This is a genomic window from Massilia sp. AB1 (genome assembly GCF_018119385.1).
Taxonomy (GTDB): domain Bacteria; phylum Pseudomonadota; class Gammaproteobacteria; order Burkholderiales; family Burkholderiaceae_D; genus Telluria.
The window spans coordinates 1-53,223 of the sequence record NZ_JAGKSG010000034.1; the positions used below are offsets into that span (position 1 = coordinate 1).

At 65.8% G+C, this 53,223-nt stretch carries 33 protein-coding genes; 21 read left to right on the forward strand and 12 right to left on the reverse strand.

Annotated elements, in window-relative coordinates:
• Positions 1-99 precede the first annotated feature (99 nt).
• Positions 100-555 carry a rhodanese-like domain-containing protein gene (locus tag J8847_RS17780; RefSeq protein ID WP_211526045.1) on the reverse strand — a complete coding sequence of 152 codons (456 nt, stop codon included), beginning with the start codon at positions 553-555 and terminating at the stop codon, positions 100-102.
• Between the two features lie 295 nt (positions 556-850).
• Between J8847_RS17780 and glnA the strand changes: the two genes are divergently transcribed.
• The 5 genes from glnA (at position 851) to corA (ending at position 6,613) form a co-directional block, all read left to right on the forward strand.
• Positions 851-2,266, forward strand: a complete 1,416-nt coding sequence (gene glnA / locus J8847_RS17785) for a type I glutamate--ammonia ligase (protein ID WP_211526046.1) — start codon at positions 851-853, stop codon at positions 2,264-2,266.
• Positions 2,267-2,425: 159 nt separating this feature from the next.
• Positions 2,426-2,935 (forward strand): DUF4124 domain-containing protein, encoded by a 510-nt coding sequence (locus J8847_RS17790; protein WP_373999935.1) that lies wholly within the window; start codon positions 2,426-2,428, stop codon positions 2,933-2,935.
• Positions 2,932-4,005, forward strand: a complete 1,074-nt coding sequence (gene glnL / locus J8847_RS17795) for a nitrogen regulation protein NR(II) (protein ID WP_211526048.1) — start codon at positions 2,932-2,934, stop codon at positions 4,003-4,005. The genes J8847_RS17790 and glnL overlap by 4 nt, the downstream gene beginning before the upstream one ends.
• Before the next feature lie 64 nt (positions 4,006-4,069).
• Positions 4,070-5,563: a nitrogen regulation protein NR(I) gene (ntrC, locus tag J8847_RS17800; protein ID WP_211526049.1), complete on the forward strand. Its 1,494-nt coding sequence runs from the start codon at positions 4,070-4,072 to the stop codon at positions 5,561-5,563.
• 78 nt (positions 5,564-5,641) lie between these two features.
• Entirely contained in the window at positions 5,642-6,613 is a 972-nt protein-coding gene (corA, locus tag J8847_RS17805; protein ID WP_211526050.1) for a magnesium/cobalt transporter CorA, read from the forward strand.
• A gap of 163 nt (positions 6,614-6,776) precedes the next feature.
• Here the strand turns inward: corA and J8847_RS17810 are convergent, their stop codons facing one another.
• Both J8847_RS17810 and J8847_RS17815 read right to left on the reverse strand, forming a co-directional pair.
• On the reverse strand, positions 6,777-7,580 hold the full coding sequence (locus tag J8847_RS17810) for an EamA family transporter (RefSeq protein ID WP_211526075.1): 804 nt from the start codon (positions 7,578-7,580) through the stop codon (positions 6,777-6,779).
• Between the two features lie 59 nt (positions 7,581-7,639).
• Positions 7,640-9,256 carry an NAD(P)/FAD-dependent oxidoreductase gene (locus J8847_RS17815; protein ID WP_211526051.1) on the reverse strand — a complete coding sequence of 539 codons (1,617 nt, stop codon included), beginning with the start codon at positions 9,254-9,256 and terminating at the stop codon, positions 7,640-7,642.
• Positions 9,257-9,830: 574 nt separating this feature from the next.
• Between J8847_RS17815 and J8847_RS17820 the strand changes: the two genes are divergently transcribed.
• Positions 9,831-12,878, forward strand: coding sequence for a hypothetical protein (locus J8847_RS17820; protein WP_211526052.1), 3,048 nt, complete (start codon positions 9,831-9,833; stop codon positions 12,876-12,878).
• Positions 12,879-12,954: 76 nt separating this feature from the next.
• Here J8847_RS17820 and J8847_RS17825 read toward each other — a convergent pair whose 3' ends face one another.
• Positions 12,955-13,911 carry an IS1595 family transposase gene (locus tag J8847_RS17825; protein ID WP_211526053.1) on the reverse strand — a complete coding sequence of 319 codons (957 nt, stop codon included), beginning with the start codon at positions 13,909-13,911 and terminating at the stop codon, positions 12,955-12,957.
• A 177-nt stretch (positions 13,912-14,088) separates the two neighbouring features.
• A complete protein-coding gene (locus tag J8847_RS17830) occupies positions 14,089-14,814 on the reverse strand; it encodes a 16S rRNA (uracil(1498)-N(3))-methyltransferase (protein WP_211526054.1) in 726 nt (241 codons plus the stop codon).
• A gap of 354 nt (positions 14,815-15,168) precedes the next feature.
• Here J8847_RS17830 and J8847_RS17835 point away from each other — a divergent pair, with 354 nt between their 5' ends.
• From J8847_RS17835 to gap, 3 genes are all read left to right on the forward strand, one after another.
• Positions 15,169-18,033: a TonB-dependent receptor domain-containing protein gene (locus tag J8847_RS17835; RefSeq protein WP_211526055.1), complete on the forward strand. Its 2,865-nt coding sequence runs from the start codon at positions 15,169-15,171 to the stop codon at positions 18,031-18,033.
• Between the two features lie 173 nt (positions 18,034-18,206).
• Positions 18,207-20,204, forward strand: coding sequence for a transketolase (gene tkt, locus J8847_RS17840; protein WP_211526056.1), 1,998 nt, complete (start codon positions 18,207-18,209; stop codon positions 20,202-20,204).
• 79 nt (positions 20,205-20,283) lie between these two features.
• Positions 20,284-21,294, forward strand: coding sequence for a type I glyceraldehyde-3-phosphate dehydrogenase (gene gap, locus J8847_RS17845; RefSeq protein ID WP_211526057.1), 1,011 nt, complete (start codon positions 20,284-20,286; stop codon positions 21,292-21,294).
• Between the two features lie 283 nt (positions 21,295-21,577).
• Here the strand turns inward: gap and J8847_RS24370 are convergent, their stop codons facing one another.
• Entirely contained in the window at positions 21,578-21,712 is a 135-nt protein-coding gene (locus J8847_RS24370; protein ID WP_267875458.1) for a hypothetical protein, read from the reverse strand.
• Positions 21,713-22,212: 500 nt separating this feature from the next.
• Between J8847_RS24370 and J8847_RS17850 the strand changes: the two genes are divergently transcribed.
• Positions 22,213-25,014, forward strand: coding sequence for a TonB-dependent receptor domain-containing protein (locus tag J8847_RS17850; RefSeq protein ID WP_211526058.1), 2,802 nt, complete (start codon positions 22,213-22,215; stop codon positions 25,012-25,014).
• Positions 25,015-25,082: 68 nt separating this feature from the next.
• Here the strand turns inward: J8847_RS17850 and map are convergent, their stop codons facing one another.
• From map to glnE, 3 genes are all read right to left on the reverse strand, one after another.
• Positions 25,083-25,850: a type I methionyl aminopeptidase gene (map, locus tag J8847_RS17855; RefSeq protein WP_211526059.1), complete on the reverse strand. Its 768-nt coding sequence runs from the start codon at positions 25,848-25,850 to the stop codon at positions 25,083-25,085.
• A 140-nt stretch (positions 25,851-25,990) separates the two neighbouring features.
• The gene (locus J8847_RS17860; protein ID WP_211526060.1) at positions 25,991-28,945 is read right to left on the reverse strand and encodes a TonB-dependent receptor domain-containing protein; all 2,955 of its coding nucleotides are present in this window, start codon (positions 28,943-28,945) and stop codon (positions 25,991-25,993) included.
• 186 nt (positions 28,946-29,131) lie between these two features.
• Positions 29,132-31,843, reverse strand: coding sequence for a bifunctional [glutamate--ammonia ligase]-adenylyl-L-tyrosine phosphorylase/[glutamate--ammonia-ligase] adenylyltransferase (glnE, locus tag J8847_RS17865; RefSeq protein WP_211526061.1), 2,712 nt, complete (start codon positions 31,841-31,843; stop codon positions 29,132-29,134).
• A 198-nt stretch (positions 31,844-32,041) separates the two neighbouring features.
• On the opposite strand from glnE, the gene J8847_RS17870 reads away from it, so the two are divergent.
• The gene (locus J8847_RS17870) at positions 32,042-36,220 is read left to right on the forward strand and encodes a YhdP family protein (RefSeq protein WP_211526062.1); all 4,179 of its coding nucleotides are present in this window, start codon (positions 32,042-32,044) and stop codon (positions 36,218-36,220) included.
• 1 nt (position 36,221) lies between these two features.
• A complete protein-coding gene (locus J8847_RS17875; protein WP_211526063.1) occupies positions 36,222-37,019 on the forward strand; it encodes a carbon-nitrogen hydrolase family protein in 798 nt (265 codons plus the stop codon).
• Between the two features lie 19 nt (positions 37,020-37,038).
• Here the strand turns inward: J8847_RS17875 and J8847_RS17880 are convergent, their stop codons facing one another.
• Positions 37,039-37,437: a hypothetical protein gene (locus tag J8847_RS17880; protein ID WP_211526064.1), complete on the reverse strand. Its 399-nt coding sequence runs from the start codon at positions 37,435-37,437 to the stop codon at positions 37,039-37,041.
• Between the two features lie 192 nt (positions 37,438-37,629).
• Between J8847_RS17880 and tldD the strand changes: the two genes are divergently transcribed.
• Complete coding sequence (tldD, locus tag J8847_RS17885; RefSeq protein WP_211526065.1) at positions 37,630-39,090, forward strand: metalloprotease TldD; 1,461 nt, start codon at positions 37,630-37,632, stop codon at positions 39,088-39,090.
• Positions 39,091-39,169: 79 nt separating this feature from the next.
• Here the strand turns inward: tldD and J8847_RS24530 are convergent, their stop codons facing one another.
• Complete coding sequence (locus J8847_RS24530) at positions 39,170-39,343, reverse strand: hypothetical protein (RefSeq protein WP_373888785.1); 174 nt, start codon at positions 39,341-39,343, stop codon at positions 39,170-39,172.
• 285 nt (positions 39,344-39,628) lie between these two features.
• Here J8847_RS24530 and J8847_RS17895 point away from each other — a divergent pair, with 285 nt between their 5' ends.
• Both J8847_RS17895 and aroG read left to right on the forward strand, forming a co-directional pair.
• Positions 39,629-40,816, forward strand: a complete 1,188-nt coding sequence (locus J8847_RS17895; RefSeq protein ID WP_211526066.1) for an RNA-guided endonuclease TnpB family protein — start codon at positions 39,629-39,631, stop codon at positions 40,814-40,816.
• 519 nt (positions 40,817-41,335) lie between these two features.
• The gene (gene aroG / locus J8847_RS17900) at positions 41,336-42,394 is read left to right on the forward strand and encodes a 3-deoxy-7-phosphoheptulonate synthase AroG (protein WP_211526067.1); all 1,059 of its coding nucleotides are present in this window, start codon (positions 41,336-41,338) and stop codon (positions 42,392-42,394) included.
• A gap of 211 nt (positions 42,395-42,605) precedes the next feature.
• On the opposite strand, the gene J8847_RS17905 is transcribed toward aroG, so the two are convergent.
• A complete protein-coding gene (locus J8847_RS17905) occupies positions 42,606-45,455 on the reverse strand; it encodes a TonB-dependent receptor domain-containing protein (RefSeq protein WP_211526068.1) in 2,850 nt (949 codons plus the stop codon).
• Between the two features lie 418 nt (positions 45,456-45,873).
• Here J8847_RS17905 and J8847_RS17910 point away from each other — a divergent pair, with 418 nt between their 5' ends.
• From J8847_RS17910 to scpB, 6 genes are all read left to right on the forward strand, one after another.
• Positions 45,874-46,812: an ABC transporter permease gene (locus J8847_RS17910; protein WP_211526069.1), complete on the forward strand. Its 939-nt coding sequence runs from the start codon at positions 45,874-45,876 to the stop codon at positions 46,810-46,812.
• Positions 46,809-47,837, forward strand: coding sequence for an ABC transporter permease (locus J8847_RS17915; RefSeq protein WP_211526070.1), 1,029 nt, complete (start codon positions 46,809-46,811; stop codon positions 47,835-47,837). Before J8847_RS17910 ends, J8847_RS17915 begins: the two co-directional genes overlap by 4 nt.
• A 1-nt stretch (position 47,838) precedes the next feature.
• On the forward strand, positions 47,839-49,530 hold the full coding sequence (locus J8847_RS17920) for an ABC transporter ATP-binding protein (protein ID WP_211526071.1): 1,692 nt from the start codon (positions 47,839-47,841) through the stop codon (positions 49,528-49,530).
• Positions 49,531-49,798: 268 nt separating this feature from the next.
• Entirely contained in the window at positions 49,799-50,743 is a 945-nt protein-coding gene (locus tag J8847_RS17925; protein WP_211526072.1) for a VTT domain-containing protein, read from the forward strand.
• 218 nt (positions 50,744-50,961) lie between these two features.
• Positions 50,962-51,978, forward strand: coding sequence for a glucokinase (locus J8847_RS17930; protein WP_211526073.1), 1,017 nt, complete (start codon positions 50,962-50,964; stop codon positions 51,976-51,978).
• Between the two features lie 410 nt (positions 51,979-52,388).
• On the forward strand, positions 52,389-53,126 hold the full coding sequence (scpB, locus tag J8847_RS17935) for an SMC-Scp complex subunit ScpB (RefSeq protein ID WP_211526074.1): 738 nt from the start codon (positions 52,389-52,391) through the stop codon (positions 53,124-53,126).
• Positions 53,127-53,223 lie beyond the last annotated feature (97 nt).

The window sequence follows — 53,223 nt, forward strand, 5'->3', positions numbered from 1 at the left end:
GGCCTTCGCCGGAATGACGGTCTGTGGGCTTGCCACTAGCATTGGAATCGTCGTCCCGGCGCAGGCCGGGACCCAAGTTCTCGGCAAACATCACCGTTCTTACGCTCCGATCCACGGCAGACCAGCTTTACACCACCCCCCGATGGTCTTGCGGTGCCCCTCCGCATCCTTGTCCCCCTCAAAACCTTCGAGAATGTCATACGACTGCGCGAATCCATGTTCGGTCGCCACCCGCGCGCTATGCCGCGAGCGCACCCCCGAGCGGCACAGGAACAGCAGCACCTCATCCTTGCGCGCCACCTTCTCCAGCTGCGCACCGAACTCCGGATTCGGCACCCCGCCGGGATAGGTGGCCCACTGCACCGCCGCATGCTGGGCGTCGGGAATCGCCACCCGGCCGACCCAGTCGCGTTCGGCATTGGTGCGCACATCCACCAGTTTCACATTCGGATCGGCCTGGAGCAGGGCGAAAGCCTCGTCCGGGGTCACCGCGCCCGCATAGGGCTGGCCTGCGGCGCGCTGGCGCGCGGCCTCGAGAATTTGTTCGGGAGTCATTTCGTGTGTCCGTTTTCGAGCATAAAAGCGCGATGCACCATCCTGGATCAGTGTATGCTGCGCTGCCGTGGTGCATTTTGCATGGATTGCACCAAAGTGGTGCGCGTAGGCCGGGACTGAATCGGACGGCCGTGCATCCGTATAGGGCGATTTTATGGGTAAACTCGCCCGTTTCCAAAGAACGAATTATGCATTTGCTCATGCTTCAAGCTTGGCATGGTTCCTGCTTTAAGAAGACGTATGTTGTCGGTTCGCATTAATGCGCGACACACCCTTTTCAACTAGGAGATTCCGAATGGCAAAGACCGCCGCAGACGTAATGCAGATGGTTAAGGACAACGAAGTCAAGTTCGTTGATTTTCGCTTCGCCGATACCCGCGGCAAAGAGCAGCACGTGACCGTGCCCGTGTCGCACTTTGACCTGGACAAGTTTGAATCGGGCCACGCTTTCGACGGTTCGTCGATCGCCGGCTGGAAAGGTATCGAAGCGTCGGACATGCTCCTGATGCCGGACCCGAACACCGCCAACCTCGACCCGTTCATGGAAGAGACCACCCTGTTCATGCAGTGCGACGTGATCGAACCGTCGGACGGCAAGGGTTACGACCGCGACCCGCGCTCGATCGCCAAGCGCGCCGAAGCCTACCTGAAATCCTCGGGCATCGGCGACACCGCCTACTTCGGCCCGGAGCCGGAATTCTTCATCTTCGACTCGGTCCGCTGGCGCATCGACATGTCGGGCTGCTTCGTCAAGATCGACTCGGATGAAGCCTCCTGGTCGACCGACAAGGAAATCGAAGGCGGCAACAGCGGCCACCGTCCGACCGTCAAGGGCGGCTACTTCCCGGTCCCGCCGGTCGACAGCTTCCAGGACATGCGTTCGGAAATGTCGCTGATCCTCGAATCGATGGGCATCCCGGTCGAAGTGCACCACCACGAAGTGGCCGGCGCCGGCCAGAACGAACTCGGCACCCGCTTCTCGACCCTGGTCGAGCGCGCCGACTGGACCCAGAACCTGAAGTACGTGATCTGGAACGTGGCCCACAGCTACGGCAAGACCGCGACCTTCATGCCGAAGCCGATGGCTGGCGACAACGGTTCGGGCATGCACGTGCACCAGTCGATCTGGAAGGACGGCAAGAACCTGTTCGCAGGCGACGGCTATGCCGGCCTGTCGGAAACCGCCCTGTACTACATCGGCGGCATCATCAAGCACGCCAAGGCCCTGAACGCGATCACCAACCCGGGCACCAACTCGTACAAGCGCCTGGTGCCGGGCTACGAAGCCCCGGTCAAGCTGGCCTATTCGGCCAAGAACCGTTCGGCATCGATCCGCATCCCGCACGTGGCGAACCCGAAAGGCCGTCGCATCGAAGTGCGCTTCCCGGACCCGCTGGCCAACGTCTACCTGTGCTTCGCCGCGCTGCTGATGGCCGGCCTGGACGGCATCCAGAACAAGATCCACCCGGGCGAAGCCGCGACCAAGGACCTGTACCACCTGCCGCCGGAAGAAGACAAGCTGATCCCGACCGTGTGCGCCTCGCTGGAAGAAGCGCTGGACGCCCTGAACAAGGACCGCGAGTTCCTGACCCGTGGCGGCGTGTTCAGCGACAGCATGATCGACGCCTACCTCGACCTGAAGATGCAGGAAGTGCAGCGCATGCGCATGACCCCGCACCCGGCCGAATTCGACATGTACTACTCGTCGTAATCAGGCTGGCAAGCGAAGTGTTGCGGCCTGGCAACGTGAGCTGCAAGGCCGTGTAACAAAGACGGGGAAAGCCATGGCTTTCCCCGTGCTGTTTTCGGGATCGGGTATAGTCGCGGTGGACTACACTATGTGCACGTTTATTGTGCAAATTTGTTTCTGATGAGAATGACATTCACCCGTGCTATCCTTGTACTGGCCGCCGGCATCGTACTCAGCAACACCGCCGCCGCCCAGACTCCCGTCTATAAATGCGTCGATGCCGAAGGCCGTGTCGAGTTCACCGACAGCAGCCGGCGCGGCTGCAAGCCGCTCGACCTCGGCTACCTGCCGCCGGCGGCGCCGCGTGCGTCCGCGCCGATTCCAGCGGTGCGCCCGAGCAGCCCGCCGCCTGCCGCCGCAGTGAGCCCGGCCGCCTTCCCGCGCGTCGACAGCGCCCAGCAGCGTGAACGCGACAACGACCGCCGCGAGATCCTGCATGACGAACTGCGTTCCGAGGAAAAGAAATTGGCCGACCTGAAGCGCGAATTCAATAACGGCGAGCCGGAGCGCCAAGGCAACGAGCGCAATTACGCGAAATACCAGGAGCGCGTGTCCGGCATGCGCGACGACATCAACCGCAGCGAACGCAACGTCGAGGCGCTGCGGCGCGAGATCGCGAACCTGCGATGAGCGCGCGCGAGGACGCTGTCCGCTTCGCAGGTTTGGACTTGCTGGCCTCGGCCGTGCTGCTGACCGACGGCGCCGGCCAGGTCCGCTACGCCAACCCGGCGGCGGAAAACCTCCTCGAACTCTCGCTCAAGTCGCTGCAGCGCTACAAGCTGCCGGAGCTGTTCACCAATGGCGCCGAACTGAGCGCCTTGTGCGCCCAGGCGCTGGCCCACCAGTACGCCGATCTGCGCCAGGACCTGAGCCTGCAACGCGCGGGGCGCGAGCCCCTGCAGGTCAACAGCATCGTCAGCGCACTCGGCGACGGCGAACTGCTGATCGAGCTGCGCGAGAACGTCCAGCAGCTCAAGCTCGACCGCGAAGAGCGCATCCTCGACCAGAGCCAGGCCAACAAGGAACTGATCCGCAACCTGGCCCACGAAATCAAGAATCCGCTCGGCGGCATCCGCGGCGCGGCCCAGCTGCTCGAGCTCGAGCTCCCGCCGCACCACCTAGCGGACCTGCAGGAATACACGCAAGTCATCATCAAGGAAGCCGACCGCCTGCAGACCCTGGTCGACCGCCTGCTGGCGCCGCATCGGAAACCCCATATCGTGGGCGACGTCAACATCCACGAAGTCTGCGAGCGCGTGCGCAGCCTGATCCTGGCCGAGTTCCCGCACGGGCTCACCATAAGGCGCGACTACGACGCCTCGATTCCCGAGTTCCGTGGCGACATGGAGCAGCTGATCCAGGTGGTCCTGAACATCGCCCACAACGCCGCCCAGGCCCTGGCCGGGCGTATCGCCCAGGGCGATGCCGAGATCGTGCTGCGCACCAGGGTGGCGCGCCAGGTCACCCTGGCCAAGGTCCGTTATGGGCTGGCACTAGATTTGCATATCATCGACAATGGACCGGGCATCGCGCCGGAGATCCGCGACCGCATCTTCTATCCGCTCGTATCGGGACGCGAAGGCGGCAGCGGCCTTGGGCTCACCTTGGCGCAAACCTTCGTGCAGCAGCACCTGGGGGTGATCGAGTGCGAAAGCCGGCCTGGACTGACGGATTTCCGCATCCTGCTGCCGCTGCCATAAGCTGGACGCAGGGGAGGGAAGAAGCAGTCCTCCATTGAAGCCATGTTGCGGGAAACACGAATACATGAAACCAATCTGGATTGTCGACGACGATGCATCGATCCGCTGGGTGCTGGAAAAAGCCCTGGCGCGCGAAAGCCTGGAGACCCGCAGCTTCGCCAACGCGCGCGACGCCCTGGCCGCTTTCGAGCTTGATGCGCCGCAGGTGCTGGTATCGGACATCCGCATGCCCGGCGAGTCCGGCATCGACCTGCTGCAGGCGGTCAAGGCGCGCCATCCCGGCCTGCCGGTCATCATCATCACGGCGTTTTCCGACCTCGATTCCGCGGTCGCTTCCTTCCAGGGCGGCGCCTTCGATTATCTCGCGAAGCCTTTCGACATCGACAAGGCGGTGGCCCTGATCCGGCGCGCGCTGGAAGAGAGCCTGCGCGAGGCCAGCGTTGAGGCGGCGCCCGCCGAAACGCCCGAGATCCTGGGCCATGCGCCCGCCATGCAGGAAGTCTTCCGCGCCATCGGCCGCCTGTCGCAGTCGAACGTGACGGTCCTGATCACGGGTGAGTCCGGCACCGGCAAGGAACTGGTGGCGCGAGCCCTGCACAAGCACAGCCCGCGCGCCCACGATCCCTTCATCGCCCTGAACACGGCGGCGATCCCGAAGGACCTGCTGGAATCCGAACTGTTCGGCCACGAGCGCGGCGCCTTCACCGGCGCCCAGGCGATGCGGCGCGGCCGCTTCGAACAGGCCGAGGGCGGCACCCTGTTCCTGGACGAGATCGGCGACATGCCCTTCGACCTGCAGACGCGCCTGCTGCGCGTGCTGTCCGACGGCCACTTCTACCGCGTCGGCGGCCACCAGCCGGTCAAGGCCAATGTGCGCGTGATCGCGGCCACCCACCAGAACCTGGAGCAGCGCGTGCGCGACGGCCTGTTCCGCGAAGACCTGTATCACCGCCTCAACGTGATCCGCCTGCGCCTGCCGTCCCTGCGCGAGCGGCGCGACGACATCCCCATTTTGGCGCGCCACTTCCTGGTGCAGAGTGCACGACAATTGGGCGTCGAACCGAAGCGCCTGAGCGAGCAGGCGACGCGCTACCTGGCAGGGCTGGAGTTGCCGGGTAACGTGCGCCAGCTGGAAAACCTGTGCAACTGGATCACCGTGATGGCCCCGGGCCAGACGGTCGAGGTCAAGGACCTGCCGCGCGACCTGACCCAGGGCGGCCAGGGCCAGCAGCAGGCCGTGCCGCTGTCGGAAGGCACGCTGGGCGCGTCCCAGCCCGCGGTGGCGCCCGCCATGCAGGGAGGCGATGTCCAGGCGCTGCCGCTGTCGCCGGAAGGCTGGGTGGGATTGCTGGAGCTGCAGGCTGCCGGCATGCTGAGCGCCGGCCAGATGGACGTGATGGACGTGCTCGGGCGCCAGTTCGAGTCGGCCCTGATCCGCACCGCCCTCAAGCACACCCACGGGCGCAAGAACGACGCCGCGATGCGGCTCGGGATCGGCCGCAACACGATCACGCGCAAGATCGGCGAGCTGGGGATCGACGGCGCACGCGACGAGTGAGGAAAATGACGGGCAGGGCAGGGGCGATGGTGTAAGCTCATGCATCGGCCTTCGTCGGCCCGTCATGTCACTTCACTCATGCTGATCAACTGTGTCGCCTACCAGGAAGGCAAGAAGCTGTCCGATGTCCCGGTCGAGGACATCAGCGAATACCTGAAACAACCCGACGCCTTCGTCTGGGTCGCGCTGCGCGATCCCACCGAAGCCGAGATCGCCGCCATGCAGGACGAGTTCAGCCTGCATGAGCTGGCCATCGAAGACGCCGCGCGCGGCCACCAGCGGCCCAAGCTGGAGGAATACGGCGAGAGCATCTTCGTGGTCGCGCACATCGTCGAAATGCACAAGGACGAGCTGTGCGTCGGCCAGCTGGCCGTGTTCGCGGGGCCGAACTACGTGCTGTCGGTGCGGCGCGATTCCAGCCAGGGCTTCCTCGGCGTGCGCGCCCGCGCCGAGCGCGAGCCGCACCAGCTGCGCAAGGGCGCCGGCTTCGTGCTGTACGCGCTGGTCGACGCCGTGGTGGACCGTTATTTCCCGGTGGTCGACATGCTCGAATCCGAGCTCGAATCGATCGAGGACCACATCTTCGGCCAGCAGGGCAAGCAGCAGCGCGCCAATGTCGAACGCCTGTACGAGCTCAAGCGCAAGGCCCAGCTGCTGCGCCACGCCGTGGTGCCGCTGATGGACGCGGTCGGCCGACTGTACGGCGGGCGCGTGCCGAGCGTGGTGATCGAGACCCAGGACTACTTCCGCGACGTGCACGACCACCTGGTCCGCATCGCCGGCAGGCTGGATGCGGTGCGCGACACCATCAACACCGCGATCCAGGTGACCTTGTCGATGGTGGCGATCGAAGAGAACGACATCAGCAAGAAGCTGGCGTCCTATGCGGCGATCTTCGCGGTGTTCACCGCATTCGCTGGAGTGTGGGGGATGAACTTCGAGTTCATGCCGGAGCTGAAGTGGAAGTGGGGGTATCCGTTCGCGCTGGGGACGATGGTGGCGGTGTGCGGGTATTTGTACTGGCGGTTCAAGAAAGCCGGCTGGATCTAGCGGCCTGCTGCCTCAGTACGTCGTACCTGCCACTGGCAGCTACGACTTCCGGCGAAGGCCGGAACCCAAGTTCGAAGCGCGGCCGCCGACTTCAAACGATAGCGATATGCGTGCAAACTTGGGTTCCGGCCTTCGCCGGAACGACGTGCAAGCGTTTACGGAGCTACTCGCTGCCCCGCGCCGTCGCCGCCGCCCCCGCCGATGCAAAGATCACCAGGCAAATCGCCGCCCACTGCATCCCCGTCAAGCTTTCACCCAGCATCAGGTACCCGGCCAGCGCCGCCAGCGCGGGGCCGGCCGACACCAGGATCCCGAACACCCGCCGCGGCAGCCGCGCCAGCGCCATCATTTCCAGCGTATAGGGAATCGCCGACGACAGCAGCGCCACCAGCAGCCCGCCGCCCAGCATCGCCGGCGTGAACAGCGCCGCGCCCGCCTGCGCCACGCCCACCGGCACCGCGAACACGCTGGCCGCCAGCATGCCCCAGGCCACCGCGTCGGCGCCGCGCAGGGACGACACGCGCTTGCCGTACACGATGTACATCGCCCAGCAGAAGGCCGCGCCCAGCGCACAGGCCACGCCCAGCGGATCGAGCGCCACGGTGTCCGTCTGCAGGGGCAGCAGCAGGCCCAGGCCGAGGGCGGCGCAGGCCACCCAGGCGAAGTCGCGCGCGCGGCGCGAGGACAGGATCACGACCGCGAGCGGCCCGGTGACTTCGATCGCCACCGCGATGCCGATCGGGATGCGCGCGAATGCGCCGTAGATCAGGAGGTTCATGAGGCCCAGCATCACGCCGTAGACCAGCAGGTTGCGCGCGTCCTCGCGGCTGGGCAGGCTGCGCCAGGGGCGCACGGCCAGCAGCAGCATGAGGGCGGCCAGGCCCACGCGCAGGGCCGTCATGCCGGCGCTGCCGACCACGGGGAACAGCTGCTTGGCCCAGGCGGCGCCGGCGTTCACCGACACCATCGATCCCAGGATCGCCAGGCCGGGCCCGAAGGCCCTCACTCCACCACGCACGAAGCGGTTCAGCCGGCCATCGCCAGGGCGACCGCTTCGGCCACCCGGATGCCGTCCACCGCGGCCGACATGATGCCGCCCGCGTAGCCCGCGCCTTCGCCCGCCGGGAACAGGCCGCGCGTGTTCAGGCTTTGCAGGTCGCTGTCGTTGCGCTTGATGCGGATCGGCGAGGAAGTGCGGGTTTCGACGCCGGTCAGCACCGCGTCTTCCTTGTAATAGCCCTTGATCTGCTTGTCGAAGGCGACGAAGGCTTCGCGCAGCGCGAGGATGGCGTAGTCCGGCAGCGAAGGCGCCAGGTCGGTCAGGTGCACGGCCGGCCTGAAGGAAGGCGTCACCGAGCCGAATTCGGTCGAAGGCACGCCGCGCACGAAGTCGCCCATCAGCTGGCCCGGCGCGTCGTAGTTGCTGCCGCCCAGCACGTAGGCGCGCGACTCCAGCTCGCGCTGGAAGGCGATGCCGGCCAGCGGGTGGCCCGGATAGTCCTCGGGCGTGATGCCGACCACGATAGCGCTGTTGGCGTTGCGCTCGGCGCGCGAATACTGGCTCATGCCGTTGGTGACCACGCGGCCTTCCTCGCTCGAGGCGGCGACCACGGTGCCGCCCGGGCACATGCAGAAGCTGTACACGGAGCGGCCATTCGAGGCGTGGTGCACGATCTTGTAGTCGGCCGCGCCGAGCAGCTTGTTGCCGGCGTTCGGGCCGAAGCGGCAGACGTCGATCAGGGACTGCGGGTGCTCGACCCGGAAGCCGATCGAGAAGGGCTTGGCCTCGATGTAGACGCCGCGCTCGTACAGCATCTCGAAGGTGTCGCGCGCGCTGTGGCCGATGGCGATGGTCAGGTGGCGGGTCGGGATCTCCTCGCCGCTGGCCAGGCGCACGCCCTGGACCTGGCGCACGCCGTTTTCTTCCGAGATCATGACGTCCTCGACGCGCGACTCGAAGCGGATCTCGCCGCCCAGGGATTGAATCTCGGCGCGGATCTGCTCGACCATCTTCACCAGGCGGAAGGTGCCGATGTGCGGCTTGCTGACATACATGATCTCTTCCGGCGCGCCGGCCTTGACGAACTCGGTCAGGACCTTGCGGCCGTAGTGCTTCGGATCCTTGATCTGGCTGTACAGCTTGCCGTCCGAGAAGGTGCCGGCGCCGCCTTCGCCGAACTGCACGTTCGACTCGGTGTTGAGCTTGCGCTTGCGCCAGAAGCCGAAGGTGTCGACGGTGCGCTCGCGCACGATCTTGCCGCGCTCCAGCACGATCGGGTTCAGTCCCATCTGCGCCAGGATCAGGGCCACGAACATGCCGCAGGGTCCCATGCCGATCACGACCGGACGCGGGGTGCCGGGTGCCGGCCTGGCGGCCTCGACGAACTTGTAGCCGGTGTCGGGCGAGGGCATGACGTGCTGGTCCTTGACCAGGCGCGCCAGCACGGCGGCCTCGTTGCGCACCTCGGCGTCGATGGAATAGATCAGGACGATGGCCGATTTCTTGCGGGCGTCGTAGCTGCGCTTGAAGACCGTGAAATCGGTCAGGTCGGCATCCGCGACGCCGAGGCGGGCCAGGATGGCGGCGCGCAGGGCGGGTTCCGGATGGTTCAGGGGAAGCTTGAGTTCGTTAATTCGGAGCATGGAGAACGGTTGCTAGTGAGGCAACAGGTGAGCGGACAAAGGTTCTATTTTACCGTTTGCACGTCTTCCAGGCTCTGTATGTATCATGAGAGAATAAATACATACACATTCCCTAGTTTTCCGGAATAGCCATTCTTTGCCTAACTAAAAGGCAAAATGTTTCCACTACAAAACTAAATCGGAACAATATTCGGCATTTATCGTTCTGTTGCAAATTTACGATTGAATTTCCGTAAAATAATTCCGCTCCGTACAGTCGTCTTATTGCGCACCATTGCGGTGCGCTCCCCAGCGAAAACGGTGCTGCGCTGCACCAAAAACATCCATTTTAAATATTTTTAAACTGAAAGTGTTGTATGCCTGCATATTTTTCTAATTTTTATTGACGGAGCAATTTTTGGCATGCTCTCATATGTGAGTTCGTATCGATTGTCAGCCTTTCGAGAGAATGAACGTTTTTGCCGCAGAGGAGAGCCCGTTACACCGGGAGCGGCGAATCGTGGAGTCAAGTGATTCAAATATGACCACCATTGGCCGGTTGCTACAGCAGCCGGCCCCAAGAACAGGAAATCACATGTTGAAAAAAACAGTACTAGTTCACGCTTTGAGCCTGGCCTTCGGCGGCGCCGTCATCGGCGTCGGCGTGATGGCACCGGCAATGGCACAGTCCAACGCTACCGGTACCGTCTACGGCACCGTCGCCCCGGGCGCCAAGGTCCAGGTGATCGTGGAAAACGTCGAAACCGGCCTGCGTCGTACGCTGACCCCGGACGCACAGGGCCGCTTCACCGCGAGCTCGCTGCCGACCGGTTCCTACCGTGTTTCGCAAGTGCGTGACGGCAATGTCATCGCCACCACCCAAGTCGAGACCAGCATCGGCCAGAACTCGGAAGCGATCTTCCCGTCGGCTAACGTGCAGACCGTCCAGGTCACCGGCACCCGTACCACGATCGACGTGACCAGTACCAACAGCGGCGCAACCTTCAGCGCCAAGCAGCTGGCAGCCCTGCCGATCGGCCGCAACGTCGAGGCAATCATCCAGCTGGCCCCGAACACCACCCGCGCCGACTCGCGCTTCGCCGGCGGCGCCTCGTTCGGCGGCGGTGCAGCATCCGAAAACTCGTACTACATCAACGGTTTCCCGGTCGTGAACCCGCTGACCGGCCTGGGCGCATCCCAGCTGCCGTTCGGCGCGATCGCTGAAGCACAGGTCCTGACCGGCGGCTTCGGCGCCGAGTTCGGCCGTTCGATCGGTGGCGTGGTCAACATCATCACCAAGAGCGGTACCAACACCTGGGAAGCCGGCGGCATCGTGACCGTCGAGCCGAAGTCGTGGCGCGCCAAGCCGCACGACATCTACTATGCGCGCACCGGCGCATCGTACAACTCGGGCACCGACGGCACCCTGCGCCTGGCGCGCCAGGAAAACACCCTGGACCGCAAAGTCTACGGCGCCTATGTCGGCGGTCCGATCATCAAGGACAAGCTGTTCTTCTTCGCAGCGGCTGAAAAGACCGACACCGACGAAGGCCTGGTCAACGGCTTCCGCGTCGGCACCTCCAACGCCGCCAACGGCTGGCGCGATCGCAACACCAAGATCGAGCGCTACATGGCGAAGGTGGACTTCAACATCACCGACAACCACCGCCTCGAGTTCACCACCCTGGGCGACACCCCGGAAGTGACCAACCAGGACAGCGGCTTCAACTACGCGACCCGCACCCGCACCGGCACCGTCACCTCGACCGCGACCCGCATCAACGTCGACAACAACGGCGGCAAGACCAACATGCTGAAGTACGTTGGTAACCTGACCGACGACCTGACCGTGACCGCCCTGTACGGCCGCACCAAGTCGACCCACGAGAACATCTTCCCGGGCTACCAGCCGGACCTGTTCCAGATCTCGTCGACCCCGTCGGACCGCGTGCCTGGCCTGAACTACAACAACCCGCAGGCGATCTCGGGCACCGTGCTGGCTCCTGGCTCGATGGACATCGTCAAGTCGGGCCGCTTCGACATCGAATACCGCCTGGGCGCCCACACCCTGCGCGCCGGTCTGGACCAGTCGAAGATCGAATCGCTGAAGGCCGGTGAATTCCGCGCCGGTGGCGGCATCTGGACCTACTTCCGTACCGACACCCCGAACGAGGCGCTGGACGGCCCGGCAGGCGTGCTGATCCCGGCGCCGGCGACCGGCGGCGGCTACGGTACCCAGGGTTACTATGTGACCCGCGACCTGTTCTCGACCGTGACCGATTCGTACGGCGAGCAGAGCGCGTTCTACCTGGAAGACAAGTACCAGGTCACCAACAACCTGATGGTGACCCTGGGCGTGCGTAGCGAATCGTTCAAGAACCAGAACGATTCCAAGACCACCTTCCTGGAGATGAAGAACCAGATCAACCCGCGTATCGCAGCATCGTGGGACGTGAACGGCGATTCGAGCATGAAGGTGTTCGCGACCGCGGGCCGTTACTCGGTGCCGATCCCGACCCACATCTCGGTGCGTGGCGCAGGCCGTTCGACCTTCACCGCCCAGTACTTCACCTATAGCGGCACGGACGCCAACGGCGCACCGACCGGCCTGGTGCAGCTGAGCCAGCCGCTGTCGAACAACAACGAGTACGGCCAGGACAAAGTGGTCGCCACCCTGGCGGCCCTGGACATGGATCCGGCTTACCAGGACGAGCTGACCGTCGGCTTCGAGAAGGCCTTCTCGCCGCAGCTGAACTTCGGCGCCAAGGCAACCTACCGTAAGCTGAAGTCGACCATCGACGACTTCTGCGACGTGCGTCCGTTCGAGCGCTACGCCGATGCCAACAACATCGACATCACCAACCCGCTGTGGGGTAACACTTGCCAGACCTTCAACCCGGGTCAGGACAATACCTTCATGGTGGACTTCGCTGGCGATCCGGCCCGCCTGACCAAGGTCTTCCTGAGCGCGGAAGAGCAGGGCTTCGACAAGCCGAAGCGTACCTACGCTGCGGTCGACCTGTTCGCCGAGCACCCGTTCCGCAACGGCTGGTACGGCAAGGTGAGCTACACCTGGTCGCGCAACAAGGGCAACACCGAAGGCCAGGTCCGTTCGGACAACGGCCAGGCTGACGTCGCCGTGACCTCGACCTGGGACTACCCGGAGCTGATGGAAGGCGCCTACGGCTACCTGCCTAACCACCGCAAGCACCAGGTGAAGGCATTCGGCTTCTTCGAAGTCACCAAGGAAATCGTGGTCGGCGGTAACATGCTGATCGCTTCGGGCCGTCCGCGCAGCTGCATCGGCAGCGCAGCCGCTCCTGGCGATTCGCCGAACTACAGCAACCAGACCTTCTACTGCGGCGGCGCAAGCCGTGCTCAGAACGTCCTCACGCCGCGCGGCACCGTTGGCAACCTGCCATGGGATCACCGCTATGACGTGAACGTGGCGTACAAGCCGATGTGGGCGAAGGGTCTGCAGTTCCGCGTGGACGTGTTCAACCTGTTCAACAGCCAGACCGTCCAGAACGTGACCGAAGCGTACAACAACGGTACCCGTATCAGCAGCCTGTACCAGACCCCGCTGTCGCTGACCGCACCGCGTTCGGCACGTCTGTCGGTGATGTACGATCGTAAGTTCTAATCATGGTTGACGCGGCCTTCGGGCCGCCATTCCGCAAAGCCGCCTTCGGGCGGCTTTTTTCATGGCGCTGTCGCTGTTACGTGTGGAAGAGGCCCATCGCCGCTCGTAGGAATCGCTCAGGCGAAGCGATGCGCGCGCCGTCCAGCGCCCATTGCCAGCCCAGGTAGTTCGGCAGGTAACGCGAGGCGACGCCGTGAAAGCGCGCCAGCCATTGCCGGAAGCGCCGGTGGTAGGCGTTCACGTTCTGTACATGGACCGCGCCACGCACACGCTCGCCGGCGCGCAGGTTGACGCATTCGTGAGAAATGCCGGCTTCGCGCGCGAAGGCCCGGTAGGCGGCATGCGCATCGGTCACCAGCAGCACGTCCGGATCGAGCACGGGCAGTAGATGCCGGAACAACTGCTTCTTCGTCACCGCGCCCCGGCCGGTGATGAAATCGTGTGTTTGCCCGGTGCGGTCGCGGGCAACGAGGACGCAAACGTGCTCGTGCGAGATGCCGCGCGTGGAGGCCACCCCACCGCGCCGGCGCGCCGGGCGGTTCAGCTGGCGCGAGCCTTTTTGCGATTCGAGCAGGAACAGCTCGTCGGCTTCGGTGATGCCGTTCAGGCGCTGCGGCCTGTCGTGTTTGGCAAGCTCCAGGAAGCGGTGACGCCAGCGAAAGCTCGTGTTCCGGTGCACGCCGACCGCCTTGGCCGCCGCGCGTACGCTGTTGGCGTCCAGCATCTTGTCGAGGTAATCGAGCCATTTGGCGCGATGGCGCAGGCGTGACAGCGGTGTGCCGCTCAGGGCGGTGAAGGTCTTGCCGCATGCGCGACAGCGATAGCGCTGCAGGCCGCGGTTCCGGCCATGCCGATACGGCCGCTCGGCCTTGCACACCGGACAGCAGGGAGGGGGCCTGTCCGCTCCTTCGATCGCTTCGCAGAGCCGGTCCAGTCCGAGCGCCGGCGCCAGCATCTCCAGGAGTCTGCCGCGCTGATTTTTGGTCAGCAGCGGCAGCTGCCGCAACCACTTCGTGAATCGCCTGCCTTCCATTTCCGCCCTCCGCCGTCGAAGTTGATTAACGACACTTGGACAAGGACGGAACTCGGCAGTTCAATTTCTACACTTAACGCGGACAGCGCCTTTTTCATTGGCGCTGTCGTAAGATTGGAAGTCGGATGCCGCGTTCCGCCCGGCGGAACGGGAGAGGATGTGGAAAAGACGGGGGGCTTAGACTCCGCCCCAGGCCCCGGCCAGGATGGCCAGGGCGGCCAGGCCGGCGGTCTCGGTGCGCAGTACCCGCGGCCCCATGCTCAGCGAGAGCGCGCCGGCGGCGACGGCGGCCGCTTCTTCCTGCGGACTCAGGCCGCCTTCCGGCCCGATCAAGAGCGTCGCCGCTTGCGGCGCCGTGGCGCGCGCCCAGCCGGCGAGCGACTCGGTGGCGCGCGGGCTGAGCAGGAACACAGGCCCGCCGGACGGCTGGGCCAGCCATTCCGCCAGCGTGGCAAGCGGACGTACTTCCGCCAGCCGGTTGCGCCCGCACTGCTCGGAGGCAGCGACCACCACGCCGCGCCAGTGCTCCAGGCGCTTGTCGGCGCGCTCGCCGGACAGGCGCACCACGCTGCGCGCGGCGGCCAGCGGCTGGATCGCGCTTGCCCCGAGTTCGACCGCCTTCTCGACGATCCAGTCCATTTTCGCGCCCTCCGGCAAGGCCTGGGCCAGCGTCAGCGCGTAGGGGGGCTCGGCCTCGACCGCTTCGAAGGCGCTCACCTGGGCCGTGGCGCGCTTCTTGTCGACCTCGACGAGCGTCGCGGCGTATTGGCCGCCGCGGCCGTCGAACAAGGTGAGCGCCGCGCCCGCCTGGAGGCGCACGACGTGCAGGTGGTGGGCGACGTTGGCCGGCAAGGCCACGAGGGCGCCGGGCAGCAGGTCTTGAGGGCAATAGAAGCGGGGCATGCGTTCGATGGGCTGGGGGAGGACAGGTATTGTAGGGTTCGCGCCGCATGCAGGACAAGCAAGATGGAGGCGCACACGGTCCCGCCGGCTTCGCTTGGATGAGGAAGTTTGTTTCTTTTTAGATACAGCCGGGCCCAGGTATGTACATCTGCGTCACTAAGTATTGACAGTCAGCAAGCATAATGTTTTGATCTATTTACAAGTACATACAACCATGCTCAGGAGGCAGCTGTGTGTGCTTGCAGAGGGAGTGGGGGCCGGCGTCTTCATCCGGGAGCCGTACCGCATTCATGTTGTTCATTACGTCGGATTATAAAAATGATTAAAGAGAAGCTGATATCGCGCGCTGTACGTATGTCCCTGGTGGTCGCAGGCCTGGGCGCCGTGGCCCAGCCGGTGCTGGCCCAAGAAAAAATGACCGTGGTCGAGGTGACGGGTACCCGCATCACCTCCCCGGGCATCACCTCTAACAGCCCGATCTCGTCGATCACGGCCGCCGAAATCCAGACCACCCAGCCGGTCGCCGTCGAAGAGTTCTTCAAGGCCCTCCCGGCCGCCGTCCCGGCCATCGGTCCGGGCACCAATAACGGCACCGGCGGCGCGGCCACCATCGACCTGCGCGGCCTGGGCTCGAACCGCTCCCTCGTCCTGGTCAACGGCCGCCGCCTGGTGCCGTACAACCTGAGCGGCACCGTCGACACCAACGCCATTCCGATGGCCCTGATCAACCGCGTCGACCTGGTGACCGGCGGCGCCTCCGTGGTGTACGGCGCCGACGCCGTCGCCGGCGTGGCCAACTTCACCCTGAAGCGCAACTTCACCGGCCTGGACATCACCAGCACCTACGGCGCCACCAGCGAGCACCGCGACGCCAAGCGCCGCCGCACCGACATCACCATGGGCAGCAGCCTGGCCGACGGCCGCGGCAATGTGGTGCTGAGCATCGGCAAGACCACCACCGACCCGCTGACCCAGGGCGAGCGCGACTACGGCATCACCAGCCTGAACTCGGTGACCGGCGCCCCGACCGGCTCGGCCACCGCCGTCCCGGCCCAGTTCTCGACCAGCCAGGGCGTCGGCGGCACCACCGCACTGTCCGGCGCATGGCAGATCAATCCGACCACCGGCCAGCTCGTCCAGCCGGTGGTGCCGTACAACACCAACCCGCCGAACTTCTACCAGACCGGCCTCGACCGCACCCAGGCGACCGTGCTGGGCAATTACAAGATCAACAACTACGCCGACGTCTACACCGAAGTGTTCTACACGACCAGCAAGGTCGCGTCGGCGCTGGCCTCGTCCGGCACCTTCGGCAACACCTTCCAGGTCCCGATCGGCAACCCCTACATTCCGCAGCCTGCGCGCGAGCAGATCTGCGCACGCCGCGGCATCCCGGCAGCGAACTGCGTGGCCGGCAACGCCACCATGGTGCCGCTGCTGGTCAACCGCCGCATCACCGAGCTGGGCCCGCGCTACAACGACTTCGACACCGACACCCTGCAGTACACCCTGGGCGTGAAGGGCGACCTGGTGGGCGAGTGGACCTATGACGCCTACTGGAGCCGCGGCACCTCGGACCAGACCCAGATGCGCCGCAACTGGGGTTCGCTGGCCAAGGTCGGCCAGGCCCTGAACGCGCTCAGCACCACCGCCTGCGTCAACCCGGCCAACGGCTGCGTGCCGCTGAACGTGTTCGGCGCAGAAGGTTCGATCACCCCGCAGCAGGTCGCCTTCATCAACCAGACCGCGATCCTGATGCAGACCGTCGAGCAGGACGTGGCGCAGGCTTCGGTGTCCGGCAACCTGGGCGACACCCTCCGCAGCCCGTGGGCGGAAGACCCGATCGCCGTGTCGCTGCTGGCCGAGCGCCGCAAGGTGAGCGCCGGCACCCAGTCCGACGCCGCCTCGCAGATCCAGGGCGAAGTCCTGGGCACCGGCGCGCCGACCCCGGACCGCCGCGGCAGCTTCAAGCTGAACGAGTACGCCGTCGAGCTGTTCATCCCGCTGCTCAAGGACAAGCCTTTCGTGCGCAGCCTGAACGCCGAGCTGGGCTACCGCGAAACCGAGTTCAAGACCGCCAGCAACTCGCGCAGCTACGGCAGCTGGAAGGCCGGCGGCGAATGGGCGCCGGTGAAATCCTTCCGTGTCCGCGGCATGCTGCAGAAGGCTACCCGTGCGCCGAACGTGAACGAACTGTTCGCACCGAACGTCACCGGCCTGTCGAACCTGGCGGCCGATCCTTGCCAGGGCGCGAACATCAACCAGGCCGCGGCGAACACCGCGGGCACCCTGTCGAACCTGTGCCGCCTGACCGGCGTGCCGCTGAGCGAGATCGGCAGCCTGCCGGCGCCGTCCTCGGGCCAGATCAACAACCTGAGCGGTGGCAACCCGAACCTGGGACCGGAATCGGCCAAGACCCGCACCTTCGGCTTCGTGGTCGAGCCGCTGCCGCGCCTGGCCGTGTCGGTGGACTACTACAAGATCCAGATCACGGACGCGGTCTCGTCGCCGTCGACCACCGACATCCTGGACCGCTGCTACAGCGCCGCGCAGAACCCGGGCTTCACCATGAACGAGTTCTGCGGCATGATCGGCCGTAACACCATCAACGGCACCTTCAACGGCAACGAAGCGCGCGGCGTCGCCACCCCGCTGTCGAACCTCGGCAAGCAGAGCACCGCCGGCGTCGACCTGAACGTGGCCTACCGCCTGAACCTGAGCCAGGTCGGCCTGGGCGCGAACTGGGGCAGCCTGGACATGAGCCTCGGTTCGAACTTCGTGACCGATTACCACTACCAGGCCACCCCGACCTCGGTGAACCGCGACTGCCTCGGCTACTACTCGATCGCCTGCAACAACGTGGTCAATGCGCCGGTGTACAAGCGCAAGTTCGCCCAGCGCACCACCTGGAACATGGGCGCCTGGTCGGTCGGCTACAACTGGCGCTACGTGAGCGGCGTCAACGAAGAGCCGGGCGGCACCGTCTTCCTGCCGCGCTTCTCGACCATCGACGCGTACCACTACGTCGACCTGCATGCGTCCTGGAGCGTCATGAAGAACGTGCGCCTGACCGCATCGGTCACCAACGCCTTCGACAAGAAGCCGCCGATCGTCGGCGGTTCCATCGGCGGCACCGGTCCGAACAGCGGCAACACCTTCCCGCAGAGCTACGACGCGATCGGCCGCTACATCACCCTGGGCGCGTCGGTCAAGTTCTGATCGTTTCGCCCCGTAAAAGCCCGGCGCCTGGCGCCGGGCTTTTTTTCGCCCGGCCGCGCCGGAATCGATTGCTTTCTTCCCGCTTTTGAATTCCAGCCGACCGGGTCTGGTAAAATAACGGGCTACGGCCAGCCGCACCGCCACCGCTTACCAATCCCTGATCTTCGTATCCCATGAAATCTACGCAAACCACCACCCTGATGGCCAACGCGATCCGCGCGCTGGCGATGGACGCCGTCCAGAAAGCCAACTCTGGCCACCCAGGCATGCCTATGGGCATGGCCGAGATCGGCGTCGCGCTGTGGGACAAGCACTACCGCCATAACCCGGCCAATCCGGGCTGGTTCAACCGTGACCGCTTCCTGCTGTCGAACGGCCACGGCTCGATGCTGCACTACGCGATGCTGCACCTGGCCGGCTACGACCTGAGCATGGACGACCTGCGCGACTTCCGCCAGCTGCACTCGAAGACCGCGGGCCACCCGGAAGTGGGCATCACCCCGGGCGTGGAAACCACCACCGGCCCGCTGGGCCAGGGCATCGCCAACTCGGTCGGCATGGCGCTGGCCGAATGGCTGCTGGGCTATGAATTCAACCGTCCGGGCTACGAGGTGGTGGATCACTACACCTACGCCTTCCTGGGCGACGGCTGCCTGATGGAAGGCATCTCGCACGAAGTCGCTTCGCTGGCCGGCACCCTGCGCCTGAACAAGCTGATCTGGCTGTACGACGACAACGGCATCTCGATCGACGGCCGCGTCGAGGGCTGGTTCACCGACGACACCCAGAAGCGCTTCGAGTCCTACGGCTGGAACGTGATTCCGAAGGTCGACGGCCACAATGTCGCCGCTGTCTCGGCCGCGATCGAGCAGGCCAAGCAGTCGGACCGTCCGACCCTGATCTGCTGCAAGACCATCATCGGCAAGGGCGCTCCGAACCTGGAAGGCGGCGACAAGGTCCACGGCGCCCCGCTGGGCGACAAGGAAATCGCGGCCGTGCGCCAGCACCTGCTGTGGGATCCGATCCCCTTCGACATCCCGGGCGAGATCTACGAAGCATGGGACGCGAAACAGCGCGGCGCCGAGGCCGAAGGCGCGTGGAATACCTGCTTCGCGGCCTACCGCGAAGCCCACCCGCAGCTGGCCGCCGAATTCGAGCGCCGCATGAAGGGTGAGCTGCCGGGCAACTTCAATGAAGTGCTGGACGCCGCCATCGCCGCCTGCGTCGAGAAGAAGGAAACCATCGCCACCCGCAAGGCCTCGCAAAACGCGATCCAGGCCCTGGCCCCGGTGCTGCCGGAATTCCTGGGCGGCTCGGCCGACCTGACCGGCTCGAACCTGACCAACTGGAAGGAATCGGTGGCGGTGCGCTCGGGCATCCCGGGCAACCACATCAACTACGGCGTGCGCGAATTCGGCATGGCCGCGATCCAGAACGGCGTGGCCCTGCACGGCGGCTTCATCCCGTTCGGCGCGACCTTCCTGACCTTCTCGGACTACAGCCGCAACGCCCTGCGCATGGCCGCGCTGATGAAGATCCGTTCGCTGTTCGTGTTCACCCACGACTCGATCGGCCTCGGCGAAGACGGTCCGACCCACCAGTCGATCGAGCACGTCTCGTCGCTGCGCCTGATCCCGAACCTGGACAACTGGCGTCCGTGCGACACCGTCGAATCCCAGGTGGCCTGGGGCGCCGCGGTGCAGCGCAAGAACGGTCCGTCGACCCTGATCTTCTCGCGCCAGAACCTGCCGTTCATGGAGCGTGACGCCGCCGCGATCGCCAACGTGGCCAAGGGCGGCTACGTGCTGCGCGACGCCGCCGACGCCAAGATCATTCTCATCGCCACCGGTTCGGAAGTCGAACTGGCGATGAAGGCGGCCGATGCGCTGGCAGCTGAAGGCGTGGCGGCGCGCGTGGTATCGATGCCGTCGACCGATGTGTTCGAACGCCAGGACGCAGGCTACAAAGCCCAGGTCCTGCCGCGCGGTATCCCGCGCGTCGCGATCGAAGCCGGCGTGACCGACTTCTGGTACAAGTACGTGGGCCTGGAAGGCGCGGTGGTCGGTATCGACACCTTCGGCGAATCGGCGCCGGCGCCGGTGCTGTTCAAGCACTTCGGCTTCACCGTCGAGAACGTCGTGGCCAAGGCCAAGTCCGTCATCTCGGCGTAATGTTTTCTACGGGCTGCCTCTGGCGGCCCGTTTCGCATGTGCGTTGTGAAAAAAGTTTTTTTCTAATCAGGAGCAAAGCATGACGATCAAGGTAGCAATCAACGGTTATGGCCGCATCGGCCGCAACATCCTGCGCGCCTTCTACGAAGGCGGCAAGAAGCAAGACATCCAGATCGTGGCGATCAACGACCTCGGCAACGCCGAATCGAACGCCCACCTGACCCGCTACGACACCGCCCACGGCAAGTTCCCGGGCACCGTCACGGTCGAAGGCGACAACATGATCGTCAACGGCGACAAGATCCGCGTGTTCGCGCAGCGTAACCCGGCCGAAATCCCGTGGGGCGAATTGAAAGTGGACGTGGTCCTGGAGTGCACCGGCTTCTTCACCACCAAGGAAAAAGCTTCGGCCCACCTGAAGGGCGGCGCCAAGAAGGTCATTATCTCGGCCCCGGGCGGCAAGGACGTCGACGCCACCATCGTCTTTGGTGTAAACCAGGACGTGCTGAAGTCGACCGACACCGTGATTTCGAACGCTTCCTGCACCACCAACTGCCTGGCCCCGCTGGTCAAGCCCCTGCACGACGCCATCGGCCTGGAAACTGGCCTGATGACCACCGTGCACGCCTACACCAACGACCAGGTGCTCACCGACGTGATGCACGAAGACCTGCGCCGCGCCCGTTCGGCCACCCAGTCGATGATCCCGACCAAGACCGGCGCCGCCGCCGCGGTCGGCCTGGTGCTGCCTGAGCTGAACGGCAAGCTGGACGGCTTCGCGATCCGCGTGCCGACCATCAACGTGTCGATCGTCGACCTGTCCTTCATCGCCAAGCGCGACACCACCGTGGACGAAGTCAACCAGATCATGAAGGCCGCGTCGGAAGGCGCCCTGAAAGGCATCCTGACCTACAACACCGACCCGCTCGTCTCGGTGGACTTCAACCACAACCCAGCATCGTCGAACTTCGACGCCACCCTGACCAAGGTCTCGGGCCGCCTGGTGAAGGTGTCGTCCTGGTACGACAACGAGTGGGGCTTCTCGAACCGCATGCTCGACACCACCGTCGCGCTGATGAACGCGAAGTAATCAAGACTGCTCGAGCAGCATCCGAAACCCCGGGGGCCGCAAGGTTCCCGGGGTTTTTTCATGCCGACGCGTTCTGACGGGAGACTTGGCGGAGATTATTCGATGGGCGCTGAATGGATGAGCATGATCCTGGAATCAGCAGGCCTGGAACTCGTTAATCGAACAGCGGGAAGGAGGTATTGGCGCCTGTATTTTGTATTAACAGGCGGGGGAAGGTATTCGCTAACAATGCGAAATGAAAGACCCCACGCGCCGCCGCGCGGCGAATGGGGTCTCGACCTGATTACATCGCGTAGTAGGCGTTGTACGGGCCCGGCTTCTTCAGAGGATCCGATTCATTCGGGTCGCTCGTCGGATAGCCTTCAACCACCACGCCGCCGGAGATAAAGTGGATTTCTTGCTCGTTCAGATCGATCATTTCAAACCTCATTAAGTTGAATTGTTCGCTGCCCTGTTGAACGAAGTTCAGCAGTGAAAGCGAAATGACTATAACAATTCGATTTTATTGGCGCAATAAGAATAGCGCCGATAAACGGCAGTCCCTTCATTTAATTCCGTCGGCATATCGATGCGTGATAATCCGTGGAATTCCATTCGTTCTTCCTGTTTTATCCGGTCGAATGTAATTACGAAATACGCAGAATATTCAATTAAATAGCCAATCTCTGTTTCATTTGCGCGCCAACCTGTAGTCGATGCCCGCGACACCCGGGCTCGTCCTCCGTTCCCTTTAGCTCGCCGCCAGGCGGAGCTGTCAAGACAACACGCGCGCTTCCGCCTTTTTGTTATATTTATGCAACAAACATTGCCAAAAAGAGAAAAAATTATTTTCCTTGCATAAAGTTGCTGCCAGAATCTGCGCCATATGTACACGTACATATAAAACAGCAACATCAAACCTATAAAGAGGACGGAAAAGTGAAGAAGAAGTTGGTAGTCAAACAGAGCGTCATTGCAGTCGCGCTGGCCATCGGCAGCACGCACGTCGTGGCGCAAACCGGCGCCCAGGAAGCGCCGGCGAACAACATGCAACGTGTGGTCGTGACCGGTTCGAACATCAAGCGCATCGACGGCGAGACCGCATCCCCGGTCACCGTGCTGCGCCGTGAAGACATCAAGGCCTCGGGCGCCAATACGGTGCGCCAGGTGCTCGATACGTTGACCGCGTTCGACACCGGCACCCTGCGCGACGACGGCAGCGCCAGCAGCTTCGCCCGGGGCGCATCCGGCGCCTCGATGCGCGGCCTGGGCAAGGCCGCCACCCTGGTGCTGGTCAACGGCCGCCGCGTCTCGAACTACGCGTTCGCCGACGGCGGCAAGGAAGTCTTCGTCAACGTCGATTCGATCCCGGCCGACGCCGTCGAGCGCGTCGAAGTGCTGAAGGACGGCGCCTCGGCGATCTACGGTTCCGACGCGATGGCCGGCGTGATCAACATCATCACCCGCAACACCTTCGAAGGCGTGCGCGCCAGCGCCAGCGTCGAGCGCAACCAGAGCCACGACTTCGGCGGCCAGGACACCGCCGCCATCCTGGGCGGCATGGGCAACCTCGAGCGCGACGGCTACAACGTCTTCGCCAACCTCGAAGCCTACAAGCGCCGCGGCTACATGCAGTCGGACGTGATCGGCGACTACGCCCCGTGGCACCGCCAGTACGTGAGCCCGGCCTTCGGCGATCCGAGCCTGTTCTCCTTCCCGGGCAACCTGAACGAGCCGAAATCGGCGACCAACCCGACCGCGATCCGCCAGGCCGTGGCTTCCTGCCCGGCCACCCAGCGCAACGCCACCGGCCTGTGCACCAGCGACCTGACCGGCATCACCCCGTGGTCGGACCCGGCCAAGCGCCTGAACTTCTTCAGCCAGGCGCGCTTCAAGCTGGGCGCCGACCTGCGCGGCTTCGCCGAAGCGTCCTACTCGCGCACCGAGACGACCTACCGTTCGCTGCCTTACGCCAACTCGGCCGGCTCGCCGTCCAACTGGTTCGACGGCAACACCAAGACCTCGCAGTCGGTGCCGAAGCCCAAGCTGGCGGTCGGCAACCCGGCCAACCCGTTCAACGTCCCGGTCGGCATCGACTACCGCTTCATGGACGACCTGGACATGTGGGTCAGCCCGTCCGAAGCCAACCAGTTCCGCCTGATGGCCGGCCTGCAGGGCAGCCTGGCCAACGGCTGGGAATGGGAAGCGGCCGCCGGCCGGATCGGCGCCGACGCCAAGTCGCGCGACCACGGCGCCCACCGCACCGCGATGCCGAACGCCGTCACCAGCGGCGAATACAAGATCGGCGGCCCGAACAGCCCCGAGCTGCTGGCCCGCATGTTCCCGGAAATCGGCACCGACGCCGACCTGTCGCAGGACTTCATCGACGCCAAGCTGACCGGCGAACTGATGGCCCTGGGCGGCGGTCCGCTGTCCTTCGCCTTCGGCGGCGAAGTGCGCCGCGAAAGCATGTACGTGCGCTCGACCGACAACGTGGTCAATGCCGAGATCATCAGCCGCGGTTCGCTGTGGATCGACGGCGAGCGCACCATGAGCGCCATCTACGGCGAGCTGCAGGCGCCGCTGACCAAAAAGCTGCAGCTGGACGGGGCCCTGCGCCTCGACAAGAGCCAGGGCTTCGACGCCCACGTGTCGCCGAAGCTGGGCCTGCGCTACACCGTCGTGCCGCAGCTGCTGGTGCGCGGCACCTTCGCGGGCGGCTTCCGTACGCCGAACATCCCCGAGACCCTGGGCAAGGTCGGCCTGACCGGCTTCTTCAACAGCACCCTGGATCCGAAGCGCTGCGACACCGCCACCAAGATCCGCGACATCCTGAAGAACGGCAACGCCACCGACAAGAACGACGCCACCACCGCCTACAACTCGGGCTGCCTGACCTCGATCCCGGCGATGATCTCGGCCAACCGCGACCTGAAGCCGGAAACCTCGCGCAGCGCCACCCTGGGCTTCGTGTTCGAGCCGACCAGGAACATCAACGTCAGCCTCGACTACTTCCAGATCGAGCGCCGCGACGAGATCGCCTACCGCGCCGTGTCCTACGTGCTGGCGCGCGAAGACCAGCCGGAGTACTCGCCCCTGATCGTGCGTAATGCGGTCAGCGACACCGACCGCCGCCTGGCCGATCGCGCCAACCAGCTGAGCCCGGGTGCCAACCTGGCCTTCCCGGTCGGCAACATCCAGTCGCTGCTGCTGAACTACGAGAACTTCGGCAAGACGGAAGTGAAGGGCGTCGACCTCGACTTCGCGACCCGCTTCGGCATGGGCGCCTGGGGCAACCTGAACCTGAGCCTGATGAACACCATCGCGCTCAGCACTCGCACCTGGGACGTCAGCGCCGGCACCTACCGTCCGAACACGGTCGGCCTGCGCGGCACCCCGCGTCTGAGCTCGCTATTCAGCGCGGTCTGGAAGAAGGGCGATGTCACCGCCTCGGTGCGCGTGAACCGTACCTCGAAGACCGCACTGAACTTCGACGAGACCGATGTCGCGACCTGGAACGAAGCGGGCTGCAAGGCGCGCATCAAGCCGACCGACGACCTGCCGTGCTACCGCAAGGCCGACATGCGTACCGACCTGAACTTCGCCTACACGGGGATCAAGGACCTGCGCCTGTCGCTGAACATCCGCAACGCCTTCCTGGATTCGGCCCCGGTCGACCTGCGTGGCGGCTACGCCCTGCGTCCGCGCTCGGTCAAGCTGTCGGCGGAATACCTGTTCTAAGCCGCACTGCGCTGCAAACAAAAACGCCAGCCCCGCGGGGCTGGCGTTTTTTATTTGGCGTCCGATCCTTAGCGGTCCTGGCTGCCGGAAGTCAGGATTTCATAGCCGTTGGCCGTCACCGCCACCATGTGCTCCCACTGGGCCGACAGCGAGCCGTCGCTGGTCACCACGGTCCAGCCGTCCTCGAGCTGGTCGACGTCGGCGCCGCCGATGTTGATCATCGGTTCGACGGTGAAGGTCATGCCTTCCTTGAGCAGCAAGCCGGTATTCGGGCGCCCGTAGTGCAGCACCTGCGGCTCTTCGTGGTAGACGCGGCCGATGCCGTGGCCGCAGTAGTCGCGCACCACCGAATAGCCGGCGGCTTCGGCCAGCTTCTGGATGGCGTGGCCGACGTCGCCCAGGCGGGCGCCGGGGCGCACCGCGCGGATCCCGGCCATCATCGCCTTGTAGGTGGTCTCGACCAGGCGCTGCGCCTCGGGGCGCGGGGTGCCGGCATAGTACATGCGGCTGGTGTCGCCGTGCCAGCCGTCCTTGATCACGGTGACGTCGATGTTGACGATGTCGCCATCCCCGAGCACGTCCTTCTCGCTCGGGATACCGTGGCAGACCACGCCGTTGATCGAGGTGCACAGGGTCTTGGGGAAACCGTGGTAGCCGACGTTGGCCGGGGTGGCCTTCTGCACCTTGCGGATGTATTCGTTGCAGCGGCGGTCGAGTTCCTCGGTGCTGACGCCGGGAACCACGTATTCGCCGATCATCTCGAGCACTTCGGAGGCCAGGCGGCCGGCGACGCGCATTTTCGCGATGTCCTTGTCGTTCTTGAGTTTGATTGCCATGGGCTGTTGGGGGAGGGCGCGCAAAACGCTCATCATACCGCGCCGCCGGAAAAGCAGCGGCGCCAAAAAAAGAAAACGCCCCGAAGGGCGTTTTCTGGTGTGCACCGGAACCGGGCAGGCGAGCCTGCCCGGTACGCGGATTACAGCTTGAAGCGCACGCCGACGTAGAAGCGGCGGCCGATGGCGTCGTAGGTGCCGGCATCGGTTTCGGCGCCGGTGGTGTTGCCCGGCAGGCCGCTGATGATCGGCGGAGCCTTGGTGTCGAACACGTTGTCCAGACCGAAGTACAGCTCGGTCGACTTGCGCAGGGCGTAGGTCAGCTGCAGGTCGGTATAGGTACGCGAACCGACGCCCAGCGACTTGGCCGGCAGGTCGAACTGCGACAGGAACTGGTCGTCCAGGTAGGACTTGCCGATGTAGCTGAAGGTGGTCTGCAGGTTGAACGGACCCACCTGGTAGCCGACGTTCAGCGATGCCTTGTGTTTGGCGGCGCCGATTTCGCCTGCGCCTTCGTCGAGATCAGCATCCGGCAGCGGACGGTTCCACAGGGTGCGGACGTAGGTGTAGGCCAGGCGGCTGTTCAGGCGGCCAGGACCGACGCGGTCGTTCCAGGCTGCGGTCAGGTCGACGCCTTCGGTACCCAGGCCACCGCTGTTGCTGACGGCGGTGTCGATGAACTCCAGCGAGCCGGCGCTGTTGGCGCCGACAGCCGCCGGACGGCGGGTGATGAAGTCGCAGAACGACTGGTCGCCGCCACCGTAGCAGTTACGCAGGGCGTACTGGCGGTCGGTACCCACGATCGCATCCGAGATGTCGATCTTGAAGTAGTCGGCGGTGAAGGTCAGGCGGTTCAGGGCAGCGATCGAGCGCGGGGTCCAGACGACGCCGACGGTGGTCGAGCGGCCTTTTTCTTCGCGCAGGTTCGGGTTGCCGCGGTTGTAGCCGCTGATGCCCTGGATGTCCGACTGGTTCAGGGTGAACGCGCCGTTGGCGTTGATGTTGGCCATCACGCCAGGTGCAGCGCGGCAAGCCGCGTCATACACGCCGGTCGAGGTGGCGGTCACGCCCACGCACGGATCCTGGATGCCGGTCGGGAAGTCCTGGCTCGGCGCCTGGAACAGTTCGTTGATGTTCGGAGCACGGGTCGACAGTGCGCGGGTTGCACGCAGCTTGACGTCCGAGATCGGGCTCCATTCGAAGCCGGCGTTCCAGCCGTTGGTGCGACCGACGGTCGAGTAGTCGCCCGCACGGAACGCGCCCAGCAGGGTCAGCGACTTGGCGAACGGTGCATCCTTCAGCACCGGCACGCGGGTTTCGAGGAAGATTTCCTTGACGCTGAATGCGCCTTCGGTTTCCGGGATCGCGTTGCCGGCGTTCAGGCCAGCCTGGGTCAGTGCGTCAGGCGTCGCGCGCGACTCTTCCTTGCGCCATTCGAAGCCGGTTGCGAACGACACCGCGCCTGCCGGCAGGGTGAACACGTCGCCCGACAGCGAGCCGCCCACCAGTTTCTGGGTGGTGGTGGTTTCCAGCGAACCCGGGGCGGCGATGTAGCGGACCGCTTCAGGGCTCAGGGTGTTGGCGCCGAAGATGTTCGCCGGGACGCAACCCTGGGCGCGCGCGTTGGCGTCGCGGCAGATCGCGTCGGTGACGCTGCCGTTGCCGTTCAGGTCGTCGACGTCGGCGATGGTTTCCAGCGCGTTGCGGAAGTTCAGGACGTTGACCTGGCCGGTCGAGCTCTGGGCTTCCTTGGTCGAGCCGTAGGCGCCATAAACTTCATAGTTGAACTTGTCGAACACCAGGCCCTTCACACCAGTGGCGATGCGGAAGGTGTCGCGTTCGGCGCGGCTGGTGCGGTTGCCGAAGTCCGACATGCGGCGCGTGAAGTAGAAATCGCGCAGGCCGTCGCCGTCGGTGTCGGTGGCGCGGTCGTACAGGTATTGCGGAATGACCGCGTTACGCACGATGCTGTTGCCGATTTGGAATTCGGTCGGAACCTGGCCGCCGGTGGACGGGTAGATGTCTTCAGCGCCCAGTGGGTACGGCTCGATATTGGTCGAGACGCGGGTCGATGCGTAGTTGCCTTCGAAGAAAGCCGAGTGGTTCTCGCTCAGCTGCAGCTCGCCGGTCATCGCGGTCAGGAAACGCTCGGTCGGGATGGCGATGGCGCGATATTGGGAGCGGTTGAAGCCGGTCGCGCTCAGCGTGGCGCTGCCGTTGGTGCTGAACGGGCGCGGGTTGCCGGCGGCGTCGTAAGTGTAGTTGGCGCCGACATCCGGGTCGCCGTAGAAGAAGCGGCCTTGCGGTGCGAAGCTCGAGAAGAACGGACGCTGCGCGACGAAGGCGTCGGCGGCTTCGCCGGTCACGCCGGCCATGCGCGAGAACTGGTCGACCGCGGCGAAGCTGCGGTCGCGCGACATCACCGCACCCTGGCGCGAGTAGCCGATGTGGCCCATGATGTGTGCGCTGCCGTCGTCGTTGCTGGTGCCGAAGGTCGCCGAGATCTTGCGCTTCTGGTCGTCGCCCTGTTCGTAGGTTTCGCCCATCTGCGCGTCCAGCAGGACGCCCTTGAAGTTGCGCTTGGTGATGATGTTGACCACGCCGGCAACCGCGTCCGAGCCGTAGGTCGCCGAGGCGCCGCCGGTCAGCAGTTCGACGCGCTCGATGAAGTCGGTCGGGATGGTGTTCAGGTCGACTGCGGACTCGCCCGGGATGCCGGCGACGAAGCGGCGGCCGTTCAGCAGCACCAGGGTGCGCGAGGTGCCCAGGTTACGCAGGTCGATGGTGGCCACGCCGGCGCTGGAGGTCGAGAAGTTCGAGTTGGTACGGCTGACGGCCGGGGTACCCATGGTCGGGTTCTGCAGCAGCAGTTCCTGCAGGTTGGTAGCGCCCGAAGCGGCGATGTCCGCAGCGCTCAGCACTTGCAGAGGAGAAGGGGACTCGGCGCCAGGTGCTGCAATGCGCGAACCGGTCACCGTCACGACTGCCGGTGCGCTGGCAGGCGCCGGTGCGGTCTGTGCGTAGGCGGCTTGCATGCCGAGAGTCACACCGCCCAGGCAGATCAGCCGGATCGAGCGGGACAGGATAGTTTCCATCATCTTTTAAATACTCCAAGGAAGGATAATCACAGCTGGGTTCAGGCAGCCATGTCCACCATTCAGGTGGGTTGAGGTACAGCCAACCTTGCATTCTTCATAAAGGATGTACGAGTGTCAATTGAACGTGCGAAATGCATACGACCTGTTGTAAATTTGTGTATTGACGGTGCCAGAGGTTGACACAAGTCACTCAAGCAATACATACCAAAGCTGCTCTACCCGCTGCGGGTAGCCGTCCACCAGAGCCGGTTCGACGCGCGCCTTGCCGTCGCCCTGCAGGCGCACCTGGTGCTGGAGCCGGCGCATGGCGCGGTAGGCGTCCGCGACCTGGGTGCCGAGCTCGGCGTCGATCAGGCCCAGTTCGCCGCATAGGCGCAGAAGGGCGATGTTGCCGGCGTTTGCCGTCAGTTGCGGCCACGCGCAGGCGTGGCGCAGCACCAGGTACTGGACGATGAATTCGATGTCGATCATCCCGCCCGGATCGTGCTTGAGGTCGAACAGTTCGCTGCGGTTGACGTTGGCGTCGCGCATGCGGCGGCGCATGTCCGTCACCTCGCGTTTCAGCTCGGCCTCGCGGCCGCTGCGGTCCTTGCGCAATACCTGCTCGCGGATGGCCTCGAAACGCGCGCCGATGGCGGCGTCGCCGGCGCAGAAGCGGGCTCGGGTCAGGGCCTGGTGCTCCCACAGCCAGGCCGAACTGTCCTGGTAGCGCTCGAAGGCCGCTACCGAGGACACCAGCATGCCGCTGGCGCCGTCCGGGCGCAGGGCGATGTCGACGTCGAACAGGATGCCGGCGGCCGTGTGGGCCGTCATCCAGGTGATGAAGCGCTGGGCCAGCTTGGCGTAGTTGGACGGCGCCATGTCGTCCTCGTCGTCGTACAGGAAGATCACGTCGAGGTCGGACACATAGCCCAGCTCCTTGCCGCCCAGCTTGCCGTAGGCGATGACGGCGAAGCGCGGCTCTTCGCGGTGGCGGCTGGCGACCGCGCGCCAGGCGTGCTTGATGGCGGCGCCGACGATGGTGTCGGCCAGGGCCGACAAGTGGTCGGCCAGGCGCTCGACCGAGAGTTCGCCGGCCAGGTCCAGGGCCAGCAGGCGGAACAGCTGGGCGTGGTGGCTTTCGCGCAGGATGTCGAGCTGGCGCTCGGTGTCGCCCTGCGCCTCGTTCAGCTGCTGGTCGAGGGTGGCGGCCAGCTGGGGCAGCTCGTCCGCCCCGTTGTTGCGGTCGTCGAGCAGCTCGTCGAGCAGGATCGGGTGCTGGGTCAGGAAGGTCGCGGCCCAGCCGCTGGCGTTGATCATGCGGATCACGCGCTCGAGCGTGTGCGGGTATTCGGTCAGCAGCGACAGGTAGGCCGAGCGCCGCGCGATCGCCTCGAAGAAGTCGAGCAGGCGGCCCAGGGTGGCGGCATGGCTGCCGATGCCGGCCTCGCGCACCACGGTGGCGATCTGGGGCAGGGCCGCGTCCAGCAGGGTCAGCAGTCGCAGGCGGCTGGCGTCCGGCAGGCTGGCCAGGCGCGGGCCCTGCAGGGTGGCCACCACGCGCGCGGCGCCGCCCTCGGGATCGTCGAAGCCCAGCTGGGCCAGGCGGGCGCCCAGCGCTTCGCGGTTTTCCGGATCGTCCGCCAGCGCCGGCGCGTCCGGGTCGGCGCCCTCGCTCTTGTCGGCGAAGATGGCGTCGAACTGGGCGGCGACGAAGGCGCGCTGCTCTTCCATGCGCGCCAGCAGGGCGGCTTCGTCCGCCAGGCCCATCATGCGCGCGACGATCAGGCGGTCGGCTTCGTTGGCGGGCAGGGTGTGGGTCTGGGCGTCTTCCAGGTATTGCAGCCGGTGCTCCAGGTTGCGCAGGAAGGTGTAGGCCTGCAGCAGCTGCTCGACCGTCTCCGGCGGCAGCAGCTCGCGCTCGGCCAGCAGGCGCAGGGTCGCGCGGGTGGAGCGTTCGCGCAGGGCCGGGTCGCGCCCGCCGCGGATCAGCTGGAACACCTGGGCTAGGAATTCGATCTCGCGGATCCCGCCGCGGCCCAGCTTGACGTTGTGGCTGCGCTCGGGATGCAGGCGCTCCTGGCGCTTGACCTCGGCGCGGATCTGGGCGTGCATGTTGCGGATCGCGTCGATCACGCCGAAGTCGAGGTAGCGGCGGAACACGAAGGGGCGCACGATCGCGTCCAGCGCCGCGATGTCCTCGGCCTCGCCGGTGACGGCACGCGCCTTGACCCAGGCATAGCGTTCCCATTCGCGCCCCTGGACGATCAGGTATTCCTCGACCATGGCCAGGCTGGCCGCCAGCGGACCGGACTTGCCGTTCGGGCGCAGCGCCATGTCGACCCGGAAGGTGAAGCCGTCCTCGATCACTTCGGACAGGGCGGCGATCAGTCGGCGCCCCAGGCGCACGAAGAATTCGTGGTTCGAGAGCTGGCGCTGGCCGGGGCCGGCGGCGGTCTCGCCGTCCTCGGGGTAGACGAAGATCAGGTCGATGTCCGAAGAGACATTCAGTTCTCCGCCGCCCTGCTTGCCCATGGCCAGCACCATCATGCGCTGGGGTCGGCCGGATTCCTCGCCCATCGGGACGCCATGGGCGGCCTCGAGTTCGGCGCGCAGGAGCTCGGCGTGGGTCTGGATCGCGAAGTCGGCGAAGGCCGTCATGGCCGTCACCACCTCGTGCAGGTCGGCCTGTCCGGCCAGGTCGCGCTCGATGATGGCGGCGACGAGCAGGTTGCGCACCCGGCGCATGGCGCGTTCCGGCGGCAGGCCGGCGGCCAGCTCGTGTTCCAGCAAGGCGCGGAAATCGGCCTGGGCCAGCGATAATCGGGTCAGCTCGGCGAGTTGGGCGGCCCGGGTGGGGGCGGCATCGAGCCAGCGTTGGTAAAAGCGCGACGCGCACGCCGGGGAAGCAGGGTTCATTCAGTGTATCCGCGAAAGTGTTGCGTTCCGGCAGGCGGTGCTATGCGGTAGAATTGCCCGCCATGCTGCCCGGGGTCAGCATGATGGTAAGGTAGACGCCGCGACTGTTGCAAGCGATGTTGTTGATAAAGAATTAATTCGGGAGGCCGGCTCGTGCGCCGGGCTTCCCTAACGGCGAGCCTTGAGTTGAGCACTTTGATGGACAACCAGGAACCGCAGGCCGCGCCTGCGCACCTGCCGCTTGCCGTGCGCTGGCGGCGGCTGCGCGCCGCCTATCGGGTGGCGAACCTGGCCTCGCACCATGTGCTCGGCTTTACCATCAAGCTCATCCTGCTCGTCTATTTCTCGCTTGCCGTGCTGTTCCTGGTGCTGCGCTACGCGGTGCTGCCGAATATCGATATGTACAAGGGCGATATCGAGCGCGCCGCCAGCCGCGCGCTGGGCGGGCAGGTCACCATCGCCGCCATCGACGCTTCCTGGAAGGGATTGCGTCCCGCGCTCTCGCTGCAGGACGTGCGCCTGCACGACCGCGCCGGACGCCAGGCGCTGGCGCTGCCGGGCGTCTCGGCGGTCCTGTCCTGGTGGACCGTGGCCGCCCTCGAGCCGCGCCTGGAGCAGCTCGAGATCCGCAACCCGCGGCTGAGCGTGCGCCGCGGGCCGGACGGCGTGATCGAAGTGGCCGGCGTGCGCCTCGACCCGAAGAGCGAGGACAAGGGCGGCGCCGACTGGCTGTTCCGCCAGCGCGAGATCGTGATCCGCGGCGGACAGGTGGACTGGACCGACGAGCTGCGCGGGCGCGAGACCCTGCGCCTGAGCGGCGTCACCTTCGCCTTGCTGAACCGCTGGGGAACCCACCACGCCGCCCTGCGCGCCACGCCGCCGCGCGCGCTCGGCAGTCCGGTCGAGCTGCGCGCCCAGTTCCGCCACCGTTTCGGCGCCCGTCCCTCCGACATTTACCGCTGGAAAGGCGAACTCTACGCCGAGCTGCGCGACGCCGACCTGGCCGCCTGGAAGCGCCATATCGACTATCCGGTCCAGCTGACCCAGGGGCGCGGCTCGCTGCGCGCCTGGCTCAGCGTCGACCAGGCGCGCCTGGCCGGCTTCACCGCCGACCTGGCCCTGGCCGACGTCGCCGCGCGCCTGGGCAAGGACGCCGCCCCGCTGGCGCTGGCGCGCCTGAGCGGCCGCCTGTCGGCACGCGAGGAAATGATTGCAGGTAAGGACGACGGCAAGCCCACCTTCGGCGCCCACGGCCACACGCTCAGCCTGGAAAACCTGGCGGTGGTCACCCGCGACGGCCGCGCGCTGCCGCCGGCCACCCTGGAAGAAACCTGGCGCCCGGCGCGCGCCGGCCGCCCCGAACAGGGCGAGCTCACCGCGCGCCACCTGGACCTGGGCGCGCTGGCGGTGCTGGCGCAGTCGATGCCGATCACCCCGCTGCAGCGCCAGCTGCTGGCCGACTACGCGCCGCGCGGCCGCCTGGTCGACGTCACCGCCGAGTGGACCGGGCGCTTCCCGCAGGTGAGCGGCTACCGCATCCGCGGCGAAGTCGAGGGCCTGGCTGTGAACCCGCAGCCGGCGCGCCCGGCCCAGCCCGCCCGTCCGGGGATTGCCGCGGTGCCGGCGCGCGCGGCGATGCCCGGCTTCGACAACCTGAGCGGCAGCATCGACGCCACCGAGCGCGGCGGTTCGGTGGACCTCGATTCCAGCCGGCTGGCGCTGCGCATGCCGGCCTGGTTCGCCGAGCCGGCCATGGACTTCGACCGCCTGCTGCTCAAGGCGCGCTGGAACTACGAGCCGGCGCGCCAGCTGCTGCTCGAGGTCGAGAACTTCGAATTCCACCAGGGAGCGCTGAACGCGAAGCTCTCGGGCCGCCACCTGCTGCCGCTCGAGCCGGGCCACGGCCCCGGCAATGCCGATTTCATCGGCAAGCTGGACGGCTTCGAGATCGGCCAGGTGGGACGCTTCCTGCCGCTGGCCACGCCCGAGAACCTGCGGCACTGGCTGACCGGCGCGCTGCAGGGCGGGCGCCTGCGCGACACCAGCCTGCGCCTGCGCGGCGACCTGGCCGAGTTCCCGTTCCGCGCCGGCAGCCTGGCCGAGCGGGCGCGCGGTGAGTTCCGCGTCGCCGGCCGCCTGGAAAACGCGCGCCTGGAATACGCGCCCGGCCACCGCCACCCGGACGGCGCCCCGCAGTGGCCGCTGGCCGAGCAGATCAACGGCCACATCGAGTTCGACCGCGCGCGCATGGAGATCCGCGGCGACACCCTGCGCACCCTGGGGGTGGCGCTGTCGAACGTCAAGGCCGTGATCCCGGACCTGGGCGCGCACGAGCAATTGACGCTGGAAATCGACGGCAACGCCGCCGGACCGATGCAGGAATTCCTGCGCTACGTATCGGTCACGCCGGTGCTGGAATGGATCGGCCACTTCACCGAGGAAACGCGCGCCAGTGGCAACGCGCGGCTTAGCCTGAAGCTGCGCATGCCGCTGCACCACCTGCCGGACACCAAGGTCCAGGGCAGCCTGCAACTGCTGGGCAATGACGTCAGCCTGTTCCCGGAACTGCCGCCGCTGCAGGCGGCGCTGGGCCGGATCGAATTCTTCGAGCGCGGCGTCAACCTGAACGGCGTCGGCGCGAGCTTCCTGGGCGGGCCGCTGAGCCTGGCGGGCGGCACCCAGCGCGACGGCAGCATCGCGATCCGCCTGGGCGGCACCCTGTCGGCCGAGGGCATGCGCCGCACCGCGCCGATGCCGGAGCTGGCGCGCCTGGGCCAGCGCCTGTCGGGCAGCACGCGCTACATGGGCCTGGTGACGGTGAAGGAAGGCCGGCGCACGGTCACGCTCGACTCCAGCCTGGCCGGGCTGGGCCTGGAACTGCCGGCCCCGCTCAACAAGCCGCAGGGCGACATCCTGCCGCTGCACTTTACCCTGGCCGGCGAGCCCGGCGTGAACGGGCAGGGCCGCGACGAGATCCGGGTCAGCCTGGGCCAGAACCTGGCGGCGCGCTACCTGCGCGAAAAGCAGGGACGCGGTCCCTGGATCGTGACCCGCGGCGGCATCGGCGTCAACCTGCCGGCGCCGGAGCCGGACAGCGGCCTGATGCTCAACGTGAACATGAAGGCCCTCAACATCGACCAGTGGATCGCGGCCGGGCGCGCGATCGCCGGCGAGGATGGGCCGGCCGGCGGCACGCCTGCCGGGAGCGGCGGCGTGGCCCAGTATGTGCTGCCCTCGGTCATGAGCGGCAGGGTGGGCGAGGTGACGCTCGGCGAGCGCAGGCTGGCCGAGGTGGTGGCCGGCGTCACCCACCAGCGGGACACCTGGCAGGCCAGCATCCATTCGCGCCAGGCGGTCGGCTACGTGACCTGGGCCGACGCCTCCAGCGGCGTGGGCAAGGTGACCGCGCGCCTGGCCTCGCTCGTGATCCCGCCCTCGGCCGAGGCCGAGGTCAAGGACCTGCTCGAATCGCACCGCGGCGCCAGCGCCACCATTCCTTCGCTCGACATCGTGGCCGAGCATTTCGAGCTGTTCGACAAGCGTCTGGGCCGGCTGGAACTGCACGCCAGCAACGTGCAAGCCCTGGCCGGGCGCGAATGGCGCATCGACCGCCTGGCGCTGGACAACCCGGACGGCCAGCTCAAGGCCGCCGGCCGCTGGCTGACCAAGGACGGCAAGAGCAATACCAGCCTCAACTTCTCGCTCGACATCCTCGACGCCGGCCGCCTGCTGGACCGCCTGGGTTTCCCCGAAACCTTGCGCCGCGGCAAAGGCAAGATGTCGGGCGATATTTCCTGGGCCGGGCTGCCGTACGCGATGGACATTCCCAGCCTGTCGGGCCAGATCGAGATGAATGTCGAGTCGGGCCAGTTCCTCAAGCAGGATCCGGGCGCGGCCAAGCTGCTGGGCGTGCTCAGCCTGCAGGCCTTGCCGCGCCTGCTCAAGCTCGATTTCCACGACGTGTTCTCGGAAGGCCTGGCCTTCGACGGCATCAGCGCCAACGCCATGATCCAGCGCGGCGTGCTGCGCACCGACAACCTCAAGATGCATGGCGTGGCCGCCACCGTGCTGATGGACGGCACCGCCGACATCGCCCACGAGACGACCAACCTGCGCGTGGTCGTGATCCCGGAATTCAACCTCGGCACTGGTCCGCTGGTCTATGGCCTGGCGGTGAACCCGGTGATCGGCCTGGGCGGCTTCCTGGCCCAGCTGTTCCTGCGGGCGCCGGTGATGAAGGCGCTCACTTACCAGATGCAGGTCACGGGACCGTGGAAGTCCCCGACCATTACCAAGCTCGACAACCCGCCGCCGGCCGCGGCCGCCGCTGCCGCCGCATCGGCCGCCGCCGCGCGCGCCAACGCGAAAAAGGAATGAGATGACGACCGTAGCCGCAGTCCAGATGGTTTCCACTCCGCAGGTCAGCGACAACCTGGCCACCGTCCGCCGCCTGGTGGGCGAGGCCGCCGCCAGGGGCGCCGGCCTGGTGGCCCTGCCGGAATACTGGCCGATCATGGGCATGAGCGACGCCGACAAGGTGGCGCATGCCGAGCAGCCGGGCAGCGGACCGATCCAGGACTGCATGGCGGCGCTGGCGCGCGAGCACGGCGTCTGGCTGATCGGCGGCACCCTGCCGCTGGTGTCGAAGGAAGACGGCAAGGTGCTCAACACCACCCTGGTCTACGACCCGCAGGGGCAGGCCGTGAGCCGCTACGACAAGATCCACCTGTTCGGCTTCAACAAGGGCAGCGAATCCTACGACGAGGCGCGCACCATCGTGCCGGGCGAGACCATCGGCAGCTTCGAGGCGCCTTTCGGGCGGGTCGGCCTGTCGATCTGCTACGACCTGCGCTTCCCGGAACTGTTCCGCGCGATGGGCGAGTGCGCCCTGATCGTGGTGCCGGCAGCCTTCACCCACACCACCGGCCGCGCGCACTGGGAAGTCCTGCTGCGCGCCCGCGCGATCGAGAACCAGTGCTATGTGCTGGCGGCGGCCCAGGGCGGCCTGCACGAGAACGGCCGCCGCACCTTCGGCCATAGCATGCTGATCGACCCCTGGGGCGAAGTGAAGGCGGTGCTGCCGGAAGGCGAGGGCGTGGTCTGCGGCGAGCTGGATCCGGCCTTCCTGGCCGGGGTGCGCGAGAGCCTGCCGGCGCTGCGGCACCGGAAGATGTAAGGGCGGGGAAGGGCGGCGCCTAAGGACGCGCCGCCCCACAGCTGCGCTCGGCGAGGTAGGGCTTGTCCTGGCTCTCCGAGGCCAGCTGGGCCGAGCGCGACAGGATGCGCACGCCGGGGGCGATGGCCGCCCGGTCGATCGCTTCCTGGGCGGCGGCCAGCTCGCTCCTGCCGGCGCCGTCGGTGTAGAGAAGCTCGAACCGTACAACGCCTTCAAAAGTCATGGATTGCAAGTCGGCCACATTGGGCAGCTTGAGGAGCAGCTTTTCGAGAGGCGCAGTGACCCTGTTCACGATGCTGGCCGCAGCCTTCTCATCCACGCACACTTCGACGACCACCACCTGGGCGGGCGCAGGCGTGGCATGGGCTGGTGCGGCGCTGCAGAGCAGGGCGGCGGCAAGCGGGACTACCTGTTTCAAGCGCATCGCAACTCCTTGGAGGTTTTCTACGATATTGCCATCGAGGAAAGCCGGTGGCAATGCGGCCTGGATGAAGTGACGCCAGGCTTGCGCCGGACCCCCGTGCGGTGCGCGCGGCAGCCTGACTTGCGTCCGGTACGACGGGCCCGGATATGGCACAATGCCCATTCCACAAGAGAGACCGAACGCAAAATGACTCCATTCGAACCGAACCTTTCCTCCATCGCCGTCGCCCGCGACGTGCTGTTGACGCCTTTCGGCCTCGACGAGGGCAAGTTGCTGCGCGCGCTGGGTACGATGTTCACGCACAAGGTCGACTACGCCGACCTGTATTTCCAGTTCACCAAGAGCGAGGGCTGGAGCCTGGAAGAGGGCATCGTCAAGACCGGCAGCTTCTCGATCGACCAGGGTGTCGGCGTGCGCGCCATCTCGGGCGACAAGACCGCCTTTTCCTATTCCGACGAGATTTCCGAGCGCGCGCTGCTGGACGCGGCCAGCGCCACCCGCACCATCGCGCGCGCCGGCGCGGGCCGGGTGAAGGTCGCGGGCGCGGCGCGCCCGACCGGCGGCCGCTCGCTCTACCTGCCGCACGATCCGCTGGCTTCCCTCGACGCCACCGAAAAGGTGCGCCTGCTCGAGCGCGTCGAGAAGATGGCGCGCGCCAAGGACCCGCGCGTGGTCCAGGTGATGGCCGGCCTGGCCGCCGAATACGACGTGGTGCTGGTGGTGCGCAGCGACGGCGTGCTGGCCGCGGACATCCGCCCGCTGGTGCGCGTCTCGCTGACCGTGATCGCCGAGCAGAACGGCCGCCGCGAAGTCGGTTCCTCGGGCGGCGGCGGACGCTACGACTACGGCTACTTCACCGACGACATCCTCGACTTCTACGCGACTGAAGCGGTCAAGTCGGCCTGCGTCAACCTGGAGGCGCGCCCGGCCCCGGCCGGTCCGATGACCATTGTGCTGGGACCGGGCTGGCCCGGCGTGCTGCTGCACGAGGCGGTCGGCCACGGCCTGGAAGGCGACTTCAACCGCAAGGGCTCGTCCTCCTACGCCGGCATGATCGGCCAGCGCGTGGCGGCCAAGGGCGTCACCGTGGTCGACGACGGCACCATCAAGGACCGCCGCGGCTCGCTGAACATGGACGACGAGGGCAACCCGACCCAGTGCACCACCCTGATCGAGGACGGCATCCTGAAGGGCTATATCCAGGACACCATGAACGCACGCCTGATGAAGATGCCGGTTACCGGCAACGCGCGCCGCGAGTCCTTTGCCCACCTGCCGATGCCGCGCATGACCAACACCTACATGCTGGCCGGCGACAAGGACCCGCAAGAGATCCTGGAATCGGTCAAGAACGGCCTGTATGCGGTCAATTTCGGTGGCGGCCAGGTCGACATCACCAACGGCAAGTTCGTGTTCTCGGCCAGCGAAGCCTACATGATCGAGAACGGCAAGATCAGCTATCCGGTCAAGGGCGCAACCCTGATCGGCAATGGCCCGGACGTGATGAACCGCATCTCCATGATCGGCAACGACATGAAGCTCGATACCGGCGTCGGCGTGTGCGGCAAGGAAGGCCAGAGCGTGCCGGTGGGCGTCGGCCAGCCGACCCTGCGCATCGACGGCGTGACGGTGGGCGGCACCGCCTGATCCACGGCCGCGCCATCCCCAACGCCCGGTTGTCGCCGGGCGTTGTCGTTTCTAGGGCAATGCGCCGCGGCGCCGGCCATCAGAAGCTGACTTTCGCCCCCAGGGTGAAGAAGCGCCCGATCGCCCCGTAGTAGTCGAGCGGGTTGTAGGAGGTGGCGCCATAGGTCAGCGGGTCGAGCGGCGGCAGCTTGTCGAACACGTTCTGGATCGAGCCGAACACTTCCCAGCGCGGCTGCGGCTTCCAGCGCAGCACCAGGCCCACCGTGGTGAACGAGGCCAGTTCGCAATTCGTCGGCGCATCGTTGCCGTGGGCGGAATGGCTGGCGCAACCGTCGGGGTTGTCCTTGAACAGGGTTCAAGCAGTTTGCCGGGAATTTGGCTACAGCTGCACGGTCTCAAGGAATATGAAAACATACGTCTCCATCGAAACCGTTTCAATTCGCGCCGGCACGCAGTCCAGCGCCGTTGTACGGACGACGGCCGGCCGCAGCACGGCAGCGGCCAGGTGCGGTAGCAGGCTGCGCCACCGGGAGGCGCCGTGCTCATAGCGCATCGCATTCGGCTCGATCCCAACAATGTCCAGGCGACGTATCTCTCTCGGGCGGCCGGCGTGGCGCGCTTCGCCTACAACTGGGCTTTAGACGAGTGGGGCAAACAGTACGAAGCCTGCAAGGCCGATCCATCGCTGCCCAAGCCGTCCGAAGCGGCGCTGCGGCGCCAGCTCAATGCCATCAAGCGCGAACAATTTCCCTGGATGTTGGAAGTAACCAAGAATGCGCCCCAGATGGCGATCATGCAGCTGGGCCGCGCCTTCGACAATTTTTTCAACAAGCGCGCCCGCTATCCGACCTTCCGCCGTAAAGGGCGCGATGACCGGTTTACATTGAGCAACGATCAGTTCCGGGTCGAGGACAAGCGGATCCGCATCCCGAAGCTGGGCTGGGTCCGCATGTGCGAAGCCCTGCGTTTTACCGGCCGGATCGTATCGGCCACGGTCTGCCGCGTCGCCGATCACTGGTACGCCAGCATCACCGTCGACACTCATGAACTGTCCCTGCCGCCAGCCGAAAACCAAGGCGCGGTCGGGGTGGATTTCGGAGTCTCGACGCTGGCAACCCTGTCGACCGGGGAGAAATTCGAAGGACCGAAGGCATTGCACGCCTTGCTGCCGCGCCTGCGCCGCCTGTCGCGCAGCCTGTCATGCAAGGTGAAGGGTTCGCGCAACCGGGCGAAGGAGAAGCTGAAACTGGCGCGCCTGCACGCACGGATCGGCAACATTCGACGCGACAGCCTGCATCAACTGAGCACGAGCATTACGCGCCGCTTCCACACGATCGGAATCGAGGACCTGAACGTCAAGGGCATGCTGGCCAATGGCTGCCTGGCCCGGGCGATCTCGGACATGGGTTTCCACGAGCTGCGCCGCCAGATGGAATACAAGGCGGCGTGGCGCGGCGGCCGGGTGGTGGTGGCGGACCGCTGGTACCCGAGCAGCAAGCTGTGCTCCGGCTGTGGCTATCGAATGGAAGCGCTAAGCCTGGCGATCCGCCACTGGGCCTGCCCGGGATGCGGGACGGCGCACGAGCGCGACGTCAATGCCGCCGTGAACTTGAGAAGTCACGCGGTGAGTTCCACCGTGTCTGCCTGCGGAGGGGAAGGCTCTGGCCCAGCGCGCGAGCGGGGCGAAATCGGCCCCTGTGAAGTAGGAATCCGGCAGCAAAGTTAACTATGGATAGCTATGCGCAAGTCCGGAAGAACGGTCTCAGTCATGGATCGGACTGCAGGTAGTTGGCATGGTCCCGGCCGCGCGCTCGCTGTGGCTTTGAGGCGCATCAATTGCTAACGCTCTATTTCTTGATCTAGTGAGCCTGCGCACGGCGGCCGGGCTGGGAGCGACTTTTGCATCGGCAGCCGGAAGAGCGCTGATCTGTCTCAAGGGGCCGGTCGGGAGGGGAAGAGGGTATCGGCTTGTCGCCACTAATTGTTGTCTGTACAAGCGTGAATCAGCCGATAAAAGGCTTGCCAATCTTCACAGCTTGTTGTTATAGTCAGACGAACAACCGGACCTCGTATGCGCCAGAACGTCTTCTTTACCTGCTACTTTTACTTTAGCGATTCCAGCCCGATGGCGGTGGAGTAGCGGCAGGTTCACGCGACAACGAACAAGTCCCAGCAAATCCAGACAAACCGCCAGCGATGGCGGTTTTTTCATTTTCAGCCCAGACATCACGAAACGGAGTACAGCATGCCTCGCACCGACGACTTACGCATCCGCGAAATGAAGGAACTGACGCCGCCCTCGCACCTGATCCGCGAGTTCCCGGTGAGCCCTCAGGCCGAGCAGACCGCCGCGGACGCGCGCGTGGCGCTGCACCGCATCCTGCACGGCCAGGACGACCGCCTGATGGTGGTGGTCGGCCCGTGTTCGATCCACGATCCGAAGGCCGCGCTCGAGTATGCGCGCCGCCTGGTGGAGCAGCGCCGCCGCTTCGCGGGCGAACTCGAGATCGTGATGCGCGTGTATTTCGAGAAGCCGCGCACCACGGTCGGCTGGAAGGGCATGATCAACGATCCGTACATGGACAACAGTTTCCGCATCAACGACGGCCTGCGCATGGCGCGCGAGCTGCTGCGCGACGTCAACGAGATGGGCCTGCCCGCCGGCACCGAGTTCCTGGACGTGATCAGCCCGCAGTACATCGCCGACCTGATTTCCTGGGGCGCGATCGGCGCCCGCACCACCGAGTCGCAGGTGCACCGCGAGCTGGCGTCGGGACTGTCCTGTCCGGTCGGCTTCAAGAACGGCACCGACGGCAACATCAAGATCGCCGCCGACGCCATCAAGGCGGCTTCGCAGCCCCACCACTTCCTGTCGGTGACCAAGGGCGGCCACTCGGCGATCGTCTCGACCTCGGGCAACGAGGACTGCCACATCATCCTGCGCGGCGGCAAGGCGCCGAACTACGACGCGGCCAGCGTGGAGGACGCCTGCAGGCAGCTGGCGGCCAACGGCCTGGCCGGGCGCCTGATGATCGACGCCTCGCATGCCAACAGCAGCAAGAATCCGCAGAACCAGGTGCCGGTGTGCGCCGACATCGGCAAGCAGATCGCGGCCGGCGACGACCGCATCGTGGGCGTGATGATCGAGTCGCACCTGGTGGGCGGCAGGCAGGACCTGGTGCCGGGCCAGGAGCTGACCTACGGCCAGTCGGTGACCGACGGCTGCATCGACTGGGACACCAGCGTCGGCGTGCTGGAAGGGCTGGCGCAGGCGGTGCGCCAGCGCCGGGTGCGGCAGGAATAAGGCCGGCACTGCGCGGCGGCCTTCGCCGGGATGAAGTTCATGAAGTACGTTTGAAAATAGGCGCTGTCCTTAGTTCACGCTCCTCTAGCACGTCATCCCGGCGAAGGCCGGGATCCAAGTTTGTCCGCGTCGACATGGCTTCACAATCAGACACCGAATGAAAAACGGCGCACCGAAGTGCGCCGTTTTGTTTTTGCAGCCTTGACGAGGCTCAGAACTTCGCGGTCAGGTTGAGGAACACGCGGCGTCCGAGGGCGTCATACACCTGCGGGAAGGTATTGCCGTTGCCGAAGGTCGAGGAAGTCACGGCGCCCACCGGCGGGTCCTTGTCGAGCAGGTTGTTGATGCCCGCGCGCAGGGCCAGCCACTTGGTCGCCTGCCAGCTGGCGGCGAGGTCCAGGTAGTTCTGGCGGCCGAAGGTGGCGTCGCCCGTCTCGAAGTTGCCCTTGAGCTGAGGGTCGCTGCTGGTCGAGGACAGTTTCACCTCGTCGATGAAGCGCCAGGTCAGGGCCAGGTCCATGCGCCACGGCGAGGACCAGGTCACGCGCAGCTTGTGGCGCCATTCCGGCAGCGGGGTGCCGCAGCTCGGCCCGAACAGGCCGGCGCAGTCGTAGGCGCCCTTGCCCGGCGCGTCTTCCTGCAGGAACTCCTTGAGCCAGGTGCCGGTCATCGCGAAGTCCAGCGAGCCGAGGCCGCTGCCGAGGTTCTGGCGGAAGTTGGCCGCCACGTCCAGGCCCGAGGTCTTGCGCATGCCCAGGTTCTGGTTGTTGGCGATGATGCGCGCCGTCGTCTCCATCCACAGCGAGCCCTGGCTGTCGCGCTGGATCAGCGAGCAGGCGGCCGGATTGCCGGTTTCCAGGCAGTCGTTCAGGGTGGTCGTCGCCGGCAGGGCCGAGATCACGTCTTCCACCTTCATGTTGAAGTAGTCGAGGGTGAGCGACAGGTTGCGCATCGGGGTCAGCACCAGGCCCACGGTGTAGGTCTTGGCGGTTTCCGGCTTCAGGTCGGCGTTGCCGCCGAACAGGGCGTTGTACTGGCCGGCCGCGTTGTCGCGGATATTGCCGTACTGGGCGGCGGTCACGCCGGTGCGGGCGCATTGCTCCAGGGTCGCGCTCGGGGTGGCGCCGGCGCACGGATCTTCGTCGTTGTCGTACAGGCCCAGGCCGACCGGGGTGAACATCTCGACCACGTTGGCGGCGCGCACCGCCCTTTGGTACGAGGCGCGCACCTTGGCCAGCGACATCGGCGCCCATTCGAGGCCCAGGCCGTAGGAATTGGTCTTGTAGCCGGTGTTGTAGTCCGAACGGCGGTAGGAGGCGTTCAGCGACAGGTCGTCCGCGAACGGCTGCTTGGACAGCAGCGGAATGCGCGCTTCGGCGAAGTAGTCCTTCACGCTGTACTCGCCGCCCACGTTCTGGGTCGGACCGCCTTGGCCGGCCAGGTCGCCGGTGGCGAAGGCGGTGTCGACGGTGCGCTCCAGTTTCTCGGTGCGGTGCTCGAAGCCGAAGTTGACGCCGATGCCTTCCTCGGTGCCCGGCATGGTCCAGCCGTAGTCCGAGAGGTTGGTGCCGACGTTGGCGCCGATCACGCTCTGGCTGGTGTAGCCTTTCTGGAAGCCCGGGGTCTGCAGGTACTCGAGCATCTGCGGGGTCACCTTGCCCAGCGCCCAGATGTTGTAGGGGACGCAGCCCGCCAGGCCGCTGCGGCACACCGGCGCCCCGCTGGCGTCGGCGACCACGTCGAGGGCGGCCTGCAGGCGGGTGTTGGAGAAGTCGTTCAGGTAGTTTTCCTGGAACAGCACCTTGCCCATCTGGCCGAACACGTCGTAGTTCCAGTTGCCGATGTCGCCCTTGAGGCCGACCACGCCGCGGAAGGAGGTGTGGCGCAGGTTGTCCTGGCGGCCGCCGCCTTCGACGTTGCGGCGCAGGATGAACACGTCGGCCGTGTCGCCCGGCGCGTTCAGGCCGAGCGCGCTGCGCCAGGCGCTCGACAGGAAGGGGTTCTCGAAGCTCACCGGCACGGTCAGGCCGAAGATGCCGGACGGGGCGATCTGGGCCACGGTGTGGTCGTCGTGGAAGCTGGCCTCGGTGTAGAGCCGGGTGTTGTCGTTGATGTTGTAGTGCGCGAAGGCGTTGAAGCCGTAGCGCTCCGACGGGCGCTGGAAATAGTTCAGCGGACCGTAGTTGTACAGGTCGGCCGGGTCGGCGAAGGGACGCACGCCGCCGTTGGCGTCGGCCACGGTCAGGTCGCCGCCGTCGGTCACGAACAGGCCCGGGAAGGAGGTGTAGGAGCCGCCGCAGTTGAAGGTATTGCCCTCGGTGCCGCCCAGCGCGCAGGCCGAGTAGTCGCGTTCCGATTGCAGCAGCGCGTCTTCCTTCTTGTAGTTGAAGAAGACCGTCACGTTGCCGCGGTTGTCGGCGAAGTTACCGCCCAACAGCAGGTTGGCGTCGCTGATCTTGCCGTCGGCGCCTTTGTCGCCCGGCAGCGGGTAATTGCTGCGGCGCGTCGCATCGGCCACGCGCCCGTTGTTTTGCTGATGGTTGTAGAAGCTGTGGTTCAGTTCGATCTGGGCGCCCTGGAACTTGTCGTTCATGATGAAGTTCACCACGCCTGCCACGGCGTCGGAGCCGTACACGGCCGATGCGCCGCCGGTGAGCACCTCGACGCGCTTGATCAGCGGCGCCGGAATCTGGTTCAGGTCGGCCGCGGTATTCGACGGGCTGCCAGCCGGCAGGCGGCGGCCGTTGACCAGCACCAGGGTGCGGTCGGCGCCGAAGTTACGCAGGTTCACCGTCGCGGTGCCGCTCGAGCCGTTGGAAATCGTGCCGCCCTGGTCGGCGAACACCTGGGGCAGGTTGTTCAGCAGGTTCTCGACGGAGCGCACGCCGTCCATCTTGATTTCCTGGGCGCTGACCACGGTCACCGGGCTGGTGCCTTCCAGGTTGGCCATCGGAATGCGCGAACCGGTGACTTCGACGCGCTGCAGCTGGCCCTCGGCCGGCGCCTGCGGCGCTTCCTGCGCATAGGCAGAGGCGGCGACCGCCATGCCACTTGCGAACATCAAACGTACTGAACGAGATAAAACTGTTTCAACCATCATGTGAGTTTCCCAGTTAGCTCTGCCAGCGACGACCGCCGGCACAGTCGTTGATACAAGCCGTCATGTTAAAACGGCATCTTTACCGCAAGGAAATAAAAACATTTGGGTGCATATATTGTCAATTGTAAAAATTAGGCAAGTAAAAAAAACAACTGTGTGCACCGCAAGATTTACTTGAGTAACATTTCGTGTTATGGCTGGGAAATAAAAAAAGGTAATGACTGGGCGTCACCTTTTTATACGCGGGGAGCTTGCCCAGTCTGTATCCTGTCCACGGCGCGCGGCCGGGCAGGGCGCGCTGGTTTCAGGTAGGGTGTCGCCTTTTCGGGTGGCTGGACGGCAAGCCGGCGCGCACGCGCCGGCGCCAATCGGGAGTTTCATGATCGCTTATATCCTCCGCCGGCTGTGGCAGATGCTGCCGACCATGGCGGGCGTCGTCGTGCTGGTGTTCGCGCTGTTCAACTGGGTCGGCGGCGATCCCGCCTACCTGCTGGCCGGGAAGATGGCGGACACGGCCGCCATCGAGAACATCCGCCGCCAGCTCGGCACCGACCAGCCCTATACGGTGCAGCTGTGGATCTTCGTCAAGCAGATCCTCACCTTCGACTTCGGCAACGCCTGGAGCACCGGCGAGCCGGTCTCGCAAATCATCGCCAGCCGGCTGGGGCCGTCGCTGACCGTGCTGGTTCCGCTGACCGTGCTCGAAACCCTGTTCGGCATCGCGCTGGCCCTCGGCATCGCCTTCGTGCGCGGATCGCTGACGGACCGCGCCGTGATGGTCGCGTGCACGGTGGGCATGTCGATCTCGATCCTGGTCTACATCATCGTGTTCCAGTACTTCTTCGCCTACAAGCTGGGCCTGTTCCCGGTGCAGGGCTGGGGCGAGTCGCTGGGCGAGAACCTGCTGCGCTATGCGCTGCTGCCCATCATCATCGGCCTGGCGGTGTCGGTCGCGCCCACCTTGCGCCTGTACCGCAGCTTCGTGCTCGACGAAGTGGGCCAGGACTACGTGCGCACCGCGCGCGCCAAGGGCCTGGCCGAGCGCCGCATCGTCTGGGTGCACGTGCTGCGCAATGCCGCGATCCCGATCATCACCCACGTCATGGCCAACCTGCCGGCGCTCCTGATCGGCGCTTTCCTGCTGGAGCGCTTCTTCGGCATTCCCGGCATCGGGCGCGAAGTGATCCTGGCGGTGGAGCGCAGCGACTTCCCGGTCATCAAGGCGATCACGGTCTACGTGGCCGCCGCGACCATGGTCTTCAACCTGCTGGCCGACCTGCTGTACCAGGCGGTCGACCCGCGCGTGCAGCTCAAATGAATCCAGTCTCGACCATGACCACGCATCCCGCATCCCCCGGCCTGTGGACCCTGGCCTGGCGCCGCCTGCGCGCGGACCGCATCGCCATGGCTGCGCTGGCCGTGGTGGCCGGCTTCCTGGTGCTGCTGCTGCTCTCCAGCGCCGGCCTGGTGGCCGCCGACTGGGAAGAAGAAGTCGCCGTCAACTATGCGCCACCCAGCTTCGTCGGCGCCGACGCCGCCACCCGCGCCCTGGCCGCGGCCCAGGCGCCGCGCCCGGTCCCGCCGAACGCCTTCGATCCGCTGGCGGCCGAGCTGGCCGAGCTCAAGGCGCAGGCGGCGGCATCCGGGCCGCCGGCGGAAAAGCGCACCACCTTGCCCTTCGGCGCCGACAAATGGGGGCATGACGTCATCAAGAAGACCATCAAGGGCGGCGAGACTTCGATCGTGGTGGGACTGGTCGCGGCCTTCGTCGCGGTCGCGCTGGGCACCGTGTTCGGCGCCGTCTCGGGCTTCTACGGCGGCCTCGTCGACGACCTGTTCAACTGGTTCTACAGCGTCTTCACCTCGATTCCCTCGATCCTGATGATCCTCACCGTGGCCGCCGTGCTGCAGCAGAAGGGCGTGACGACCATCGTCCTGATCCTGGGCCTCACCGGCTGGACCGGGCCCTACCGCCTGATGCGCGCCGAGTACATGAAGCACAAGGCGCGCGAATACGTGATGGCGGCCGACGCCATCGGGGCCTCCGGCTGGCGCCGCATGTTCGGCCACATCCTGCCGAATGTCTCGCACGTGGCGCTGGTGCAGATGTCGATCCTGGTGGTCGGCTTCATCAAGGCCGAGGTGATCCTGTCTTTCCTGGGCTTCGGCGTACCGGTCGGCGTGGTGTCCTGGGGCAGCATGCTGAACGAGGCGCAGAACGAACTCATCCTGGGCAAGTGGTGGCAGCTGGCGGCGGCCAGCGGCGCCATGGCATTGCTGGTGACGGCCTTCTCGCTGTTCGCCGACGCGCTGCGCGACGCCCTCGACCCGAAGCTGAAGTGATATGAACCAGGATTCCTCCATGCTGCTGTCTGTGCGCGACCTGCGCATCTCCTTCAGGGTCGACAAGAAGACCACGGTCGAAGCGATCAAGGGCATTTCCTTCGATGTGCCGAAGAACGCCACCGTGGCGCTGGTGGGCGAATCCGGCAGCGGCAAGTCGGTCAGTTCGCTGGCCGTGATGGGCCTGCTGCCGCCCGACACCACCATCGTGCACGAGGGCGCCAGCGTGCGCTTCGACGGCCGCGAACTGCTCGGACTGCCCATTGCCGAGCGCCGCAAGCTGTGCGGGCGCGAGATCGCGATGATCTTCCAGGAGCCGATGTCCTCGCTCAATCCGGTGTTCACGGTCGGCTTCCAGATCGGCGAAGTCCTGCGCCTGCACATGGGCATGGACAAGCGCGCGGCGCGCGCCCGCACCCTGGAATTGCTGGCCGAGGTCGGCATTCCCGATCCCGACAACAAGATCGACGCCTATCCCTCGCAGATGTCGGGCGGCCAGCAGCAGCGCGTGATGATCGCGATGGCGATCGCCTGCGAGCCCAAGCTCCTGATCGCCGACGAGCCGACCACGGCGCTGGACGTCACCATCCAGAAGCAGATCATGGAGCTGATCGCGCGGCTGCAGAAGAAGCACCAGATGGCGGTGCTGTTCATCACCCACGACCTGGGCCTGGTGGGCGAGATCGCCGACCGCGTGATCGTGATGCGCCATGGCGTGGTGCGCGAGGAAGGAGAGGCGGCCCAGGTGTTCGGGGCGCCGCGCGATGCCTACACGCGCGCGCTCCTGCATTGCCGGCCCAGGCTCGACGAGCGGCCGGTGCGGCTGCCGGTGATCGACGACTTCATGAGCGGCAGCGTGGTGCCTGGCGCGGCGCTGGAGCAGCGCGAACGCGGAAGCTCGGCCCAGGACCGGCCGGTGCTGGTGGTGAAGAACCTGGCCAAGAGCTTCTGGCTGCGCGAAGGCCTGTTCGGCAAGCGCGAGTTCAAGGCGGTCAAGGATGTCTCTTTCACGCTGGGGCGCGGCAAGACCCTGGGCGTGGTGGGCGAGTCGGGCTCGGGCAAGACCACGGTCGGGCTCACCCTGCTGCGCCTGCACCGCGCCACTGGCGGCAGTGCGCTGTTCGAAGGGCGCGACCTGGTGACGATGTCGGACCGCGACTACCAGCCCTACAAGCGGCGCATCCAGATCATCTTCCAGAATCCCTACGCCTCGCTCAACCCGCGCTTCACGGTGGGCCAGATCCTGCTCGAGCCGATGCGCATCCACCGCATCGGCGCCAGCGATGCCGAGCGCGTGGAGATGGCGCATACCCTGCTCAGGCGGGTGGGGCTGCCGGAGCAGGCCTATCACCGCTATCCGCACGAGTTCTCGGGCGGGCAGCGCCAGCGCATCGCGATCGCGCGCTGCCTGACCATGAAGCCGGAGATCCTGGTGTGCGACGAATCGGTGTCGGCGCTGGACGTGTCGGTCCAGGCCCAGGTGCTGAATCTGCTGCAGGATCTGCAGGACGAGTACGGGATGAGCTACATCTTCATCTCGCACGACTTGTCGGTGGTGAAGTACATCTCCGACCAGGTGATGGTCATGCATCACGGCAGCGTGGTCGAGATGGCGGATTCGGACGACTTGTACCGCGATCCGCAGCATCCATACACGCGCTCGCTGCTGGCGGCGATTCCGCGCGGGGCGTAGCGGCGGTTCTGCGCGCAGGTCCCGCACCCGCAAAACCGTCGTTCCGGCGAAGGCCGGAACCCAAGTTCGTCGAGCAGCCGTCCAAATCAAACCGAGCCGATATGCATGCAAACTTGGATTCCGGCCTCCGCCGGAATGACGGTCTTGGGGCTGCGGGACTAACGTGTTAAGTGTGCTGTGCGCACGCTCGGCACTCACCGTTGCGAATATGCCAAACCGCCTCCAGCGCCGCCCTGTGAGCGCTTCTGAATTGGGCTAATATAGAACAATGCCCCCGTTATCCGACCTGATCCAGATGTACGGCGTGCTGATCGTGTTCGGCATCGTCCTTGTCGAACAGTTCGGCCTGCCTATCCCCGCCTATCCGATCCTCATCGTGGCCGGCGCGGTCGCGGTCGACGGCGGGGTCAGCTGGGAGCTGTGCCTGGCCGCGGCGGTGGGCGCCTGCCTGATCTGCGACCTGTTCTGGTTCCGCGCCGGGCGCTTCTACGGCAAGCGTATCCTGCGGCTGCTGTGCAAGATCTCGCTGTCCCCCGATTCCTGCGTCAACCAGACCGAAGACCGCTTCCGCCGCTTCGGCGTCAAGTCGCTGCTGGTGTCGAAGTTCATCCCCGGTTTCAACACCATCGCCGCCCCCTTGTCGGGCGCCATGGGCACCCACACCCGTCAGTTCCTGGCGTTTTCCATCACCGGCGCGGCGCTGTGGAGCGGCACCGGCATCCTGCTGGGTTCGCTGTTCCACGACAGCATCGACACGGTGCTGGACCTGCTCTCGACCATGGGCAGCACCGCGCTCTCGGTCGTCCTCTGCCTGCTGGGCCTGTTCATCGTGGTCAAGTACATCGAGCGCCGTCGCCACCGCGCCCGCACGTCCATGCCGCGCATCGAGGTCGGCGAACTGCTGGGCCTGATCGACGGCGGCCACCAGCCCCTCATCATCGACGCCCGCAGCCTGACCGCCCAGCAGCTGGAGGCGGCGATTCCGGGCGCCATCGTGTACCAGGCCTGCCAGCCCGACCAGCTGATGGCCTCGCTCGACCGCGACCGCCACATCGTCGTCTACTGCAGCTGCCCCAACGACGTCACGGCCGCCGAGGTGGCCAAGCAGTTCCTTGCCAACGGCTTCCACCGCACCCGTCCGCTCAAGGGCGGGCTCGACGCGTGGAACGCGCATCACGATCCCGACGCCGCCCTCGACCCGGCGACCTGCTGACCTCCCTTCCTGCATCCCCGGCCGCGCCTCCCGGCAGCGGGCCGGCGTGCCCGTTTCCTCTTCCTTTTCGATGAAGTAGTCGGACTACTACATTTTTGATGCACAGTTTGTGCGGAATTCGGTCCCTTAAGCGGCTGCCTGTACCTAAACTACAAAATCTTCTTGTAATCGCAGCAAAAAGTTTAGTAAGCTTGATCATCGCTTCTTTTTGATCTGCAATGACTGCTTCCTCGCTCACCGCCAGCTCCGCGTCCGTCACCCATGCCGGCGGCGCCCGCCTGCTTGCCGATATCGGCGGCACCAATGCGCGCTTCGCCCTCGAGTTCGGGCCGGGCCGGATCGAACTGATCGAGGTGCTGGCCTGTAACGATCACCTGTCCCTGGCCGCCGCCGTGCGCGCCTACCTGGCTTCGCCGGCAGTCTCCGAGGCCAATCCCGGTCCGGTGCGCCATGCCGCGATCGCCATCGCCAATCCGGTGGTGGGCGACTACGTGCGCATGACCAATCATCATTGGGAGTTCTCGATCGAGGCGCTGCGCCAGGAGTGCGGTTTCGAGATCCTGGAAGTGGTCAACGATTTCTCCGCGCTGGCGCGCTCGCTGCCCCACCTGGGCGGCCAGAAGCTGCAGATCGGCGGCGGCGCCCCGGTGGCGGATGCGCCCCTGGGCCTGCTGGGCGCCGGCACCGGCCTGGGCGTGTCCGGCCTGATCCCCTGCGGCGCCAGCTGGACCGCGCTGCGCAGCGAGGGCGGCCATGTGACCTTCTCGCCGGCCAACGAGACCGAAGTGGCGATCCTCCAGTTCGCCTGGCGCGAGTTCGAGCACGTCTCGGCCGAGCGCCTGCTGTCGGGCGCCGGCGTGGAACTGATCTACCGCGCGCTGGCCGACCGCGCCGGCCGTCCGGGCGAGAGCCTGGCGGCCCCGGAAATCTCGCGCCGCGCCCTGGCGGGCGAGTGCGCGCTGTGCGACGAGACCGTGGAAGCCTTCTGCGGCATGCTCGGCACCGTGGCCGGCAACCTGGCGGTGACCCTGGGCGCGCAGGGCGGCGTCTACATCGGCGGCGGCATCGTGCCGCGCCTGGGCGAACGCTTCGCGCGCTCGTCCTTCCGCAGCCGCTTTGAGCAGAAGGGCCGTTTTGCCGGCTACCTGGGCCAGATTCCGACTTATGTGATCACCGCCGACTACCCGGCCTTCCTGGGCGTATCGGCGATTTTGTCGGAAAAACTGTCCGGCTGAGCCAAATCGCGCGCATGCGCCTCCGAAACCCTTGCGTAGTAGAGGGTTTTATCGGTTACAATGGCCGGCAGTTGAATGAAACGACGTTGTCCGCTCACGCCCGTGCGTTCCAAGCGCCCGGTATCCTCGTGAAGCCGAGCCCGCGTTTCGCTTGAAACTCGACAGCGAGCAGCCCAGCCATCCGGCGGGCAGCCTGCGTAGCGCAGGTCCCTAGTCCCTGCCTGCCACGTAATGTCAGCCCGATGCGTCCAAGCCCGGGCCCTTGATTCCAGTTTGACGAACGCAGTAGACCGTGGCGGCCGCGCCCATTCCGGCCCGCCGAACGCCGGACATCCGCGATGTCTCCGCGCTGGTCTGCTAACCCGGTATTGTTTGATGTTCTTTGCATTCGAGCCTGACGACATCGTGATATGAATACAGACGAGGCCAAGCGGGTCCTCGAGACCGCCTTGTTGTGCGCCCGGGAGCCGATGTCGATCCATGGCATGAAGAAGCTGTTCGCCGAAGTCGACGCCAACGGGCGCCAGATCGGCGCCGGCGTGGGCAGCGACACGATCAAGATCCTGCTCGAGGAACTGCGCCTGGACTGGCAGGACCGGGGCATCGAGATCGTCAGCCTGGCGTCGGGCTGGCGCTTCCAGAGCCGGCCCGAGATGAAGGTCTATCTCGACCGCCTGGCGCCGGAAAAGCCGCCCAAGTATTCGCGTGCGACCCTGGAAACGCTGGCGATCATCGCCTACCGCCAGCCGGTGACGCGCGGCGACATCGAGGAGATCCGCGGCGTCGCGGTCAATTCGCAGACCATCAAGATGCTGGAAGACCGTGGCTGGATCGACGTGGTCGGCCACCGCGAAGTGGTGGGACGGCCGGCCCTGCTCGGCACCACCAAGCAGTTCCTGGACGACCTCGGCCTGGCTTCGCTGTCCCAGCTGCCGCCGTTGCAGGAAGTGGCGGATGCGCCGGACAGCCGCAGCCTGGAAGCCCTGGAAGCGGCGCTGAAAGAAAATTTTGACAAGGCGGACGTCCCCATGCCCGCCGACGACACGGAAACGATTACTTCACCTGTTGAAGTCCCGATTCATGACCGGGAGACGGCGGCCGACGCTGGGCCGGGTCTGCACAATAAAGATACGAATGATGACTACTGAACAGAACGAGACGAAGCCCGTGGAAGCGGGCGAGGTCGCCACCAAGCCGAAGCGCCGCACCAAGGCGGCCGCTAGCGCCGAGGCTGCGCCCGTCGTG

Coding starts and splice junctions, on each gene's coding strand:
- J8847_RS17915 (WP_211526070.1), top strand. CDS start 46,809: ATGAATCCAGTCTCGACCATGACCACGCATCCCGCATCCCCCGGCCTG.
- J8847_RS17870 (WP_211526062.1), top strand. CDS start 32,042: ATGGACAACCAGGAACCGCAGGCCGCGCCTGCGCACCTGCCGCTTGCC.
- J8847_RS17835 (WP_211526055.1), top strand. CDS start 15,169: ATGTCCCTGGTGGTCGCAGGCCTGGGCGCCGTGGCCCAGCCGGTGCTG.
- glnE (WP_211526061.1), bottom strand. CDS start 31,843: ATGAACCCTGCTTCCCCGGCGTGCGCGTCGCGCTTTTACCAACGCTGG.
- J8847_RS17810 (WP_211526075.1), bottom strand. CDS start 7,580: ATGGTGTCGGTGAACGCCGGCGCCGCCTGGGCCAAGCAGCTGTTCCCC.
- J8847_RS24370 (WP_267875458.1), bottom strand. CDS start 21,712: ATGATCGATCTGAACGAGCAAGAAATCCACTTTATCTCCGGCGGCGTG.
- J8847_RS17820 (WP_211526052.1), top strand. CDS start 9,831: ATGTTGAAAAAAACAGTACTAGTTCACGCTTTGAGCCTGGCCTTCGGC.
- glnA (WP_211526046.1), top strand. CDS start 851: ATGGCAAAGACCGCCGCAGACGTAATGCAGATGGTTAAGGACAACGAA.
- J8847_RS17920 (WP_211526071.1), top strand. CDS start 47,839: ATGAACCAGGATTCCTCCATGCTGCTGTCTGTGCGCGACCTGCGCATC.
- J8847_RS17930 (WP_211526073.1), top strand. CDS start 50,962: ATGACTGCTTCCTCGCTCACCGCCAGCTCCGCGTCCGTCACCCATGCC.
- glnL (WP_211526048.1), top strand. CDS start 2,932: ATGAGCGCGCGCGAGGACGCTGTCCGCTTCGCAGGTTTGGACTTGCTG.
- J8847_RS17910 (WP_211526069.1), top strand. CDS start 45,874: ATGATCGCTTATATCCTCCGCCGGCTGTGGCAGATGCTGCCGACCATG.
- J8847_RS17815 (WP_211526051.1), bottom strand. CDS start 9,256: ATGCTCCGAATTAACGAACTCAAGCTTCCCCTGAACCATCCGGAACCC.
- scpB (WP_211526074.1), top strand. CDS start 52,389: ATGAATACAGACGAGGCCAAGCGGGTCCTCGAGACCGCCTTGTTGTGC.
- tkt (WP_211526056.1), top strand. CDS start 18,207: ATGAAATCTACGCAAACCACCACCCTGATGGCCAACGCGATCCGCGCG.
- J8847_RS17860 (WP_211526060.1), bottom strand. CDS start 28,945: ATGATGGAAACTATCCTGTCCCGCTCGATCCGGCTGATCTGCCTGGGC.
- map (WP_211526059.1), bottom strand. CDS start 25,850: ATGGCAATCAAACTCAAGAACGACAAGGACATCGCGAAAATGCGCGTC.
- J8847_RS17825 (WP_211526053.1), bottom strand. CDS start 13,911: ATGGAAGGCAGGCGATTCACGAAGTGGTTGCGGCAGCTGCCGCTGCTG.
- J8847_RS17905 (WP_211526068.1), bottom strand. CDS start 45,455: ATGTTCGCAAGTGGCATGGCGGTCGCCGCCTCTGCCTATGCGCAGGAA.
- J8847_RS17830 (WP_211526054.1), bottom strand. CDS start 14,814: ATGCCCCGCTTCTATTGCCCTCAAGACCTGCTGCCCGGCGCCCTCGTG.
- J8847_RS17925 (WP_211526072.1), top strand. CDS start 49,799: ATGCCCCCGTTATCCGACCTGATCCAGATGTACGGCGTGCTGATCGTG.
- J8847_RS17790 (WP_373999935.1), top strand. CDS start 2,426: ATGAGAATGACATTCACCCGTGCTATCCTTGTACTGGCCGCCGGCATC.
- gap (WP_211526057.1), top strand. CDS start 20,284: ATGACGATCAAGGTAGCAATCAACGGTTATGGCCGCATCGGCCGCAAC.
- ntrC (WP_211526049.1), top strand. CDS start 4,070: ATGAAACCAATCTGGATTGTCGACGACGATGCATCGATCCGCTGGGTG.
- corA (WP_211526050.1), top strand. CDS start 5,642: ATGCTGATCAACTGTGTCGCCTACCAGGAAGGCAAGAAGCTGTCCGAT.
- aroG (WP_211526067.1), top strand. CDS start 41,336: ATGCCTCGCACCGACGACTTACGCATCCGCGAAATGAAGGAACTGACG.
- J8847_RS17875 (WP_211526063.1), top strand. CDS start 36,222: ATGACGACCGTAGCCGCAGTCCAGATGGTTTCCACTCCGCAGGTCAGC.
- tldD (WP_211526065.1), top strand. CDS start 37,630: ATGACTCCATTCGAACCGAACCTTTCCTCCATCGCCGTCGCCCGCGAC.
- J8847_RS17780 (WP_211526045.1), bottom strand. CDS start 555: ATGACTCCCGAACAAATTCTCGAGGCCGCGCGCCAGCGCGCCGCAGGC.